Genomic DNA, 56052 nt, shown 5'->3' with positions numbered 1-56052 from the left:
CGCCCGCGCAGCCGTACGGGGCGGCCGGCACCGGCCATGGCGCGGCGCACGTTGTCCCGCAGGCGCCGCTCGAACAGCCACTTGTTGCGGCCCTTGAGGGCCAGTTCGCCGTACTTCAGGAGCACACACGGCTCTCCCGGCATGTCACCCGTCACCTCTCCGTGTCGGTGGCGCCGTCAGCGGTCCCGCCGCTGTCGCCGCTGTCGCCTTCCGGTGGCGCCGGTTCGCCGACGGCGACCTGGGCCGGACGCAGCAGGTGGTCGCCGACCCGGTAGCCGGCGCGGAACACCTCGGTGCAGACGGCGTGTTCGACGTCCGCGCTGTACGTGTGGGTGAGCGCCTCGTGCCGCCGGGGGTCGAAGGGCTCACCGGGCGTCCCGAAGGACCGCATGCCCAGCGCGACCGCCTCCTGCTCGAGCAGGTCCGCGACCTGCGCGAAGCCTCCCGACACCTCGCCGTGTTCGCGGGCGCGGGCGACGGCGTCCAGCGCGGGCAGGAAGCGCCGCAGCACGTTGGCCACGGCGATCTCGCGCAGCGCGATCCGGTCCCGTTCCACGCGCTTGCGGTAGTTGTCGTACTCGGCCTTCAGCCGGCGCAGGTCGTCCAGGCAGTCGTCGCGCTCGACCGCCGCATCGCCGGAGGCGGCGGGTGCGCCGGACGTACGGGGCGCCGCCTCCGCCTCGGCCCCCTGCCCGGCGGCGTCGCGACGACCGGCCGCCGTGTCCGCCGTACCGGCCGTGTCCGCTGTGCCGGGGGTGTCCGGGGTGTCCGGGGTGTCCGCCAGGGCCGTACCGCGCGGCAGGGAGCCGGTGCCGCGCGGGGCACCGGCCACGGGCCGCAGCGGCCCGCGGCGCGGGCCTTCACCGGAGCGGTGGCCGGCCGGCGGGTGGTTCATGCGGCGCCTCCCTTCGCGCTGTCGCTGTCGTCCTCGTCCACGATCTCGGCGTCCACGACGTCCTCCTCGCCGGAGTCCGCGGCACCGCCGGAGCCCTCCGGGCCGCCCGCCGCTCCTGCTCCGGCTCCGGCGCCCGCCTCCGTACCGGGCGGCGTACCGGCCTGCGCGCCCTGCCGCTGCTCCTGCGCCTGCGCATAGAGGGCCGAGCCGATCTTCTGGCTCGCCTCCGCGACCTTCTCGGCGGCGGCGCGCAGGGCCGCGGTGTCCTCGCTCCCGGCCTCGGCCTTCTCGCCGGCCTTGAGCTGCTCCTTGAGGCCGGACAGGGCGGACTCGGTCTCCTGCCTGGCGTCCGCGGGGACCTTGTCGCCGTTCTCCCGGAGCAGGTTCTCGGTCTGGTACGCGAGCTGCTCGGCGTGGTTGCGGGTCTCGGCGGCCTCCCGCTTGCGGCGGTCCTCGTCCGCGTGCCGCTCGGCGTCGGAGACCATGCGGTCGATGTCGTCCTTCGGCAGGGCCGAGCCGCCGGTGATGGTCATGCGCTGCTCGCGGTCGGTGGCCAGGTCCTTCGCGGCGACGTGCATGATGCCGTTCGCGTCGATGTCGAAGGTGACCTCGATCTGCGGCACTCCGCGCGGCGCCGGGGGCAGCCCGGTCAGCTCGAACATGCCGAGCTTCTTGTTGTACGCGGCGATCTCCCGCTCGCCCTGGAAAGCCTGCACCGCCACGGACGGCTGGTTGTCCTCCGCCGTGCTGAACACCTCGGAGCGCTTCGTGGGGATCGTCGTGTTCCGCTCGATCAGCTTCGTCATGATGCCGCCCTTGGTCTCGATGCCGAGGGACAACGGGGTGACGTCGAGCAGCAGGACGTCCTTGACCTCGCCCTTGAGCACGCCGGCCTGGAGCGCCGCACCGATGGCGACGACCTCGTCCGGGTTGACGCCCTTGTGCGGCTCCTTGCCGGTGAGGTCCCGCACCAGGTCGGTCACCGCGGGCATCCGCGTCGAGCCGCCGACCAGGATGACGTGGTCCACCTTGGCGACCTCGATCCCCGCGTCCCGTACGGCCTGCTCGAACGGGCCCTTGCAGCGGTCCAGCAGATCCTGCGTCAGCTGCTGGAACTGCGCCCTGGTCAGCCTCTCGTCCAGATGCAGCGGACCCTCCGGAGAGGCGCTGACGTACGGCAGGTTGATCGTCGTCTCGGTCGCGGCGGACAGCTCGACCTTGGCCTTCTCCGCGGCCTCACGCAGCCGCTGGAGCGCCATCTTGTCCTTGGCCAGATCGATGCCGTGGCCGTTCTTGAACTGCTTCACCAGGTGGTCGACGATCCGCTGGTCCCAGTCGTCGCCGCCCAGCCCGGTGTCGCCCGAGGTGGCCTTCACCTCGACGACGCCCTCGCCGATCTCCAGCAGCGACACGTCGAAGGTGCCGCCGCCGAGGTCGAAGACGAGGACGGTCTGGTCGTTCTCCTCGTCCAGGCCGTACGCGAGGGCCGCGGACGTGGGCTCGTTGATGATCCGCAGCACGTTGAGGCCTGCGATCTCGCCGGCCTCCTTGGTGGCGGTGCGCTGGGAGTCGTTGAAGTACGCGGGCACCGTGACCACGGCGTCCGTGACGTCCTCACCGAGGTACGCCTCGGCGTCGCGCTTCAGCTTCTGCAGCACGCGGGCGGAGATCTCCTGCGCCGTGTACTGCTTTCCGTCGATGCTGCCGGACTCGGGGAAGCGCCAGTCGTCCTCGCCGATGTGCCGCTTGACGGACCGTACGGTGCGCTCCACGTTGGTGACCGACTGGCGCTTGGCGACCTCGCCGACCAGCAGTTCACCGCCCTTGGCGAAGGCCACGACCGAGGGTGTGGTGCGGGCGCCCTCCGTGTTCGCGATGACGGAGGGTTCGCCTCCCTCCAGCACGCAGACCACCGAGTTGGTCGTGCCGAGGTCGATGCCGACCGCGCGTGCCATGTCAGGTCCCTCCTCGCCGGCCGCGGCGCGACCCCGGCGGGTCGGTGCCGGTCTCGCCGCCGGCTCGATCACCGCGGCTCTCTGTGGGTGACGTCAAAATCCCTGATAAATCGTGCATAAGGCGTGCGCGGGGGCCTTGTCAAGGCAGTCCTGTGCGGCGTGCCAGACCCGTACGCGCGCCCTTTCCGCCGTACGAGGACGCCCGCCTTCCCGCCGTACCGGACGTGTTCCCGCCGCCCCGTACGTCAGTCGAACCGCCCCGGCCGGAACGGCGCCAGCTCGGGCACCCGTACGTCCTCCAGCAGCTCCCGCCCGGCGAGCTCCGCCAGGCCCGCGGCGAGGGTGACGCCGCTGTGGGTGACCACCACGTACGGGCTGCCGCCCGCGGGGCCGCCGTCCACCGCGGCTCCGTCCGCCGGGCCGACGGCCGGGAGCCCGTCGAGGGGCAGCGGCCGTACGCACACCGTCCGCTCCAGCACACGCGCCGTGGCGAGGGACGGCATGACGTGCCGGGCGCGCTCCAGCAGCACGCCGGCCCAGCGGTCCAGCTCCGCCTCCGGCGTGTGCAGGTCGACGTCCGCGTCCGCCGCCTCCAGATGCACCGTGTCCGCGCCGTGCGCCCGCAGGTGCACCAGCGGCGTGTGCGCGACGCGTACGGGCGGCGCCGCGACGGGGCCCACCCGTACGGCCAGGCCCGGCGCCTCCGAACCGGCCGACTCCGGCTCGACGACCGGCACCGGCCGCCCGGCCAGCCCGCTGACGCCCGGCGTCCAGCGGCCCGCGCAGCACACCAGGACGTCGCCCGTGACGCGGCCGCCGTCGGCGGTCGTCACCGACCAGCCGCCGTCACGCGTACGCGCCGCCGCCACCGCCTCCCCGGCCCCGGCGGTACGGAGCTCGGCGCCCGCGGCCACCGTGCGGCGGATCAGCCCGTCGATCAGCGGCTCGGTGAGCACGTACCCCTCGTCCGGGAACCAGGCCACCTCCGCGACGTCCGCTGGCAGCGCCAGCGCGGGCTCCAGCCGTGCCACCTCCCTGCGGTCGGTGACACGGGCGGCGTAGCCCCAGTCACGCAGCCGCGCCACCCGTCCGGCCAGTTCGCGGCGGCCGTCCTCGCAGGCGGCCCAGCGCAGGTTGCCCACGGGGCGGTACCACGCGCCGCCGTCCGCCACGGCCGCCAGCCGGGCCCACGCCTCCATGCCGTGGACGGTGAGGTCGTGGTAGCCGCGCGGGGTCTTGTTGTTGGAGTTCAGCCAGGCGAAGCTCCAGCGGCTGGTGCCCCGACCCGGGCGGTCCCGGTCGAGCAGGGCGACCGCCGCGCCCGCCGTGGCGAGCCGGTGCGCGAGCACCGTGCCGACGATGCCCGCGCCGATGACGACGTACCGCCGCTGCCGGTCCATGGCATACAACCTGCCCCGGATCCCGTCGCGGAGAACGCGCCGCGGGCATTCGCCGGGGGGCACGCTCCGGATGAAGAGAGCCGGAAGAGAAGAAGCCCTTACTGTGCGGCCGTATGGCGCACTATGACCATGACGACTACAGCTACGGGCCGAGACCGCCCCGCTCCCGGCGCCGGACCGTGCTGGGGGCACTCGCCGCCGTACTGGTGCTCACCGCGGCCGGCTTCTGGGGATACGGCCGGCTGTCCGGCGACGGCCCCGAGGACCCGCAGATCGCGGCGGCGCAGAAGCCGCTGCAGACATTCCTCGACGCGTGGGAGGCGGGCGACGCCAAGAAGGCCGCCGCGGTCGCGGACACCCCCGACACCGCGGAATCACTGCTCGAATCCGTCACCGGCAACCTGAAGCCCGAGCGGACGGAGATCTCCCTGGGGGACGGCGAGAAGCGGTCCGGCACGGACGTGCGTTTCCCGTTCACCGTGGAGATGGAGCTTCCCGGCGTCGGGGACTACTCCTGGGACTCCCAGGCCAAGGTGCAGAAGAAGGAGGGGAACTGGGAGGTGCTCTTCAGCACCCCGATGATCCACCCCAGGATGGTCCCCGGGCCGACCCTCGCCCTGGACCCCGCGGGCGACCGCGCCGCCGTCCTCGACGCGACCGGCTCCGAACTGGAGGCGGCGTCCCTCGTCGGCTCCGTCGACGAGAAGACCGGGAAAGGCGTCGCCGGACTCGAGGCCGAGTACGACAAGCAGCTCTCCGGCGGGGCGAAGAAGTCCGTGGTGATCGTGGACCGCGCGAACGGGAACACGGTCAAGACCCTGAAGAAGGGCGGCGGGAAGAAGGGCAGCCCCGTCAAGACCACCATCGACCCCGAAGTCCAGAAGGCCGCCGCGGAAGCGCTGGACGGGGTGACGAAGGAGGCGGCGATCGTCGCCGTCGACCCGCGCAACGGCCACGTACTCGCCGCCGCCAACAAGCCCGGCGGCATGAACCGCGCGCTGGCCGGCCGCTACCCGCCCGGCTCCACCTTCAAGGTGGTGACCGCCGCCGCGCTGCTGAAGGGCGGGATGAGCCCGGCGGACCGGGCCGACTGCCCGAAGTTCAGCTACGTCGACGGGCAGCGCTACGAGAACCAGGACCAGTTCACGCTGCCCGCCGGCACGACCTTCCGCGAATCGTTCGCCAAGTCCTGCAACACCTTCTTCGTCTCGTCCCGCGGCAAGCTCTCCTCCTCCGCACTGCACGACACCGCCGAGGCGTTCGGGATCGGCTCGACCTGGGACGCGGGCACCACCACGTACGACGGCAGCGTCCCGGTCAACACCAGCGACAACGACAAGGCCGCGGCCACCATCGGGCAGGGCAAGGTGCAGGCCTCGCCGCTCGTGATGGCCTCCGTCGCGGCGACGGTCAAGCAGGGCGAGTTCCGGCAGCCCGTGCTCGTACCGGCGGCGGCGAAGGACCGGCACAAGACCGGGGCCTCACTGGACGACCGCGTGCTGAAGGACCTGCGCTCGATGATGCGCGAGGCCGTCACCACCGGCGCCGCCTCGAAGCTGAAGGACGCGCCAGGGGAGACCCACGCGAAGACGGGCACTGCCGAGTTCGGCAACGAGACCCCGCCCCGTACGCACGCCTGGATGATCGGCTACCAGGGCGAGCGGAACGTGGCCTGGGCGGTGCTCCTCGCCGACGGCGGCTCGGGCGGCTCGGACGCCGGGCCGGTCGCGGCGGACTTCCTGGAGAACCTGGGGTGAGCGCGCGGGGGCGTACGGCCGGCGGAGAGCCCGCGAGGGGGCGGGCTCTCCACGGGCGTACGGGGGGCGGGGCGCATACCCGCTCAGAGGATTTCCTCGTCCCGCCGCAGCACACCGCGCATGAGGGACACCAGCGGCCGGCCGGGCGCCACGCCGATCTGCTCACGCAGGGCGCTCTCGGCGCGGCGGAACACCCGTATCGAATCGGCCGGGCGGCCCGCACGGTAGTACGCGCGCATCAGCCCGCCGTAGAGGTCCTCGCGCAGCGGGTCGTGGTCGAGGCGGTCGGAGAGTTCGGCGATGGCCTCGTCGTAGCAGCCCAGCTCTATCGCGACCAGCGCCCGCAGTTCGGCCGCCGCCGCGCGCTCCCGGTCCAGCGCCTCCGCGCGCAGCCGGAGGCCCGCCGAGGTGACGTCCGCGAGCGCAGGCCCCCGCCAGAGGCGGAGCGCCCTGTCGAGCCGGTCGCCGGCCTCCCGGAAGGAGCCCGCCGCGAACAGCGTGCGTGCCTCCCGCGCCTGCCGCCGGAAGACGGCGGCGTCGACGCTGTCCGCGGGCACGTCCAGCCGGTAGCCGGCGCCGTGGGAGGCGAGGGTGCCGCGGGGCAGGCCCGCCGCGTCCAGCGCGGTACGGATCTTCCACACGGTCGTCTGGATCTGGCCCGTCACCGTCCGCGGGGGAGCGGCACCCCAGGAGTCCTCGATGAATGCCTCGTTGGTGACCACGTGCCCGGGGCTCAGCGCGAGCGCCGCCAGGAACCGCATCTGCCGCTGGCCCCGCACCGGCACCGGCGTGCCCCCGTTGAGAAGGCAGACCGGGCCGAGGAGCCGTATGCCGGGCCGGCGCTCACTTGTAGACATCGAACGCTGCCTTCGCTGCGTCGGCGACGAGCGCGTCGTCGTACTCCGCGTCCTTGCTCTTGCGGTCCGACATCACCGCGAGCATGATCGGCGCGCGGCCGGGCGGCCAGACGACGGCGATGTCGTTGCGCGTCCCGTAGTCCGCGGCGCCGGACTTGTCGCCGACCTTCCACCCCTTGGGCGCGCCCGCCTGGATGAGCTTCGACCCGGTGGTGTTGGTCCGCATCATCGTGGTGAGGATCTTCCGCTTGTCCTCGGGCAGCGCCTTGCCGACGGTGAACGCCCGCAGGCTGCCGGCCATCGCCCGCGGCGTGCTGGTGTCCCGGATGTCGCCCGGCTTCGTCTCGTTGAGCTCCGGCTCGACGCGGTCCGAGTGCGTGGTGTCGTCGCCGAGCCGGCGCAGCGCAGCCTGCAGTTCGTCCGGGCCGCCGAGTTCGCGGAAGAGGAGGTTCGCCGCGGTGTTGTCGCTGTACCGCACGGCGGCGTCCATGGCCTCGCGCACCGTGATCCCCGACTCGACGTGCTTCTCCGTGACCGGCGAGTGCGGCACGAGGTCGCTCCGCTTGTACGTGACCCGCTTCTCCAGCTCCTTCACGGAGTCGCGCTGGAGGAGCGCGCCGGCGATGAGCGCCTTGAAGGTGGAGGCGAAGGCGAACCGGTTGTCGGCGTGGTAGGAGAGCTCGCGGCCCGTACGGGTGTCCACGGCGTACACGCCGAGCCGCGCCCCGTACTTCTCCTCGATACGGCCGAACTCCCGCTGCGCCTCCGCCGCCCCGGCCGCCCGCTCGGACGTCGCGGCGGCCGGCTGGGAAGCGGCCTCGTCGTCGGTGCCGCAGCCGGCGAGCGGAACGAGCACGAGGGCGGCGAGGGCTGCTCGCGTGGCACGTGGGAAACGCGGATCGGGCACAGGAATCCCCTTTGTCAGCATGTGACGACGATTGTCAGCGATTGACGTCCTTCAGCCCTCAGCCTCGCGAGGTCCGGCCATGCTGTCCAAGACAGAACCGGCTGGTTCGATGCCGGTTCGGCATACCATGTGGTCGTGGACCTCATCGGCGGCTGCAGAGCGTTCGTGAGCGTGAGCGAGACAGGCAGCTTCACCCGCGGTGCCGCGGCCGCGCGGATTCCCCAGTCCGTCGCCAGCCGCCGCGTCGCCGCGCTCGAACGGCACCTCGGCGAGCGGCTGTTCGACCGCTCGGCCCGCCGCGCCAGCCTCACCCCGTTCGGCCGGGACATGCTGCCGTCGGCGCAGCGCCTCGTACGGCTGGCCGACGCGATGGAGCAGGACGCGAAACGCGCCCGGCTGCGGCCGCTGCGCGTGGCCGTACCGGACATCTGCACCACGCGGGGGCTCGCCGAACTCGACGCGGAGGCGCGCGCGTACGACATGTTCCTCGAGTTCCGGCGGGCCGCGCCGGGCGACCGGGCCGAGCTCGTACGCGGTCACGACGTGCGCGCAGCCATTACCGCGGCGCCCGCCGAGGACGGGGTCTGGACCGTACCGCTGGGCGTGGCCAGCGCCACGAAGCTGCACCCGGGCGCCGTCCACCTGGAGACCCTGCGCCCCGGGAGGCACGCGCGGCTGCCGCGCCGCCGCGTCTGGATACAGCCGGAGGACGACGTACCGCACATACGGGACCGCCTCATGCGCGTCCGCGACGCGGTGGGGCTGCAGCCCGCCCAGGTCGCCGTCGCCGACTCGCTGACGGCGGCCGCCGCCGACGTCTTCGGCTCGGCCGACCTGCTGCTCTGCTCCACGGCTCAAGCCCGCGAACTCGGCCTGCACTGGCGGCCGGTGGGCGAACTGCGGCTCGCCCGCGGCTTCGGCGTCACGGCCGTCCTCGACGACGACGCGGAACGCCTTCGTACGCGACTGTGGGACGGCATCGCACAATGTCTGGGAGCGACGAGCGAGGGGCGCCCGGACGTGGACCGGGCGCAGGAAGCGGACCGAGCGCGGGAAGCGGACCGAGCGCGGGAAGCGGACCGAGCGCGGGAAGGGGGACCATCATGAACGCCGAAGCGCTGATCCGGGGGATACGCGCGGAGCTCGACGACGGCGGGCTGCAGGGTTCGCTGCTCGTACGGGACCTCCGTACGGGGCACGAGATCGGTCTCGAACCGGACATGCAGTTCCCCATCGCCTCGCTCGTCAAGGTGCCGCTGGCCGCCGTCACCCTCGACCGCATACGCCTCGGCGAACTCGACGGCGCCACCCCCGTGGAGATCCCGCCCAGCCCGATCTCCACGCCCGGCCCGATAGGGCTCAGCAGGTTCCGGCACGCGGCCCGTGTCGCCGTCGACGACCTGCTCTATCTGAGCCTGTCGATCAGCGACAACGTGGCGGCCGACCTGCTGTTCGGCCTGACCCCGCCCGCAGAGGTCGCACGGCGGCTGCGCGAGTGGGAGGTGCACGGCATCACCGCACGGCACTCGATGCGCGAACTCGGCGAGACCCCCGCGGAACGCTTCGACGCCGACGAGGTCCATCTCGCCCACTCCCTCGCCATCGGCGCCGGGACCGCCGGACGCGGGCACCCGGTGGCGCAACTCGACGTCACCCGCGGCAACTCCGGCTCGGCACGGGCCATCGTCGACCTGCTGCAGGCCCTCTGGACCCCCTCGAAGATCGACTCCGGCGTCGCGGAGCGCGTACGCGAACTGATGGGCCAGAACGTGCTGCGGCACCGGCTGGCGCCCGACTTCAGCTCGGACGCCACGAGTTGGTCGTCGAAAACGGGCACGCTGCTCAACCTGCGCCACGAGGCGGGTGTCGTGGAGCACGCCGACGGCCAGATGTTCGGCATCGCCGTCCTCACCGAGTCCCGCGTGCCGGCCGTACAGCAGCCGGAGGCCGAGTCCCTCATGGCCCGCGCGGCCCGCACACTCCGCGACCACTTGCGCCGCGCCTGATCGCCCTCCCCGCGCCTGTGCCCGCGCTCTGCGCGGGAGGGGAGCGTTCGCTCCCTCGTGCCTGACCGGTGCCTGCCGGACGGACTGGTTTTGGTGAGCCTTCGCCCCCATACATCCGCCGGATCGGGCTGAGCGCCTTCGCCATTCCGTTGGCCTGGCTCCGGACCTGCCTTTCGGTGAGGACGCGCCTTCGCCCCCTCAAGCCCGTCCGGCGATTGAGGACGGCCCTCGGCCATGATGTGCGTGTGCGCGGCGGACGACCGTGACACGGGGCTGACCGTGGCTGTTCGGGCGCCGTATCGCCATCCGATATCGGGCGCCGTAAGATGGCGGTGAGACGCACGCCAGTGGGGAGAGACCGGCCATGAGCGAGCCATCGGCCAGCGATGCGGCCAGCGATGCGGCCGGCGGGGCCGCCGGCGGGGCGGCACACGCCGAGGCGCACGACGAACTCCGGCGGCGGCTGGGCGTCTTCGACGCCGTCGTAATCGGCCTCGGCTCGATGATCGGCGCGGGCGTCTTCGCCGCCCTGGCACCGGCGGCGGACGCGGCGGGGTCCGGGCTGCTGCTCGGGCTGGCCGTCGCTGCCGTGGTCGCGTACTGCAACGCCACCGCGTCGGCCCGGCTCGCCGCCCGCTACCCGGCGTCCGGCGGCACGTACCTCTACGGCCGGGAACGGCTCGGTGACTTCTGGGGCTATCTGGCGGGCTGGAGCTTCGTCGTCGGCAAGACCGCCTCGTGCGCGGCGATGGCCCTCACCGTCGGCTCGTACGTCTGGCCCGGCCAGGCCCAGGCGGTCGCCGTGGCCTCCGTCGTCGCGCTGACCGCGGTCAACTACGGCGGCGTGCAGAAGTCCGCCTGGCTCACGCGCGCGGTCGTCGCCGTCGTGGTGGCGGTGCTGGCCGCCGTCGTGGCCGTCAGCCTGGGCTCGGGCGAGGCGGACACGGGACGGCTGGACCTCGGCGGCGACGTGTCGTTCGGCGGCGTGCTCCAGGCCGCCGGCCTGCTGTTCTTCGCCTTCGCGGGCTACGCGCGCATCGCCACCCTCGGCGAGGAGGTCCGCGATCCGGCGCGCACCATCCCGCGCGCCGTGCCGCTCGCGCTGGGCCTCACGCTGGCCGTCTACGCGGCCGTCGCCGTCGCCGTCCTAGCCGTGCTCGGCAGCGCCGATCTGGCCGGGAGCGGCGCTCCGCTGGCCGACGCCGTCCGCGCGGCCGGCGTGCCCGGACTCGCGCCGGTGGTACGCGCCGGTGCCGCGGTCGCCGCACTTGGCTCGCTGCTCGCGCTGATCCTCGGGGTGTCGCGTACGACGCTGGCCATGGCCCGCGACCGGCACCTGCCGCACGCGCTGGCCGCCGTACACCCGCGGTTCCGGGTGCCGCACCGCGCCGAACTCGCGGTCGGCGCCGTGGTGGCGGTCGTGGCGGCGACGGCGGACCTGCGCGGCGCGATCGGGTTCTCCTCCTTCGGTGTGCTGGCGTACTACGCCATCGCCAACGCCAGCGCGTGGACGCTCACCAGGGACGAGGGGCGCCCGCCCCGCGTACTGCCCGCGCTCGGGCTGGCCGGCTGCCTGGTGCTGGCCTTTGCGCTGCCGCCGTCGTCGGTCGTCACCGGAGGAGCGGTCCTCGCGGCGGGCGCCGCCGTGTACGGCGTCCGCCGCACGGCTTCGCGGCAGCCCTCAGGAAAGGGAGAAGACAATGAGTGAGGTATCCGTGCGCTACATCGTCGACGACGTCGACGCCGCGGTCGCGTTCTACACCACGCACCTCGGCTTCACGCTCGCCCGGCGGCCCGCGCCGCCGTTCGCCGTACTGACCCGCGGCGGGCTGGACCTGCTGCTGTCCGCGCCCGTCGGGCCGGGCGGCGCCGCGCAGGTGATGCCCGACGGGCGGCGGCCCGAGCCGGGCGGCTGGAACCGCATCCAGGTGCCGGTCGACGACCTGGACGCCGCCGTCGCGTCACTGCGCGCGGCGGGGGCGGTGTTCCGGAACGACATCGTCAGCGGGCGCGGCGGCCGGCAGATCCTGCTGGACGACCCGGCCGGCAACCCCGTCGAACTCTTCGAGCCCGCGGGGGAGTAGCGCCGCCGGGCCCGCCGTCAGGACGGCGCGTCGTCGCCCAGCACCTCGCGGGCCAGCTCCGCCAGCGCCCTGCGGTCCTCGGCCAGCGCCTGCCGCCCGGCCTCGGTGGCGCGGTACACGCGCCGGGTGCGGCCGTCGACCACCCGCTGCGCGGAGACCAGCAGTCCGTCCGCCTCCAGCCGGTGCAGCGTCGGATACAGCGTGCCGGGGCTGATGTGGTGGCCGTGCCGGGCCAGTTCGCCGGTCATCCACGCCCCGTGGATCTCCTCCTCGGCCGCGTGGTGCAGGATGTGCAGCCGCACCGCACCCCGCTGGAACTCCCGCACGCCGACCACCTCCGCGCCGCAGCCAGTGACGAACCCGATATCGGCCTCCGATTCTACGCCGCCCGCGCCCGCCCGTACCGCGGCCCGGGACCCCGTACGGCGGCCCCGGACCTCCGTACGGCGGCCCCGGACCTCCGTACGGCGGCCCCGGACGGACCCCGCAAACGGCGCCGGGCTACTGCCCGCCGAGCCCTGTCGTCGCCACGGACTTCACGATCTGCCGCTGCGCGACCATGAACACGACGATCAGCGGCACCGCCGCGATCAGCGCGGACGCCGCGGTCTGCGCGTACTGCAGGCCGTACGCGTCCTTGACCGTCGCGAGCCCCACCGGGAGCGTCATCAGGGACTGGTCGCTCGTGCTGATGAACGGCCACAGGAAGTTGTTCCAGGTGGTGATGAAGACGAAGATCGACACGGCTGCGAGTATCGGCCGCGACAGCGGCAGCACCATGCTGGTGAACACCCGCAGGTGGCCTGCCCCGTCGATGCGCGCGGCGTCCTCCAGTTCGGGCGGGATGCCGTCGAAGAACTTCTTCAGGATGTAGACCATCGGCGGCATCACGACCTGCGGCAGGATCATCCCGGCGTACGTGTCCACGAGACCCAGGGCGAGCATCTCGCGGAACATCGGCACGATCAGGATCTGCGGCGGCACCATGATCGACGCCAGTGTCGCGCCGAACAGCAGCCGGCGGCCGCGGAAGGACGTACGGGAGAACGCGTACGCCGCCGCCGCCGAGATCGCCACGGTGATCGCGGTCACCGCGACCGCCACGATGAGGCTGTTGAGCGCCCACACCGGCAGCTTGCCCTGGCTGAGGATCTTGGAGTACGCGTCCATGGTGAAGCCGTTGGCGGGCAGCCAGCCGTCGCCGATCGAGGCCGCGTCGGTCTCGTTCTTGAGCGAGGTGGCGAGCGTCCACGCGAGTGGTGCCAGCCACACGACGGTCATCAGGACCAGCGCGGCGAGCGCGGCGGCCTTCGCCGCCGGACCCGGACCGAGCACCTGCTGCGGCCTGGTGGAGCGGCGCGTACGGCGTGTGGCGCCGCGCCGCTGCCGCGGTACGGCTGGGGTGCGCGTGCGCGGTGGGGAGAACGTTTCGGCGGTCACTGTCACACCTCCTTGCGCGCGAAGAGCTTGAACTGGCCGACGGAGAGCACGAGGAGGAGCGCGAAGAAGACGTACGACATCGCGGCGGCGTAGCCGAGGCGGTAGCCGGTGAACCCGGTGTCGTAGATGTACTCCAGGACCGGCCGGGTGGCGCCGTTCGGTCCGCCCTTGGTGAGCAGGAAGATCTGGTCGAAGACCTTGAGCGAGGCGAGGATCTGCAGCACCCCGATCAGGGCCGTGGTGCGGTGGAGCTGGGGCAGCGTGATGGACCACAGCCGGCGCCAGGCGCCCGCGCCGTCGATGGCCGCGGCCTCGTAGAGGTGCTCGGGGACGGCCTGGAGGGCGGCGAGATACAGCAGGAAGTTGAAGCCGACGGTCCACCAGACGGTGATCAGGACGACGGACCACATCGCGTACTTCTCGTCGTCCAGCCATGCGATGGCGTCCAGGCCCGCGGACTGCAACAGGGTGTTGAGCATGCCGGAGTCCGGCTGGTAGAGCAGCACGCCGACCTGCCACACCACCGCGCTGGGCACGAGATAGGGCGCGAAGAACGACAGCCGCCACAGCCACTGGCCCGGCAGGCCCGTGTGCACCAGCAGGGCCATGACGAGCGCGAAGAGGACCAGGGGCACCGTCGACAGCAGCGTGAACACGACGGTGTTGCCGATGCTCTCCCACATACGGGAATCCGTCAGCGCCTCGGTGTAGTTGCCGAGACCGGCGAACGCGGCGTCGCCGCGGCCGGTGAGGCTCGAGTCGGTGAAGCTCAGCCACAGGCCCCAGAGCAGCGGCACCACGAGGAAGAGCACGAAGAACACCAGGAACGGTGCGGCGAACAGCGGCCCGGAGCCGCCGGGCCGGCGGGCGGGGACGCGGCGGTCCGTGGGACGGCCTGCGGAACGGACGGCGTTCATGACATCGATGTCCTTTCGGTCCGGTTCAGGCCGGGTTCGGCTTGCCGAGGGAGAACTCGACAGCGTCGGTCATCCTGTCGACCGTCTCGTCCGCCGAGGTGCCTCCGCCGAGCGCGCTCTGCAACGCCTGCGACATCTGCGACTGCACGTCCGTACCGGCACCGAAGAACCAGGCCGGCGGGTCCAGCGCCGGCGTCTCCGCGGACTTCGCGTAGTCCGACTGCGGCGACAGCTTCCCGTACGCGCGGGAGCGGACCACGGGCAGATAGCCGGGGATGTGCCCGGCCTCCGCCCACGTGAAGCTCGCCTTGAACAGCTCCGCGACCAGCCGGTGCGCGTCCCGGCGCCGCTCCGGGTCGGGGTCGTCGCGGTGCGGCAGAACGAACGTGTGGCTGTCCGCCCAGGCCGCGGGCCTGCCGAGGAGTGTGGGGAACGGGGAGGCGCCCAGATCCAGCCCTTCGACCTCGCGGAAGGCGGTGATGTCCCACTCGCCAGTGAAGATCATGGGCGAACTGCCGTTGGCGAACGCCCCGATCGCCGACGCGCCGTCCATGGATCCGCACTCCGGCGACATCATCCGGTGCATGAGCCGTACGACTCTGACAGCGGCGGCGCGGTCGATACGGGCGGGCTTGCGGCTGATGTCGAACTCGGCGCCGGTCTGTGCGAACAGCGTCCAGAACAGCCGCCAGTTCGCGGCCGGGTCCCGGACATGACCGTAGACGGGGCCCATCTTCCCCTTGACGGCGCGGAGTTGCTGTGCGGCGTCGAGATAGTCCTCCGGGGAGTCGAACGGTACGAGCCGCCCGTCGCCGTCCAGCAGCCCCGCCTTGTCCATCGCCTCCCGGTCGAAGTAGACCACCAGCGGGTGCGTGTCGAGCGGGAGCGCGTACGGCCTGCCGTCGTAGTGGCCGCGTTTCAGCGCGTCCGGGTTGAGGTCCTCGGCACGGATGCCGAACTCGGCGAGCGTGTCCATGTCCCAGGGATCGAGCAGGCCGCCGGGCGCGTAGCCCGCGAGCCGGGACACGTGCATGACCGCCAGGTCCGGCGGCCGGCCGCCGGCAGACGACATGGCGAGCTTCGTGTAGTACGAGGCGCCCCACTCGAGCACGGTGCTGGTGGCCCGCAGCTCCGGCACCCGCCGTTCGACCTGCGTCAGCATCTTCTTCATCAGGCCGCCATCGGTGCCCGCGAACAGGTTCCAGAACTGCAGGCCGCCCGTCACGGCCGAGGAACCCACCACCGACCCGCACGCGCTGAGGGCCGGGGCGGCGGCCGCGGCCGCCGCCCCGTACAGTGCGCCGCGGAGCAGGCGCCGGCGGGGGAGTGCGGGCGGCGGCGTCACGTGCCCGCTCCGTCCGCGGGACCGTCCTGCCCGCCGCCGGCGCCCGGGCCGTCCGTCTCGTACGCCGCTCTCCGCCGCTGGGCGGCCCGTACGCGCGCCACGTCGAGCTTCTCGGAGCGGTCGAAGCGGTAGATGCCGTTCTGCTCCTGGAACACGTCGGTCAGCTGCGTGTAGCAGTAGCCGAACATGTCGGGGTCCTCGAGGAGTACGCCCGTCAGGCCCTCGAACCGCCGATGGAAATCCTCCTCGTCGCGCGGCCGTTCGCCGTAGCCCCAGGACGTGTCGCGGTCCACCCCCGCGGCCTCCGCGTCCTCCGGGTTCCACCAGATGCCGCCGAACTCGCTGCAGAAGTACGGCTGTCCGGCGTACGGCACGGACCACGCCGCGTCCGGCTGCTCGTCCTCCGGGTTGACGAACGGGCGGTCCTTCGAGAGCCCGGCCATGATCCGCCGGAACGCCTCCGGGTCCTGCTCGTAGCAGTGCGAGTCGTAGACGTCGGTCTCCGGTACGCGATGGGAGTAGCCGGAGGTGTCGAGGACGGGGCGCGAGGTGTCGGCGGCCTTGGTGGCGAGGAACATCGCTCGGGTCACGTCGTCCAGCGCGGTGGGCCGGTCGTGGAGCAGTTGGCGGGTCTCGTTGAGCGGGCACCAGCCGACGATCGACGGGTGGGAGTAGTCGCGTTCGACCGCTTCCAGCCACTGGGCGACGTAACCGCTCGTCGGCTGCTGGTTGTCGGGCCCCACCGGGCCCGTGTTGCAGCCCCAGTCCCCGAACTCGCCCCAGACGAGATAGCCGAGCCGGTCCGCGTGGTGCAGGAAGCGCTCCTCGAACACCTTCTGGTGCAGGCGCGCCCCGTTGAAGCCCGCGGCGAGCGACAGCTCGATGTCCCGTACGAGCGCCGCGTCGTCGGGCGCCGTCATCAGGCCGTCCGGGTACCAGCCCTGGTCCAGCACCAGCCGCTGGAACACCGGCCTGCCGTTGAGCAGCAGCCGCTTGCCGTCGAGCGCGACGGAACGCAGCCCCGCGGTGCACGTCGCGCTGTCCACCACCGTGCCGCCGCCGTCCACGACTTCCAGCAGCAGCTCGTACAGGTGCGGGTCCTCGGGCGACCAGGGGCGGCGGTGCTCCTCCGGAACGTTCAGCACAAGACGCGGCGCGAGGTCGAGATGGGCGTCGGCTGCGGCCACGGCGAGGGTGCCCGACGCGTCGGCGAGCCGGGCGCGTACGCGGTGGCCGGCCCGGTTGCCGGACAGCGGCAGCTCCAGATGGAAGCTGCCCGAGGCGAGATCGGGCGTGATGCGCGGCCGGCGCAGATGGGTTTCGGCCAGGGGCTCCAGCCATACGGTCTGCCAGATGCCGGTCGTACGGGTGTAGAGGCAGCTGTGGTTCGCGTACTCCGGGGACTGCTTGCCGCGCGCCTGCGGGCCGTGCGCCGCGTCCCGCGCGCGTACGACGATCACGGCCTCGTCGCCGGCCCGTACGACACTGCCCAGGTCGGCGCTGAAGGACGTGAACCCGCCGCTGTGCCGGGCCACTTCGGTGCCGTCGACCCACACGGTCGCGTCGTGGTCCACGGCGCCGAAATGGAGGACGGGGCGCCGGCCTGCCCACTCGTCGGGTATCCGGACCGTGCGCCGGTACCAGACGGCGTGCAGGAAGTCGGTGTCACCGATGCCGGACAGCTCCGACTCGGGGCAGAACGGGACGGTGATGCGCTCCGGGAACTCGGCGTGCAGCAGGCCTCGTTCGAGGCCGCTGTCACCGGGGTCGCGGGCGAACTGCCAGGAACCGTTGAGGTTCAGCCAGTCCTGGCGTACGAAGCTGGGGCGGGGGTATTCGGGGCGCGGTACGGACGCGTCGGACGGGCTGCGGTGGGCACGCTCATCAGGCAGTGCGGACATCAGCTCTCCTGGCTGGCTGGTTCTCGCGGGCGAACTCATTGCAGCACAGGCTTACATCGTTGTAGAGACCTCTGACACGGGGAAAACCCAACGGTCGCAGAGGGGGCACGGTGCGGGGTCCCGTACGCGTGCTTCGTGGCCGAGAGCCGTTCCTCAAACGCCGGGCGGGCCGGACCGGGGTGCGCGGCTCAGCCGGCGAGGACGGCCGCCGCGCCCGCGAAAATCACCGCGACCGCGATGGACACCATCACGATCCGGCTGAGCTCCAGGGCGCCGGCGACGGCGCGGGCCGCGGCGGTGCCGACCGCCGCTCTGGCGGGCGTGCCGTCCGCCCCGTCGCGGAACCGTTCCTCCCCGGCGGCCGGTACGGCGCCGGTGGCCCGTACCGTGCCGGACGTTCCCGTGCCGTCGTCGTACGGCGGCGCCTCCGGCAGACGGGCGCCCGCCTGCTGGACGGCGGCCGGCGCACGCAACGGTTCGTCAGCGAATGCCTCCATGCCCTGTCCAACGACCCGCCGCGGCCCGGGCAACGCACCCCGAGCCCTCTTCTGACCCGCGAGTCAGCACGCGCCCGCGCACCACCCGCCGCACGCCGCGCCACCAGGGCCGCCGGCCTCCATCACGATGCCGCGGGCGGCTCCGGTGACGGCGGCGACGCGTCCGGTGTTGTCCCAGGCGGCCGGGGCGGCGTACGGGGCGGTGGTGCCGCTCATGGCTTCCTTCTCCTGCGGATGCGTTCCGTTCCGCGGTCAGCGCTGCCGGACCGGCCGTACGACGATCTCGTTCACGTCGACGTCCGCGGGCTGGGCGAGCGCGTACGACACGGCCCCGGCGACGGCTTCCGGGGGGATGGCGTGCGCGCGGTACTCGCGCATCACCTGTGCCGTGTACTCGTCGGTGATGGAGTCGGCGAGTTCGGAGGTGACCACTCCGGGCGAGACGGTCGTGACCCGTACCGAGGGGTCGCACTCCAGGCGCAGCCCTTCGGTGAGGGCCCAGGCGGCGTACTTCGTGGCGCAGTACACCGCGCCGGTCGGCACCACCTCGTGGGCTCCGGTGCTGGCGACCGTCACGAAGTGCCCCGAGCCCTGGGCGGTGAACACCGGCAGGGCGGCGGCGATCCCGTGCAGCAGACCGCGTACGTTCACGTCGATCATCCGGTCCCACTCGTCCGTGTGCAGGGCGTCCAGGCGGGACAGCGGCATGACGCCGGCGTTGCCGACGAGGACGTCGACCCGGCCGAACCGTTCGCGGGCGGAGCCCACGAAGGCGGCCACGTCCGCCCGGTCGGTCACGTCGAGCCGTACGGGGTGGAGGCTGCCGCCGGAACGGGCCGCCGCCTCCGCGGTGCGCTCGGCCAGCGCGTGTAGCCGGTCGGTGCGCCGGGCGCCCGCGACGACGTGGTGCCCGTCGCCGGCCGTGCGGGCGGCGACGGCCTCCCCGATGCCGCTGCTGGCGCCGGTCACGAGCACGACCTTGCGGGCGGCGGCAGGGCCGCGGTCCGGGCCAGTGCCACTTGTCGCAGATATCGTATTTGCCTGGTTCAACTGGTTCGTCTGATCCATTGGGTTCGTCGGCATGCCACGACGATCGCCGTACGGCCCGCGATGTGGGAGGCCACGGTCTTCCTGGGAGCACCGCACCCAGGAAGACCGTGCCGGGGCGGCCGTACGATGCGGGCATGGCACGGTCCGAACTCGGCGCCTACCTCAGCGCCCGCCGGGCCCGGGTCAGCCCGGGCGAGGCGAACCTGCCCAGCACCGGTCACCGCCGCGTGCCCGGCCTGCGGCGCGAGGAGGTGGCCCTGCTGGCCGGGGTCAGTGTCGACTACTACATCCGGCTGGAGCAGGGCCGCGAACGTACGCCCTCGGCGCAGGTGATCGACGCGCTCGCGGTCGCGCTGCGGCTCGGCGAGGACGCACGGCAGCACCTGTTCCGGCTGGCCGGGCTCAGCCCGCGGACCCGGGCCGTCGCCGTGGACGACCGCGTCGACCCGAGCCTGCTGCAGCTCATGGCCGCCTGGCCGGACAACCCGGCCGTTGTCTACAACCGCGCGTACGACCTGCTGGCGTCGAACGCCATCGCCGACGCCCTCTTCCACGACTGGGCGCACTCGCGCAACCTCCTGCACACCGTGTTCACCGACCCCGGCGCCAGGACGTTCTTCCGGGAATGGCACGACGTCGCGCGCAACGCGGTCGCCGGTTTCCGGCTCGGCCACGGGCACGCGCCCGACGACCCGCGAGTACGGGAGGTGCTGACCGAACTGCTCGACAGCAGCCCCGAGTTCGCCGGGCTGTGGGCCCGCCACGACGCCCGCGGCAAGGCCCTCGACCGCAAGCGCTTCGGCCACCGCGACGTCGGGACGCTGACCCTCACCATGCAGACGTTCGACGTCCGCTCCAGCCCCGGCCAGGAACTCGTCGTCTACCACGCCGAACCCGGCTCGCCCTCGGCCGAGGCCCTGACCCTCCTCGGCACCCTCGCCGCCACCACGCGCCGCGAGGCCTGAACGGCTCAGCCGGCCGCGAGGCCTGAACGGCTCAGCCGCCGGAGGCGAGGTCGCGGCGGCGGAAGCCGAGCACTCCGGCGGTGGCCAGTGCGGCGGCGAGTGCGGTCATGGCCAGCAGCGGCATCACTGTCAGCGGTTCGGCGGGGAGGTCGGGGAGGTGGCTGTAGGGGGAGATGTCGATGAGTGTGTCGGGCAGTTCGAGGAGTGCTCCGAACTGGCCGATGACCAGGCAGACGGTGAACGCCGCCCATGCCAGTGCCGCTGTCAGCCGTGGCAGGAGTCCGAAGACGGCGAGTGCGAGGCCGGCCAGGACGAGTGTCGGCGCGAGTTGGGCCAGCGTTGTCTTGAGCAGGTCGCTGAGGGCGCCGCTCATGTCGTGGGAGACCGCGCCGTAGGCGAGGCCGGTGCTCAGTCCCAGGACGGCGAGGACCAGTACGGTGCCGAGGACGGCGGCAACGGCGTGGGCGAGCAGCCAGTGGGGTCGGCTTACGGCGGTGGCGAGGACGGCCTCGGTGGGGCCGTTCTCCTCGTCGGTGCGCAGGCGGAGCAGTGCCTGAACGGCGAAGCCGGCGACGATCACTCCGAGGAGGCCCGTCATGCCGGCGAAGTAGGCGTCCACCAGGCTGCCTTCGCCGCCCAGGTCGCGTACGAAGTCGGCGCTCTTCTCGCTGCCGAAGAGGTCCTCGACCTGGTCGCCGATGCCACCGAAGACGGCGCCGAAGACCGCGATGCCCGCCATCCAGCCGAGCAGCACGCCACGTTGGAGCCGCCAGACCAGCCCGAGGGGGCGGAGCATGGCGGGCCGCGCCCGCAGTGCGCCGCGGCGGGCGGGCAGCATGCCGGTGCCGACGTCGCGGTGGACGCTGAGCCAGACGGCGAGCGAGGTGGTGATCAGGGCGAAGACCAGGAGTAGCGCCAGCGGCCACAGTCGGCCGTCGCCGTAGGGGCGCAGCTGCTGGCCCCAGCCCAGCGGTGAAGTCCAGCTCGGCCAGGCCGGGTCGACGGTGCTGCCGTCCGGGCCCGTGGTGCCGAAGGCGTCGCCTGCGGCGCGCAGCAGGAAGGTGCCGGCGAGCACGATCGCGGCCAGCCCGGAGGCGGCGCGGGCGCCGTCGGTCAGCTGCGCGGCGACCGCCGCGATCCCGGCGAAGGCCAGCCCGACACCGCCGAGGGCAGCGCCCGTCAGCACCGAACCGGCGGCGGGCAGCCCCGTACCGGCGAGGGCGAGGGCGCTGAACGCGGCGAGCAGTACGTTGGCGAGAGCGGCGACCAACAGGGCCGCGGTCAGTCCGGCGTGCCTGCCCACGGCGGCGGAGCCGACCAGTTCCGAGCGGCCCAGTTCCTCGTTCTGCCGGGTGTGCCGGACGACCAGCAGGATGTTCATCAGCGCGACGAGCACGCAGGTGAACACCAGCCCCTCGGACACGCTCAGTGCCCCTGAACTGCTCCCGGGTGCCGGGCCGGTGAACGCGCGGGTGACCACGTTGTCCGCGCGGACCTGCGCGTTCTCCAGGCGGTCGGCGGGGGTGTCGTACAGCCCGGTGATGCTGTCCGCGATGGAGGCGGGCAGCGCGGTGAGCGCGAGCAGCCAGACCGGCAGCCGGATACGGTCGCGGCGCAGGGCGAGCCGGGTCAGCACACCGGTCGCCGTCAGGCCGCTCACCGCGCACCCGCCGGGGCCGTCTCCCGAGCCGTCGCCGACGGATCGCCGTAGTGGCGCAGGAACAGTTCCTCCAGTGTGGGCGGCGCGCTGGTCAGGGCACGTACCCCGAGTCCGGCCAGGTGCCGGTGCAGGGGGGCCAGCTCGGCGGTGTCCACCTCGAACGTGGCGTGGTGGCCGTCGACGCTCAGATCGTGCACGCCGGGCAGTGCGCCGAGCCCGTCGGGTGGCGTCTCGGTCTCGACCGAGAGCGCCGTACGGGTCAGGTGCCGCAGCTCGTCGAGGGTGCCGGACTCGACGGTGCGGCCGTCGCGGATGATGCTGACGCGGTCGCACAGCTTCTCCACCTCGGCCAGGATGTGGCTGGAGAGCAGGACGGTCTTGCCGTCCCGGCGCAGCTCCTGCACGCACTCCTGGAAGACGGCCTCCATCAGGGGGTCCAGGCCGGAGGTGGGCTCGTCCAGGATGTACAGCTCCACGTCCGAGGCGAAGGCGGCGACCAGGGCGACCTTCTGCCGGTTGCCCTTGGAGTAGGTGCGCATCTTCTTGCCCGCGTCGAGGTCGAAGCGGTCGAGGAGCCGGCGCCGCAGGTCTTCGTCGAGGCCGCCGCGGAGGGTGCCCAGCAGGTCGATGGCCTCGCCGCCGGTCAGGTTCGGCCACAGGTTCACGTCGCCGGGCACGTAGGCCAGCCTGCGGTGCAGCGCGACGGCGTCGTCCCAGGGGTCGCCGCCGAGCAGGGCAGTGTGCCCGGAGTCCTTGCGCAGTAGGCCCAGGAGGACGCGGATGGTGGTGGACTTGCCCGCGCCGTTGGGGCCGAGGAAGCCGTGCACCTCGCCGGTGCGGGCCGTCAGGTTCAGCTGATCGAGAGCCCTCACCTCCCCGAAGGTCTTCACCAGGCCGTGGACGCTGATCGCGGTGCCCGGTTCGCCGCCGGGCGAGGGGTCGTTGGTGGGCACAGGGGTACTCCTCCGTCGGTTCTACTTACCTCTGGTAGGTGGATGGTAGCGTATTCCTGAACGGAGGTAAGCGGGTGCCGGGAACGGATCAGGGGACGGGGACGCGGGAGCGGATTCTCCGGGCGGCGGAGCGGCTGTTCGTCGAGCGCGGGTACCACGCGACGGCGCTGCAGGAGGTCGCCGACCGGGTGGGCATCACCAAGCCCGCGCTCTACTACCACTTCGACTCCAAGGCGGCGATCCTCGGCAGCCTGCTGGACCCCGTGACCGACGAGCTGGAAGCGGTGCTCGCCGAGGCCGTCGCCCAGCGGGACTCCCGCGGCATCGCGGCGGTGCGGGCCACGCTGATCACCGGCTGGCTGGACGTCTTCCTGCGCTACCGGGGCACGCTGGCCACCCTGTTCAGGGATCTGGCGACGGCCCCGTCCGGCTCGTACGACCGCCTGCTGCGGACGATGGAGGAGGGCATCGGGGCCGGGGCCGGGCCCGGCGCGGGTGTCGCCGAGCGGATCGCACTCGCGCAGGCCGTCTCCGCCATCACCGACCCGATCGCGCTGATGCCCGACCTGTCCGACGACGTCCTGCGGGAGCACCTGCTCACCGGCGCCTGGCGGCTGCTGCCGGACGCGGCCCCGAGCGCGGAGCGGGAACCAGGACCGGAGCCGGGACCGGGACCGGAGCCCGCCCCGCGTACGGCGCCGGAGGGCCGCACCGCGCGCGGCGGCCGGCCCCGTTCGCTCTCCCGGAGCGACGCCGACCTCGCCCGCGCGCTGTACGCCTCCGGCGCGCACACGGCCGGGGAGATCGCCGCGCGGCTGGGCGTCTCACGGGCGACGGTGTACCGCGTTCTCAAAACCTAGCCGCCAGTTCTGACACAGTTGTGAGACGATCGGTGAAGGGCTACCCCGTGAGCGTCTGCGTGCCCAGCACCGTGATCAGCGCGAGGCGTTCGGCGTCCTCCGTGCCCGGCTCGGCCGTGTACACCATGACGCGCAGGTCGCTGCCCGCCACGGTCAGCACGTCGCAGTCCAGCGTCACCGCGCCCGCCTCCGGATGGTCGACGGTCTTGCGCGCGGCCTCCTGCCGGCCGACCGCGCCGGAGTCCCACAGCTCCCTGAACCGGTCGCCGTGCACCCGCAGTTCCGCGACCAGCCGCCGCAGCCGCCGGTCGGCCGGGTAGCGGGCGGCGGCCGTACGCAGGTCGCCCACCAGTGCGGCCTCGAAGGCGCGCCGGGACTCGGGCGTGTGCCGGACGCGGGTGCCCGGCCCGACCAGGTTGCGCCACACGGCGTTGCGCTCGTTGCCGCGCCGGCCGGACGGATCGCCCATCAGCGCGGCGTACGGCGGGTTGGCCACGAGCAGGGTCCACGACGCGTCGTAGACCGCGACGGGCGTGCCCGTCATCCGGTCCAGCATCCGCTGGAGGCTCGGCGTGATGTACGCGGGAACCGTCTCCGGCCCCGGCGGCGCCTGCCCGGCCAGCTGGAACAGATGCGTGCGCTCGGTGCGCGAAAGCCGCAGCGCCCGCGCCAGCGCCTCGACGACCTGCACCGAGGGGTGGGACGCGCGGCCCTGCTCGAGCCGGGTCACGTAGTCCGCGGACACCCCGGCCAGCAGGGCCAGTTCCTCGCGGCGCAGCCCGGCCGCGCGCCGGTGCCCGCCGCCCGCGGGCAGCCCCGCGGCCTCCGGTCGCACCCGGTCCCGCCAGCGGCGCACCGCCCGTCCGAACTCCGCCGTCGCCATGCCGACCAGTGTGCACCGGCGGCCGCCTACGAGCCTGGTACCACCGGTCCCAGGACGACGGGACGACTGGCAGGCCCCCTGCCGCCGGGCGGAGCCTCGGTGCATGACCACCACACTGATCACCGGAGCGAACAAGGGCCTCGGCCACGAGACCGCACGCCGGCTCGTCGCCGCCGGCCACACCGTCTACGCAGGCAGCCGCGACCCCCAACGCGGGCGCCGCGCCGCCGAGCGGCTGGGCGCGCGCCTGGTCGTCCTCGATGTCACCGACGACGCGTCCGTCGCGGCGGCGGCGGAGGCCGTCGAGGCGGACGGCGGACTGGACGTACTGGTCAACAACGCCGGCGTCGAGGCCCGTACGCCGGACGGCGGGGTGCCCGGCGCCGCCGGGACGACCGGCGGCGGGATGCGGACGCTGTTCGAGACGAACGTCTTCGGCGTGGTCCGCGTCACCCACGCCTTCCTGCCGCTGCTGCTGCGGTCCGCCGCACCGGCCGTGGTCAACGTCAGCAGCGGCCTCGCCTCCAAGACGCTGGTCAGTACGCCGGGCACGCCCGCGTACGGATACCCGGGTGTCGCCTATCCGGCGTCGAAGGCCGCGCTGAACATGGTCACCGTGCAGTACGCGAAGGCGTTCCCGGGCATGCGGATCAACGCCGTCGAGCCCGGTTACACCGCGACCGATCTGAACGGGAACACGGGCACGCAGACCGTCGAGGAGGGTGCGGAGATCATCGTCCGCATGGTGCAGGCGGGCCCGGATGGGCCGACGGGAGGCTACTTCGACGCCGACGGCAGCCTTCCCTGGTAGCCGTACGGGCGGGCCTCACCGGTCCCAGTCGTACGCGTCGTCGTCCTCCTCCCACCCCGCCTCGCGGTCCTCGTCGCTGCGCAGGTCGTTCACCTCGTCCTCGGTGAACTCGGGCATGTGCTCCATGCCCCACATGATGCGTCAGCACGCCGTACGGTTCGTGGCACGGCCGCCGTGTCGCGAACCGTACGGCGCCGCCTGTCGCGAACCGCGCGTCCGCTTCCGCGTCCGGCCCCTGGGCCGGACCGGGCGTGACGCCCGGGACTCAGGGCCTCGGCCAGGGCCGCCCGTCGAGCCGCTCGATGTCGGCGTTGAACCGCCTCAGATATCCCGCGAAGGCCGCGATGTCCTCGTCCGACCAGTCCGCCATGACGCGCTCCAGGCCGTGCACGTTGCCCTCGCGCTCCTCGTCCAGCTGCCGCTCGCCCTCCTCGGTGACCCGGAACTTGCGGGCCATCCGCCCCTCCGGGTCCGGGATGCGCTCGACGAGTCCGGCGCGCAGGGCGGCGGCCGTCTGCCGGTTGAGGGTGGAGGCGTCCAGGCCGAAGGCGTCGCTGAGTTCGCCGATCGACATCGGGCCCTGCATCCGGATGCGGCTGAGCAGGACGTACGCGCTGCGCTCCAGGCGGCTGTCCGTGCGCCGCCCCTTGTTCTTGCTCAGGTGGCCGTGCCTGCTGAGCAGCATGTGCTCGTACTCCACCAGCTCCGAGGGCCTGACCATGCCGGTTCCTTCACCTGCTTCCGTTCCTCGGTGTGCAGTATACACGTCATATGCACGATGCCATTCATGTGTATGGTGCACATCTGTTGCGCTCTCTCAGTTCGAACAGGAGATTCTCCATGGCACATCCCCGGCCGGCAGCGTCCGCCGGCATCGTCGCGACGCTGGCGCTCGCCGGCACCGTCGCCGCGATCATGCAGACGCTGGTGACCCCACTGATCGCCGAACTTCCCACCCTCCTGAGCACGTCCCCGTCCAACGCCTCCTGGGTGATCACCGCGACCCTGCTGTCGGCCGCCGTGTTCACGCCGGTCTCCGGGCGTCTCGGCGATCTCTACGGCAAGCGGCGCATGCTCCTGGTGTGCTGCGTACCGCTGTTCGCCGGGTCCGTGGTGTGCGCCGTGAGCTCCTCCGTCGTCCCGATGGTCGCCGGTCGCGGCATGCAGGGCATGGGCATGGGGCTCGTCCCGATCGGCATCAGCCTGCTGCGCGACACCGTGCCCGCCGAGAAGCTCAGCTCCGCCATCGCGCTGGTCAGCGCCTCCATGGGGATCGGCGGCGGGCTCGGACTGCCGATAGCCGCCGGGGTCGCCGAGTACGCGAGCTGGCGCGCGCTGTTCTGGGGTGCGGCCGCGCTCGCGCTGCTGATCGGCGTCATGATCTGGACGCTCGTACCGGACGCGCCCGGCGGCGCCGCCGGGCAGCGCTTCGACTTCACCGGCGCCGCCGGGCTCGGCGTGGGGCTGGTGTGCCTGCTGCTCGCGGTGACCAAGGGCGCCGACTGGGGCTGGAGTTCGGGCACCACACTCGGCCTGTTCGCGGTCGCCGTCGTCGTGCTCTTCGTCTGGGGCCTGTGGGAACTGCGCGGCACGGAACCGCTCGTGGACCTGCGCACCACCGCGCGTCCGCGCGTCCTGCTCACCAACGTGGCCTCGGTCCTCGTCGGCTTCGGCATGTACGCGCAGATGCTCGTCCTTCCGCAGATCTACCAGTTGCCTGAGGCCACCGGTTACGGGCTCGGCCAGTCCATGCTCGCCATGGGCCTCTGGATGGCGCCGGCCGGGCTGATGATGATGCTCGTCTCGCCCGTCGGCGGAAAGCTCACCACCGTGTGCGGGCCCAAGGTCACGCTCATCACCGGCGCACTCGTCATCGCCGTCGGCTACGGCCTGGCGGTGCCGCTGATGGGCAGCACCTGGGGGCTGCTGATCGTCTCACTGGTGTGCAGCAGCGGTGTCGGCTTCGCGTACGGCGCCATGCCCGCGCTGGTGATGAGCTCGGTGCCGAGGTCGGAGACCGCCGCCGCCAACAGCTTCAACACGCTGATGCGTTCGCTCGGCACGTCCTTCTCCGCCGCCGTCGTCGGCGTCGTACTCGCCCAGATGACCACCACCATGGGCGGGCACACGCTGGCCTCCGAGGACGGCTTCCGCCTCGCCCTGCTGATCGGCTGCGGCGTCGCCCTGGTGTCCGCGGCCGTGGCCGCCGCCATCCCGCCGGCCCCCGCAGGCGAGCCGGCCGGGCAGGACGCGGAACGGGTGCCGGCGCGCGCCTGACCCGCGCCCACGGCCGCCATCGGGTGGCCTCTGGGCCGGCGGGGCGCGCGCCAAGTGCCCCCGCCGGCCCGCCGGTTCATGGTCCCGTGCCGCTCCCCGGCTCGTTCGGTGACACGGCCGCCGTTCGAGACCCCGGACATGCGAAAGCGTCCCGTGGCGGCGCGGTGCTGCCTCTTTCCACGAGCCGCGTGGGCAGTTCGGCCTCGGCGCCGGGAGGCACCCGTTCCCCGTCCGTGCGCAGCAGCCGGCGCAGCGCCGTGCCCGCCATCTCGCGCAGCGGCTGCCGTACGGTCGTCAGCGCGGGCGTCACCCAACGCGCCTCCGGCAGGTCGTCGAAGCCGACGACGCTCACGTCCCGCGGAACGCGCAGCCCCAGCCCGTCCAGCGCCTGATAGACGCCCAGCGCCGTCGGGTCCGAGCAGGCGAAGACCGCCGTCGGCGGCTCCGCCAGCGCGAACAGCTCCCGCGTACGCTCCCGCGCCAGGTCGGTGCTGAACTCCGCGTACCGCACGTACTCGGGCCGCTCCCGCACCCCGGCCGCCGCCAGCGCGGCACGGTAGCCCGCCACGCGCGCGGCGCCGCCGCCGTACCGCCTGCGGCGGTCGCCGCCGAGCACCGCGATCCTCACGTGCCCCAGCGCCAGCAGGTGTTCGACCGCGCCACGCGCACCGCGCTCGTCGGCGGCGCGTACGGCGGGAACACCGGGCGGCGGGTCGGCCACCGGGTCGATCATGACGTACGGGATGCGGTGCTGCGCCAGCCAGGCGTGGTGGGCGGGCGTCAGCCCGGCGCGGTTGAACAGCACGCCCGAAGTGCCGCGCGAGGCAAGCCTGTCGAGCCAGCCGCGCGCGGGCCCGCCGCCCCGGTTCCGGGCCAGTCCCGCGGAGATCATCACCTCCAGGCCCGCCTCGTGCGCCGCCTCCTCCACGCCCCGCAGCACGGCCCCCGACCAGGTGTCGTCCAGCGAGCGCAGCACCACGTCCACGACGGACGGCGGGCGCTGCGGTGCGAGCCGCGGGCGGCGTACGTAACCCAGCGCGTCCAGCGTCTCGGTGACGCGCCGCCGGGTGTCGGGCGCCACGTCGGCGCGGCCGTTGACCACCTTCGAGGCCGTCGCGATCGAGACGGACGCGGCGCGCGCGACCACGGCGAGAGTCGGGCCCGCCGGTCTCTGTACGGGGCGCGTCATTCCGCTCTCCTCTCTTTCGGAGGGCCGTACGAACGCCTTCACATTACGGCCGCGGGGGCGGGCCTTGAAGTCCCGGATACCGGCCGGAATTCCCGCTCCGGCCGGTATCTCGAACCGCCCGAAATCTCGGTCGACATTGACGGACAACGCGGCGAATTCCGCGTCCGGGTCGCGTGTCCGGTCGCCCCTCCCGCCGCGTGTCCGGCGGCTAGGCCTCGAGTACGTACGTGAGGGTGCCGAAGCCGAGTTCGTCGAAACCGCCGCTCTCGTTGCCGTAGTCGCCCCCGCCGCCCTCCGGGCTCTGAGCGCCCGCCAGCAGCGCGACGTACGGCGTCTCGAGGCCAGCCCGGTGGCGGTAGTGGTGGTACACCCGCTCCCATACGGGGCGCTGCTGGCCGCGGCTCGCCTCCGAGATGACGGTGTGCGACCGGGGTTCGCAGTTCCGGCCGTGCCCCCATTCGTACGTGCTGAACGGCACGCTCTCGCCGCGGTTGTACTTCGCGACGTACTCGCACGCTTTCAGGAAGCGGTTGTCGTCCGCGCCGTACAGATCGGTGCCCTGCTTGTGCGCCATTTCGCAGACGGTGCCCATCAGGCCGATGCCCATGAGGGTGTGGCCCTGGTCCCGGCCGCTCTCCTGCCACTGGCCGAGGCCGCCGTCGTGCAGGAACGGCACCGCGTTCGGGAGGGAGCCGTTGCCCTCGCCCTGGTGGAAGTAGTCCACCACCTGGTCGAACTTGGCCTGGTCGTCGTTGAGGATGCCGATGGCCATGACGGCGGCCATGTTGCACAGGTCCCAGTTCGCCCAGTAGTTGGTGACGCAGGCGTCGTTGTGGTCCTTGAGGAAGTCGTCGCACAGCGGGTAGAAGACCCGCGCCAGCATGTCCTGGCAGCGGGGCAGGTCGAAGCCGTCGTAGTCGCGCATGATCTCGGCGGCGTTGGCGAACTGGTAGCCGTAGATGCCGGAGGCGAGGAAGCGGTCGGCGTTCCCCGTGACGGCCTCCAGCGTGCCCGACCAGGCGTTGAGGATGTCGCGCGCGGTGTCGGCGTGCGCGGTGTCGCCGGTGACCTTCCAGCGCAGGGCGTTCTGGTAGGCGGCGTGCACGTCGTGGTACAGGTTCGGGTAGTTCTGGCCCTCGCCGCCGCGTACGACGGTCTCCGCCGGCCTGGGCGTCCAGCCGGCCGCGGAGTGCCGGTTGGCGGTCAGGCGTTCCCAGCCGGCGGTCCAGGGGGCCGTGCCGGCACCGACGCGTTCGGCCATGCGCGCGAAGTCGTCCGCGCCGTGCAGCATGCCGGGATGGGTGAAGGCCTTCGCCGCGGGCGCGCCCTTCGGCTGCGCTCCGCCGTCCGCGGCGGTGGCGTAGGCGACGCCGGGGACGGCCAGGGCGCCCGCGCCGAGGGCGGCGCCCTTGAGGAGCCGGCGGCGGCTGGGGCCGTTCCGGTGCGTGTGGTCGCGGTGGGGCTGTTCTCTGCGGCTCATGGGGGTGTCCGCTTTCCGTGAAGGGTGTGGGGGGATGGTGCGGGCCGACCGTAACGGACGTGGTCAGCCCGTACGATCCCGGCGGCCGATACCCGAAACTTTCGCCCCCTCAGGCCGCTTCCCCTCAGGCCCTTTCCCCTAAGTCCGCTCCGCTCAGGGGCCGTTCGTGTCGGCGGCCCCCGCCCGCCTCAGCCGGCCTTCGCGAGGTCGCCGTTGGACCAGGCGTAGACATCGTCGCCCTCGACCGCGACCCGGAGCTGGTACTGCTCCGAGCAGTCCGGCCGCCCCGAGCCCTCGCCGACGTCCTCCGGCCACCAACTCGCCTCCAGCTCGGGGCCGTCGATGAACGCCCCTTCGTGGCAGGCCCCCTCGCCGGTCAGCTCGAGCGGGGTGCCGGTGCCGGCGAGCGTGAAACGGATCAGCTTGGCGTTCCCGGTCGTCTGCACCTTGATCTTGATGTCCGTGGCGTCCTCCGGCACCCAGCCGGGCAGGACGAAGAGGCCCTCGCCGTCGCCCGGTTCGGGGGCGCTGTCCGTGGTCGCGAAGTTCTTGACCCGCTCCCCGAGGACGACGTCGTTGAACGCGTCCGGGAAGTTCTCGTTGTGCTTCTTCAGCACCGGGGTCACGAGTACGCCGACGGCGCAGAGGGCGGCCACGCAGCCGACGACGGTCAGGGTCTTCTTCTTGTCCATGCCGACATCTTGCAGGGACCCGGAACGTGCCCGGTCAGCGGGCGGCCGGCGAATCCGCGACGGGCGCGCCGAAGTCGGGCGTGCCGTCGGCGTGCCAGCCGAACGGCTGGACGCGGGTGTGCCGGTTGGGGTCGTCCAGCGGATCGCCCTCGATCTCCCTGTACTGCCGCGCGTGGTAGACGAGCACGTCCGTGGCGCCGTCCTCCGCGACCGTGAACGAGTTGTGGCCCGGGCCGTACTGGCTCGTGCCCTCGTTGCTCGCGAACACCGGCTCCCGGCTCTTGGTCCAGGCGGCGGGGTCGAGCAGGTCGGCGGTGTCGGGCGCGGTGAGCAGCCCCACGCAGTAGCGCGCGTCGGTGGCGCTCGCGGAGTACGTGAGGAAGACGCGGCCGTTGCGCCGCAGATACGCGGGCCCCTCGTTGACGGCGAACCCGGCCGTCTCCCAGGGCAGTTCCGGGCGTGAGAGCCGCACCTGCGGGCCCGTGACGCTCCACGGGCTGTCCATCGCGGAGAGGTACAGGTCGGTGTTGTTGTCCTGGGACGGGTCGTGCTGCGCCCACGCGAGATAGCGGGTGCCGCCGTGTAGGAACGTGGTGGCGTCCAGCGAGAAGCTGTCCCACGCCGTCGCGATCCGGCCCTTCTCCGTCCAGCTGCCCGCGAAGGGATCGGCGGAGGTGTTCTCCAGCACGTACATCCGGATCGCCCACACGTCGTCCGAACGTCCCGCGGCGAAGTGCACGTACCAGGCGCCGTCGACGAAGTGGATCTCCGGCGCCCAGATGTGCGCGGCCATCTCGCCGCTGTCGTGCTTCCGCCAGAGGACCGTCTCGGGCGCGTCCGCGAGGCCGCCGATGGTACGGGCGCGGCGCAGCACGATCCGGTCGTACTCGGGGACGGTCGCCGTGAGGTAGTAGTGGCCGTCGGTGTGCCGGACGATGTGCGGGTCGGCGCGCTGCCGTACGAGCGGGTTGACGTACGGGGGCGCGTCCGCGGCGCGGGCCCCCGCCGTGCCGACGGCGGCGAGACCGAGGCCCGCCGCGGCGCCGGCGGCTCCCTGCAGTACGGTTCTGCGGCTCGTCATGAGTCACTCCTCGTGGTGCGGACGGCGCGGTCGCGGCGAGCGTACGGACGTGCGTGGCGGGCGGCAGCGGCGCGGGACGGACGCGAAAGTTTTCGGCGCGCGTTCCGGCTCTCCCGGCCCGTGCCCCACGGCGTAACGCCGCGCCGTACGCGGGGCCGCCGCCTGCCCGGACTGCCCGGCAGGCCGGCGGCCGTTCGCGTCCCCTACGGGCAGCTCTCGCCCTCCTTCACGGCTCCGAAGTCGACCACGGTCCCGGTCGAGTGCCGGCCGGCCCCGGGCTCCTGGCTGCACACGGTCCAGTTGCGGTCGTACATCTGGAGGCGCTCCTGGCCGGTCGCGTCGTGCGACGTCAGCCCGTAGAACCCGGCCTCCTGGGCGCGGTCCTGGGCCGCCTGCAGGCCCTTCCCCGTGAGGTCCGGCAAGGTCGCGGACGCGTCGCCGGACTCCGGCTTTCCGGGGTTCTCGGGCTTCTCGGGCTTCTCCTCGGCGGGTTCGGCTCCGGCTCCGCGGTCGGCCTTGGAGCCCGCCTGGCCCTCCGGGTCCGCCTCCGTCCGGTCCGCGGGCTGCTCCTGCGCGGCCGGCCGGTCGCCGGACCCGTCGCCGTCCGTGCCCTGGTCGCTGCTTCCGCCGGCGACCGCGCCGACGGCGATCAGCCCGCCGGCCACGCCGAGGATGATGCCGATGACCTTGCCGCGCTTCTTCGGCTCGGGGGCCGCGGGTTGGGGGCCGTGGCCGTACGGCCGCTCCGGCGGGTGCTGCTCGTGCTCGTTCATGCTGTGTCGCTCCATGTGAAGGAGAGGGGAGCAGGGGGTGACGGAGAGGTGACCACCGGGGCGCGCGCAGAGTTGTATCGCGAGCGTGAGCACGTGCGTTCGGCGCGTAACCGTACGCGCCTGTGCGAACCGGCCCGTGAATCGCGGTCCTTCACAGCGCCGACGCCTGTTCGCCACCGTGCGGCGGTGGTTTGACCCGTAAGCTGCGGTGGGATGCCCCGTATCACACACGGGGCGGGGGTGAGGGGGGCGGAACGCCATGACGGCATCCAACGCGGCGGGGCGCGGGCGGAGTTCGGGGCGGACGGCGGCGGTGCGGTGTGTGGCGCTGACGGCCGTCGCGGTGCTGGCCGCCGCGGGCTGCGGCGGTTCCGACGGGGACGACGGCGGCGACGGAGGCTCGTCCGGCAAGGGACCGTCCCGTACCGCAGGCGCCGCGGAGAAGTCCGGCGGCTCCAGCCCGTCGCCGTCGGTCACGGCGGCGGACGGCAGTGACACCGGCGCCTGTGCGGACGGCAACTGCGAGGTCACCGTGTCGAAGCCGGTGACGTTCCCCTTCAAGGCACCGGGCGGCCGGGCGGAGCTGTCCGTGACCAAGGTCGGCCCGAACGCGGTCGACTACACGGTGAAGCGCGCGGGCGGCGGCACGGTCAAGGGCGGCGCCAGCGGCACGGACTCCGGCTGCATCTCCGCCCTGCGCAGCAGTGGAGGCGGCACCTCGTGCGGCAGGGTGGGCAGTTCACCTCCGGCCAAGCAGGACGGCGCGGTGCTGCTCCAGGTCGCCTCGGGTGCGGACGGCACCGCCGTCGTCACCCTCGTCTCGGGCTGAGCCCCCGCGCCGGGGGCCCACCCGGCCCGGACCCGGCTGCGCCGCCCGAACAGTCCCGGTCCAGGGTGACGTACGTGCCCGGGTGCGCGTCGGCGTTGTTCCGGCTGCTGCTGACCTCGACTGTGCGTTCAGTAAAATGAACGCCGGGAGTGTACGAGTGGCGCCACTGGGTGTCAGTGACCCACGCGGGCCGCGGCGCGCGCAGAAACCCCAAGGAGGGCCGTACGCAGGCTATGCTCGGCAGGTGACACGTGAACGGCGATGCCGCCGGGCAATGTTCAGCAACAGGCAGGCACACCGGACGTGTTCGGCATAACGAACTGAACTCTGTGGACGGGTGAGTGACAGGTGATCATCTCCGAGTACGCGGCTCCGGGCCTCCACGTACGCGACCACCGTGTACGGGTCCCCCTCGACTGGTCCCAGGAGGGCGCCGGCGCCGGCCTCTCCCTCTTCGCCCGCGAACTCGTCGACCCCGCGCGCCGGAACGAGGATCTGCCGTGCCTGCTGTACCTGCAGGGCGGGCCGGGTGGCAAGGCGCCACGGCCGGTACTGCGCGACGACGAAAGCTGGCTCGGGCAGGCGCTCCGGGACCACCGCGTGATCCTCCTCGACCAGCGCGGCACCGGCCGCAGCAGCCCTGTCGACGGCGACACCATCGGCCGGTTCGGCACCGCGCGCGAGGCCGCGGACTTTCTGCGCTGCTTCCGCGCCGACTCCATCGTGGCCGACGCCGAGCACCTGCGGACGACGGTCTTCGGCGGGAAGCCGTGGACGACCGTCGGCCAGAGTTACGGCGGCTTCCTCACCCTGACGTACCTCTCCCGCGCCCCCGAGGGGCTGCGGGCCTGCCTCGTCACCGGCGGCCTCCCCGCCCTCGCCCCGGACGCGGCGGAGGTCTACCGCCGCACCTATCCCCGTACGGAGGCCAAGAACCGCCGCTTCCGGCAGCGCTACCCGGACGACGTAGCGACGGTCGCCCGTATCGCCGACCGGCTGGCCGCGGGGGACGTACGGCTGCCCGACGGCGACGTCCTCACCATCCGGCGCCTCCAGTCGCTGGGGCTGGACTTCGGGCGGAAGTCCGGGTTCGAGCGCGTGCACTGGCTCCTCGACGAGGCGTTCGCCGACGACGCGTTCGCCGACGGCGCGGGCGAGCGGCTGTCGCACACGTTCCTCGACGGCGTACGCGAGCGGACCGCGTTCACGGGCGGCCCGCTGTTCGCCGTGCTCCAGGAGAGCGCCTACGGCAGCGGCCCCAATGGCCCCACCGCCTGGGCGGCCCAGCGGGAGCGGGCGCACCATCCCGGCTTCCGCGAGGACGCCAGGCCGCTGCTGTTCACCGGCGAGATGATCTACCCGTGGATGTTCGAGGAGATCCGCGCCCTGCGGCCGTTCCGTGCCGCCGCCGACGTGCTCGCCGCCGACGAGGAGTGGCCCCCGCTGTACGATCCGGAGCGGCTCGCCCGCAACGAGGTGCCGGTGGCCGCGGCCGTCTACTTCGACGACATGTACGTCGACGCCGGGCTCCAGCTGGACACGGCCGACGCGGTGGGCCGAGTGCAGACGTGGGTCACCAACGAGCACGAGCACGACGGCCTGGCGGAGGACGGACGCGTTTTCGCGCGGCTGACGCGGATGCTCAGGGACACCGGGGACCTGCCGGGGTGACGCGGCGGCGGCCGTGCGCGCGGCCGGCGGGGGCCTCGCCGGCCGGCGCGCCGGGAAACGCCATGGGGAGCACGCAGATCGACAACGGGATTCTGAAATCGACATCGCCGCCACCTCGTTCGGCTGACCGGGGTGGACCGGTACATATCCGTACGCCGCGGGGACGGCGTACGGTACGGTCGGCCCGGATTCCGGGAGCGTGACGCACCTTCCCGGGTGCCGGTCCCGTGCGCGTGGCACGCGTGCCACGCCGCGCCCCGAAAAGGACTGAACCAATGACTGCCGCCGCGCCTGTCGCGGGGCGTCAACTATCCATTGACCGGCGGATGCCGGGGCGGCCGGAAGTGAAGACGGGGGAATTCCCCGGGGTTTCTGTGAAGCGCGTTGACCACTTCCGGAGCGCGTGTCACCCTGACACGCCCCCCAGCCGCCGTAAGCGGAGAAGTGAGCCGTCGTTGCGGGCAGGAAATGTCCGTTGGATCTCATTCAACGACCTCGAAACCCGCAGTCATTCATGAGGTGCCCTTCCCCAATGTCCATCGTGAAAAAGTCCAGAACCGTCCTGATGGTTCTGGCACTTCTCTCGCTCAGCGCGTGTTCCGACAGTGATCCGGGCGGAAAGGACACCGTAACGCTCGTCAGCCCCGCCTGGGCAAACGGAAAGGCGAATACGGCCGTTGCCGCCTACCTCCTGGAGCAGGAGCTCGGCTACGACGTCGAAGTCCTCGAACTGGACGAGGCCGAGGCGTGGAAAGCGCTCGGCGACGGCAGGGCCGACGCGATCCTCGAGGACTGGGGACACCCGGCGGAGGAGAAGAAGTACGTCCAGGGGAAGAAGACCGTCGTCCCGGGCGGCGACCTCGGCGTGACGGGCCGCATCGGCTGGTACGTGCCGCAGTACCTCGCCGACAAGCACAAGGACATCACCAGCTGGCACAACCTCAACGACTACGCCGACCTCCTCGCCACCCCCGGCACCGGCGGCAAGGGCCGGCTCCTGGAGGGCTCGCGGTCCTTCGTGACCCACGACGAGGCGCTGATCCGGAACCTCAACCTGGACTACAAGGCGGTCTTCCTGGGCAGCGAGGGCGCCCAGATCAAGGAGATGCGGAAGCGGGCCGACAAGAAGGAGCCGTTCCTGACCTACTGGTGGCGCCCGCACTGGATCGAGACCGAGGTCCCCCTCGCCGAGGTGCTGCTGCCCACGTACACCACCGGCTGCGCGGACAACGAGAAGATGATCAAGTGCGGCTATCCCACCACCAAGCTGCAGAAGTTCTTCAACGCCGAGTTCGCGAAGGACGGCGGCAAGGCCCACAAGTTCCTGAAGAACTTCACGTGGCAGGAGGACGACCAGAACGCGGTGGCGAAGATGATCGTGAAGGAACGTCTCAGCGAACGGGCCGCCGCCAAGCGCTGGGTCGAGCAGCCGCCGCAGACCTGGCGGACGTGGTTCATGGGCATCTGACCCGCCGCCGGGCCGCGCGGCACGGGTGCCGGCGAGCGCGCCGCCGGGCCGCGCGGCACGCCTGCCGGCGAGCGCGCCGCCGGACTGCTGGGCCGCGCCTGCCGGGCGCCTAATGGCCTGGCTGCGGCGGCACCCGGTCGAACAGCCGGATGTGCGACGACAGGTCCTCGTTCAGCCGTACGTGCAGCTGCGTGTGCCACAGGCCACGCAGACGAACGCGTAGAAGACGGCCCGCTCGGCCCCGAGCGGGCCCGACTCCGGCGGGCGGAGCCCGCCCTGCGCCACGTACTCGCCCGGTACACCTCGTCGCCACCACACGCGCCGCAACGCCCGTATCGCATGTCCCCGTTGGTCATGCCCACGAGCCTAGGGTCCGCGGGACGCGGGCGCGGCTGATCATGGCGCGGTCGCCGTCGCCGAGCTTCGCGGAGTTCCGCAGATCGCCTTTGCGAGACGCTGCCGGTGCGGGATGATCTCCGAACGATGTGAGCCGGAGAGGTCCCGGCGGAGGCGGATGTCGAGGGGGCATACGGTGCGGGACCAGTTGCTGGGGGGCCGTTACCGGCTGGTGGAGCCGCTCGGGGAGGGCGGTATGGGGCAGGTGTGGGAGGCCCGGGACGAGAAATTGGACCGGCCCGTCGCCGTCAAGCTCATCTCCCTGCTCTCCGGCGGCGGCAGCCGCGCCGCCGACGCCCGTGCCCGCTTCCTGCGCGAGGCGCGGCTCACCGCCCGGCTCCAGCACCCCCACATCGTGACCCTGCACGACGTCGGCGAGACGGACGTCGAGGGACAGATGACGCCCTTCCTTGTCATGGAACGCCTGCGCGGCCAGGGCCTGGACGCCCTTCTGCGCCGCGGTGACGTCACTCCGAGGGACGCGGCGCGGTGGGGCTCCCAGGTGGCAGACGCGCTGGCCGAGGCGCACGGGGCCGGCGTCATGCACCGGGACGTCAAGCCCTCGAACATCATGGTCACAAGCTCCGGCAACGCGAAGGTTCTGGATTTCGGCATCGCGCGGGCGGCCGACCCGTACGCCACCGCGGACCGGTTGACGCAGAGCGGCTTCATCGTCGGCACCCCGCCGTACATGGCCCCCGAGCAGGCACGTGGCCACCCCGAACCGCGCAGTGACCTCTACGCCTTGGGCTGTGTGCTCTTCGAACTCCTCACGGGCCGGCTGCCCTTCGAGGCGCCCGACACCATGGGCTATCTGAGCGCCCACCTCACCGACGACCCGCCGGCGCCCGGCTCGGTCGTGCGGGACGTGGCCGCCGACTGGGACGCGCTGATACTGCGGCTGCTCGAGAAGGATCCCGGGCGGCGGTACGACAGCGCGGCGGAACTCGCGGCAGCCCTGCGGCGGTTGGACCGCCCCGCGCGGACCACCTCCACGACGGCGTCGCCCGGCCCCGGCCGGGCCGACCCGCCGACCACCCGCGCAGCGACGGCCCACGGGCGGGGCGGGGCCGATCCCGCCGCGCGCCGGACCGCGACCGTCGCCATGGCGGCGGCGCTGACCTGCCTGCCTCCTCTGGTGTACCTGCTCGCCCAGACCGCCACCTACCTCACGGACAGCGGCGCGCCCGTCGGGCTGCTCGTCGTCAACCTGCTTCTGGGCGTGGCCGAGTCGGCCGCGCTGGGTATCGGCGTGGGACTGCTGCTGCGCCGCAGGCCGTCCGGCCGGCGGATGATCGCGGTGGCGGGCGTCACGGCCGCGCTGCACGGGCTGAGCGCCAGCGTCCAGTACCAGGTGGCGCACGGGCCGCAGACCGTCGCCGTGGTCGCCTACGTGGTCGGCCCGGTGCTCGGCGTCGTCGCGGCGACGGCGGTGGCCGCTGCCCTCCACCCCTCCACGGTCCTGTGGTGCCGCGCCGCACAGGCGGTCCCGGAGCCGGTCGTACGGGCGGGGACCATCGCACCCGCCCTACTGACCCTGCTCGTGGCGCCCGCCGTGCCTGTCGCCGCCTCGCAGGCCGTCGACGCGGGCGCGACCACGTACGCGGCGGGGGCGCTCCAGACGGTGCTCTTCACGCTCCTCGCGGCGGTGCTCGCCGTCGGCGCGATCCTGGTACTCGTCGGGAATCCGGCAGGCCGCATGCCTGTCGCCGCGGGCGGTCTCGGCTTCGCCCTCGTGGCCCTGAACGGCCTGCTGCACGCCAACGTCATCGGCTTCGTGTTCGGCGTCCTGCTGTTCCTGCTGGCGGTCGTGGCCGGCGTCACCACGGTCCGCGCCGCCCTTCCGCCCGGCCACGCCCGCCGCAGGCCGTCCACGTAGTCCTTGCCATGGGCTGCACGTGGGGCTCCGGCGGCCCCCTCATCGTGGCTGAGGGCCGTCCTCAAGCGCCGGACGGGCTTGGGGTGGCGCGCCAAGTGGGCCCGCGGGGGCGGGACGCGGCTTGGCTCAGGGGCGGGTGTTCCGCCCTTCGGCGCTGAGCCCGCCCCCGTACGCGCCTGCCGCGCCGTGAGCGCGACGCCCGCCGCCACCGCCAGCGCCGTCGCGCACCCGGCCAGCAGTACGGCGTACTCCCCGGCGAACGTGCACGCCAGCACCACCGCGGCCGTCACCGGCAGCACCGTCCGGCCCGCGCCCCGCCCGCCGTACCGGGAGTGCAGCAGCCACTCCGCCAGGGCGAACTGCCCGTACCCCCACAGGAACGCCATGCGGCTGGACGTCAGACGGCGGTGGACGGGCACGGTGAAATACACCCGCCAGGCGGAGAAGACGAGCAGCAGCCCGCCCGCGGCGATCGGCAGCAGCTCGTCCAGCTCCCCGTGCTCGTCCACCGCGGTCTTCACCGCGACGGTCGCCGCCGCGATGCTCTCGCCGAGCACGATGATGGTGAACAGCCCGTAGCGCTCGGCGATATGGCGCGGGTGCCAGGCCGTACGGGAGGAACAGCAGCCCGAGCCAGCCGAGCTGGCAGGCCGTCACCCCGGCGGCGTACCGCGCGGCCGTACGGCGCTCGTCGCCGGAGGCCGTCCGTACGGCCGTACGGGCGGCTAGCGGGGCGTGCGCCCCTTCCGGCGGAAGAGGAGCCGGGGCAGGCCCGCCGGGGCCGGACGGCGCGTGGTGGCGGCGGTGGGGCGCGGCGCGGCGGCGTGCGACGCGTCCGGCATCGCGCCGGGCCGCTCGCCGGGCGCGCCCGCCGTCTCGAGCCGCAGCACGCGGCACTCGCGGGCCCAGCGGTCGGCGATCGTGTCGGCGTCCGGCGCGTTCAGCCGCTTGCCCTTGAGCTCGTCGACGGCCGCCGTCCACCGCTCGCCGCCGGGCGTCAGCTCCACGACCCGTACCGGCCAGGCGACCAGCCGCCCGCCCTTGTCCTTGCTGCGCGCGGTCACGGTGGCCGCGCCGCCGTCGGTGAGGCCGAGGCCGTCGAGGGGCTGCTCCTGCGGCCCGTCGCCGACGAGGCATACGGCGCCCTCGTGCCATACGTGCCACAGCGCGCGGGACGGCCCCTCGGGCCCGCGTACCCACAGGAGGCCGGACTTCTTCGCGGCCTCCTCGACGAGGGCCCGGTCGGCGAGGTCGGTCGGCTCGTGCGGCGGCTGCTGCGCGGTCATGGGGGCAGGCTACAGCCAGCCGTTGCGCTTGAAACCCCGGTGGATGGCGACGCAGATGGCGGCCGTGAGCGCGAGCACCCCGTAATAGCCGTACTTCCACTCGAGCTCCGGCATGTGGTCGAAGTTCATGCCGTAGATGCCCGCGATCATCGTGGGCACGGCGAAGATCGCGGCCCATGAGGTGATCTTCCGCATGTCCTCGTTCTGGGCGACGGTCGCCTGCGCGAGGTTGGCCTGCAGGATGGAGTTGAGCAGGTCGTCGAAGGCGAGCACCTGCTCGTTCACGCGGGTCAGATGGTCGGCGACGTCGCGGAAGTAGTTCTGGATGTCCGGGTCGACCAGCCGCATCGGCCGCTCCGCGAGCAGCTGCATCGGCCGCAGCAGCGGCGAGACGGCGCGCTTGAACTCCAGCACCTCGCGCTTCAGCTGGTAGATGCGGCCGGCGTCGCCGCCGCGGCTGCGCTGGCCGCTGCTGTCCGAGAAGACGTCGATCTCGACTTCGTCGATGTCGTCCTGGACGGCGTCCGCCACCGCCAGATAGCCGTCCACGGTCTGGTCGGCGATGGCGTGCAGCACCGCCGAGGGGCCCTTGGCCAGCAGCTCGGGGTCGCTCTCGAGGCGGTGCCGCAGGGCGCGCAGAGAGCCCTGGCCGCCGTGCCGGACCGTGATGACGTAGTCCCGGCCGGTGAAGCACATCACCTCGCCGGTCTCCACGACCTCGCTGGTGGCGGTGAGTTCGGCGTGCTCGACGTAGTGGATGGTCTTGAAGACGGTGAAGATGCTGTCGTCGTAGCGCTCCAGCTTCGGCCGCTGGTGCGCGTGCACCGCGTCCTCGACGGCGAGCGGGTGCAGCCCGTACTCCTGGGCGATGCCGGAGAACTCCTGCTCGGTGGGCTCGTGCAGGCCGATCCACACGAACTCGCCGCCCTCACCGGAGCGCACGATGCGCAGCGCCTCGGCGGGGTTCAGCTGGTGCTCCTCGCGGTGCCCGCCGTGGTAGACGGCGCAGTCCACGACGGCGCTGGCGGTGTGCGTACGCGTGTGGTCGTACGCGTACGACTTGTGGCCGCCCCGGCGGAGTGCGGGGCGGACGGCGGCGCGCAGGTCTCGGATCATCGACATGCTGGCTCCTTGTGCGGTGCCGAGCCGCCAGTGGCAGGCGCAACGCTGCCCGGAATGGGGACCTACGGTCCGGCGGCCCACGCGGACACGGCCGGAGGTCTACAAAGCGGGCACCGCGCGTAACCCCGCTGACGGCGTTCGCTGACGGTGGGAAATCGAGCGGAACTCGGGCGCTCTTCCGTCGTGCGCACCCCGGAGTGTCCTGCCGCGTGCCACCGCGGAACGGTACGGAGCGGGACGGGCCTCAGGCGCGGGGACGCGGGTGCCTGGCGGAAGAGCGGTTGGTACTGCACGGTCGACTCGGATCCATGCACCCCACCTCCTCCAGCCGGTCCCCCATAGGGGACGAATCGCACAGGCTTGACCAGCGGTCAACGGTAGCACTCACGGGACCACTCCCGTGCCAGATCCGGCCAGGGCGGCCCGCAGTTTGCCGAGCGCTTACGGGATCTATGCTCGCTCGTATGGTGGACGTCCTTCAACTCGCCGAAGCCCGGCTGCGTACAGCGCTCGGCGAGCCCGACGCCCGTGCCGCGGTGACCTTCCTGGGGACCGAGCGCATCGAGGTGGTGCGTTTCGTCACCCGCGATCCCGAGCCCGTCGTGCGGTACGCGACGCTGGGCATGTCCGCCGCCCCGATGGCCGACCCGGCGGCCCTCCTCGCCGACCCGGACCGGGGGCCGCGCGCGGAACTGCTGCTGTCGCTGCGCCCCGGGCGCGCGGACGCGGGCACGCTGGACAAGGTGCTGCGCCCGCTGGCCGTCCTCGCCGCCTCGCCGCAGGTGGAGGGCGTGGTCGTGGTGCCCGGCGCCTCGCTGGACGTGGGTGAACCGCTGTGGCCGGGGGCGCAGTTCACCTCCGTACTGGTCGCCGAGGGCGGCGGTCTCGTGCCGGATCTGGAGCTGGACGAGCCGCTGGAGCCGGTGCGCTTCCTGCCGCTGCTGCCCATGACGCCGAACGAGGCCGCCTGGAAGCGCGTACACGGCGCGGCCGCCCTGGAGGAGCGCTGGCTGCGGCACGGTACGGACCTGCGGGACCCGCTGCGCGCCCCGGTGCCGCTGGACGGCTGACCGCTGTGCGGGGCCGGGGCCGGGCTCAAGCGGGGCCGCCGAGCGGTGAGTTGGCGGGCGCGGGCCCGTCCTCCCGTACGCCTTCCTCCCGTACGCTGTCCTCCTCCCGTACGCTGTCCTCCTCTCGCCGCACGCTCTCCCGCCGCACGCCGTCCCCCTCGGGTTCCGGCAGCAGCTCCTCCGCCTCGTGCCGGAGCGAGTCCCGGCGCGCCCACACGATCGCCGCCCACGAGGCCCAGCGCGGACTCGTAGAGCAGCGGTGGTGCCGGACAGCGCGGCGGCCTCGTTGAATATGAATGACGGCTACACGTATTAAATTAGCCACCCTAACTAGTGCGAGCTGCACCTTGATCCCCGGGTGGGTGATCGTCCTTGACGCGGCGGCGGCCTGGTAGGACCGTGGTGCTTCATGAGGGGCGAACCCAGTTGCCCGAAATGTGGTGGCCGGGTCCGGGCGCCCGGTCTCTTCGCCGACACCTGGCAGTGCGATGTGCACGGCAGCGTGCACCCGTTGCAACCGGTCATCCCGCCCAGTGTCGAAGCGCTCGCCGTCGTCGTCGGGCGCACCAGGGTCCCGGTGTGGATGCCCTGGCCGCTGCCGGTCGGCTGGCTGTTCTCGGGGGTCGCCTGTGCGGGCGACGACAGAAGCGGAGGCCGCGCCACCGCGGTCGCCTGCTCCGGCCCCGGCCCGCTGGGCGGGCCCGGTGAGCTCCTGCTCGTCGCCGAGGAGCTGGGCGTCGGGCTCGGCGCGCGCTACGCCGGGATCGACGGCCCCGACCCGGGACCGTACATGTGCGTGGACAAGCCCCCGCACGTCAAGGTCCTGGCCGCCGGCCGCCCCACCCCGCTCTGGCACGTCGAGGACGCGCCTCCCGACCGCGCCGTCTTCGCCGGCGAGGCACGCGGGCTGTGGCTGTGGGCGATCGTGTGGCCGGAGCAGTCCGGGCTGCTGCTCTACGACGAGCTGGTGCTGACCGACCTGCGGGACGCCGGCGCCGAGGTCGACCTGCTGCCGCTGGGCGCGCTGTCGCCCCGCATCATCGACTAGCGGCCACCGGGCGGGAGTCGGCCGTGCCCGCAGGTCCCCGGCGGGCCCGGGACCGGTCGTGACCTCGCATCAGTTGCGTAACAGTGCCGATCGCAGGCCGGGAACCCCTCCCGCCCCCGTGCACGATGGCAGGGCAGTGACCGCAGGGCTCGGGGGGAATGGTGGCGATCGGCGGGCGTGCGCGTACGCGTCTTCGGCTGTGCGGGAGCGTCCTCGCTGCAGCCCTCCTCGTACCGGGGTGTACGGGGGACGGCGCCGGGGACGATGGTGCCGCAGGCGGGAACGGCACCGGCAGCGCCTCCCCGTCGCCCCCCGATGCGGCGGGCGGCGGCGGCCCCAGCCCCGGCCCGTCCGGCCGGGACTTCGTGCCCGACCCGGACCGCGTACCGAAGACCCGTGAGGAGGCGCTGCGGTTCGCGCGCGAGGTGGTTGCCGAGCCGGAGAGCTGGGGGGCCGGATACGTCAGGAGCAGCCCGTACAAGAGCGGGCCCCGCCGGACGTCCGTACTCGGCGAGGACTGCGTCTGGAAGCAGCGTGCGCTGCCGTCCTCCGAGTTCGTCAGCGTCGTCCGGCGCAGCGAACTGCCCGCCGAGGACGGCAAGGGCACGCTGCGCGTCACCGCCGTCGTCACTGTCCACCGCGACACGGCAAGCGCCGAATGGAAGATGGCCCGGATCCTGGAGGAGCCGTTGCGCTGCCCCGACCAGCAGCTGGACGCGACGGAACGCATCACCGGGCTGAGGTCCGGGGGAGACCCGTTCCAGGGGCGCCGCGACGTCGGTGACGACTTCCTGCAGGAGACCGGCCGCGTCCACGGCGGCCCGCCCGGCGGCCCGCACCCGTACGTCTGGGCCGTGACCAGGATCGGCAGCGTCACGGTCGGAGCGGCGGTCAAGGGCTCGGAGGGACACGACGTGGCAGCCGTCCAGACCGTGGGCGCGCGGGGCACCGCCAACATGTCGGCCACGGCCGAACTCCTGCTGGAGGAGAGGAAGTGAGCGAGCCGCTTCTCCCGCACGACCCCGCGTGGCTCGGCGGCCACCGGCTGCTCGCCCGGCTCGGCGCGGGCGGCATGGGAGTCGTCTACCTCGGGCGCTCCGGCAGCGGGGCCCTCGCCGCGGTGAAGGCCGTACACCCGGAGCTGGCCGGCGAACCCGACTTCCGCATCCGCTTCCGTCGCGAGGTCGCGGCGGTCCGGCGCGTGAACAGCCCCTGGGCGGTGCCCGTTACCGCTGCCGACCCGGACGCGCCCACGCCCTGGCTGGCGACGGCGTACGTGCCCGGTCCGCCGCTCGGTGAGGCCGTACGCCGCACCGGCCCGCTGCCCGTCCCGAGCGTGCGGTCCCTCGGCCGGCTGCTCGCCGCGGCCCTGCGCGAGGTGCACGCGGCCGGGCTCGTCCACCGCGACATCAAGCCGGGCAACGTCCTGCTCGCCGTCGACGGCCCCCGGCTCATCGACTTCGGCATCGCGCGGTCCGCCGGCCAGACCGCGCTCACCTCGGTGGGCATGGTCGCCGGCACTCCCGGCTACCTCTCGCCCGAGCAGGCGGAGGCCCGTACAGGCGAACTCGGACCGGCCAGCGACGTGTTCTCCCTCGGCTGCCTCCTCGCGTACGCGGCCACCGGACGGCCCCCGTTCGGCGAGGGGACCGTGGAAGCCCTCCTCTACCGGACCGTGCACGACCAGCCCGACCTGGAGGGCATCGGCAGCGGCCCGGACGACGACGCCGGCGCCGGCCTCCGCGCGCTGCTGCGCGACTGCCTCGCCAAGGAACCCGCCGCCCGCCCGACCGCGCGGGAGATCGAGTTCCGGCTCGCCGAGCACGCCGTACCCGGCGGGGCCTGGCTGCCCGAGCAGGTCGTACGGGACATCGCCGACCGCTCGGCACGGATGCTGGCGCTGCCCGACGTCGCGACCACCGCCGCCGGTGCGCCGGACGACGGGCCCGCCACGGGTACCGGCCGCCGCCGGCTGCTCGCGCTGGCGTCCGGTGCGGCCGTCCTCGCGGCGGCCGGCGGCGGGACCGCGCTGTGGGCCGCGACCCGCGGAAACGAGAGCGGACCGGCGGGCACCCGCTGGTCCCTGGGCGTGCACGCGGACCTCAGCGGTCCCGGCAAGGCCGTCGGCGAGGCGCACGAGCGGGGCGCGCGGCTGGCCGTCGAGCAGTACAACGCCCGCCGGGACAAGCCCTTCGAGCTCGGCCTGAAAACGGCCGACGACCGAGGCGCGGAGGCGCGTGCGAAGGGCGCCGCGCAGAGCCTCGTACGGGACCGCGGGGTGCTCGCCGTGCTCGGACCGACCACCGAGGAGAGCGTGTACGGCGCGTCCGACACCTACGACGAGGCGCTGCTCCCGCTGCTACTCGTGGCACCCGGCGCGTTCGTGCTCATGACGCGCCGCTGCCGGCCGGCGGTGCACTGCCGGCCGCGGGTCTACGCGGTGGGGTTCGGGCTCGCCGTGTACCTCGCCAAGGAGGCGGAGTCCGCGCGCCCCGGCGTGCTCCAGGACCGTACGGCGGACCCCGTCGCCTGGGAGACGACGCAGGCGCTGGCCGACACGCTGCGGCAGGCCCGTATCCCGTTCCGGCCGCGCGTGGTGCCGGCGGGCCACGGCGACTTCGGGCCGCAGGTCGCGGACATCCTGGACGGGAAGGCCGACGCGTTCGTGTACGCGGGGCACGCCGAGGGCGCGGCGAAGGTCGCCCGCGAACTGGCGGCGGCGGGCTTCGACGGCCCGCGGCTGGGCGACGAGGCGCTGCTCGAACCCGCCTTCCTGGAACAGGCGGGCGAGGCCGCGGAGGGCTGGCTGATCGGCTCGTCCTTCGTCGACCCGGCCGGGGTGCCGGCGGCCAAGGCGTTCACCGCAGCCTTCCGCCGCCGCTTCGGCGCGGCACCCGGCAGATACGCCGCGGAGGCGTACGACGCGGCGAACCTCGCCATCGAGCAGCTGGTGAAAGCGGCGGAGGGCGGCCGTCCGCCGTCCCGCGCCGAACTCGTCCCCCTGCTGCGCAAGAGCCGCTACCGCGGCATCACCAAGACGTACGCGTTCGACGCCGACAACGGCAGGTTCAACGGCGAGACGTCGTTCCTGTACCGGGTCGAGAACGGCGAGTTCCGTTACCGCGGCCCCGCGCCGGAAGGGTCGTAGCCCGTGGGCGGAGTGAAGCCGCTGCGGCCCGGCGACCCCGCCGCGATCGGCGGCCGCGTACTGCTCGGTCGGCTCGGCGCGGGCGGCATGGGCGTGGTCTACCTGGCACGTTCGGCGGGCGGCGCGCTGGTGGCCCTGAAGGTGATCCGCGCGGAGTACGCCGCCGACCCTGCCTTCCGCGCGCGCTTCCGGCGCGAGACCGAGGCCGCCGCGCGGCTCTCCGGCCGCTGGCTGGTGCCCGTCACGGCCGCCGATCCGCACGTCTCCGCGCCCTGGCTGGCCACCGCCTACGTACCCGGACTCTCGCTCGCGGAGGCCGTGGACGGGCACGGCGCGCTCCCCGAGGACACGGTGCGCGTGCTGGGCGTACGGCTGGCCGAGGCGCTCGCAGGCGTGCACGCGGAGGGCCTCGTCCACCGCGACGTCAAACCCGGCAACGTGCTGCTCGCCCTGGACGGACCGCGGCTGATCGACTTCGGCATCGCCCGCGCCGACGGTGTCACCGCGCTCACCGCGAGCGACCTGGTGATCGGCTCACCGGGGTTCCTCGCACCCGAGCAGGCGCAGGCGCGTGCCGGCAAAGTCGGCCCGCCCAGCGACGTGTTCTCGCTGGGCTGCGTGCTGGCGTACGCGGCGACCGGCCGGCTCCCGTTCGGTGCGGGCACGGTGGCCGGCGCCCTGTTCCGTACGGTCCACGAGGAGCCCGAGCTGGACGGTGCACCCCCGGCGCTCCTTCCGCTGCTGCGCGACTGCCTCACCAAGGTGCCGGAGCACAGGCCCGGCACCGCGGCCGTACGGGAGGCCCTGGCGTACGGGCAGCCGGACGGGCCTGCGGACGGCTGGCTGCCGGTGCCCCTGCCCGGGATCATCGCGGAGCGCGCCGCGGAAGTGCTTGCGCTGCCCGACCCCGTTCCGGCGCCGCCCGCCGCGCCGGCCCCGGCGGCCCCGGCGGCCCCGTCAGCCCGCCGCCCGTCCCGGCGTGCCGTGCTGGGCCTCGGCGCGACGGTGGCGGTCGCGGCCGGGGGCGGGCTGGCCGCCGTACGTGTCGCCGGCTCCCGCGGCGGAGCCGGGGGCGCGGTGCCGCGCTACACCATCGGCCTGCACGCCGACCTGTCCGGCGAGTCGAGCGCGCTGGGGCGGGCCCAGGAGCGGGGCGCCCGGCTCGCGGTGGCGCGCTTCAACGCCGCCGGCGACCGCCCGTTCACGCTGGAGCTCGCCGTCCGCGACGACCGGGGCGAGGCCTCGCGCGCCGCCCGGGTGGCGGACCGGCTGGGCGCGGACCGAGAGGTTGTCGCCGTCCTGGGCCCCACGGGTGCGGGGGGCATCGAGGCCGTCGCCGCGCGGTATGAGAAGTCGCTGCTGCCGATGGTGTCCGTCTCCTCGCCCGCCGCGGAGCTCAACGACGAACGGCTGCGGCAGGGCGGCGCCGTCCAGCTCCGCGCCGATGAGGACTCCGCGTCCGGCTTCCTGCAGTACCTCGGCTCCGTCGAACGCAGCGAGCACACCGTCCTCGTCGACGACCGCGCCGCCACCGGCGACGGGGACTGGGGCCTGGCCGAGCGGATCGAGCAGTTCCCGCCCGCCGGAGGCCGCGTCAGCAGCCGCCCCGTCCCGGCGGACAGCGAGGACTTCGGCCCCGTGGCCGAGGCCGTACGGGCCTCCGGCGCGCAGGCGGTGGTCTTCGTCGGCGCCTCACCGCGCCGGGCGGCGCTGTGCGCGCGCGCCCTGGACAGGGCGGGCTTCGACGGCGTACGGATGGCGCCCGAACCGGTCCTGCGGCCCGAACTCCCCGCCGACGGCGGGCGGGCCCGCCTCCCGTTCCTGGCGGAAGCGGGGGACGCGGCGCAGGGGTGGGTGTGCGTGACGACGTACGCCGACGCGACGCGTCTGCCCGCCGCGCGGGACTTCGCCCGCGACTACGCCGAGGCGTTCCCCTCGCCGCCCGCCCTCGGACCCACCGCACCGTTCGCCCTCGAGACGTACGACGCCCTCCTCCTCGTCGCGTCCGCCCTGCGCCGCCCGGCCGACGGCGGCCCGGAACGCGGCTCGACGGTGAGGCGGCTGCGTTCGGCGCGGCGCAAAGGGCTCGCCAGGCCGCTCGGGTTCGACCCGGGGACGGGGCGCTTCGACCCGGAACCCGGCATCTTCCTCTACCGGGTGGACCGGGGCGCGGCCGTCTTCCTGGGGAACCTCGACGAGGCGGAGCCGCCCGGCAACCGGAAGCAGGGATGACGGCGGTCCCGCCGGCACGTCAGTGCGCAGGTCACGGGCGGGGCCACGCGGCGCAGGCGCGCGGAGCCCCCCGGTAGAGTGGAGGCGACCGCCGCCTCCTGTCCCAGCTGGGAGTTACGCCCCGTGCGCATCGACCTGCACACCCACTCCTCCGCGTCGGACGGCACGGACACCCCCGGCGAACTCGTACGCAACGCGGCCGCCGCCGGGCTGGACGTCGTCGCGCTCACCGACCACGACACGGTCGCGGGCCACGACGAGGCCGTACGCGCACTGCCCTCCGGGCTCACCCTGGTCACCGGCGCCGAACTGTCCTGCCGTTACGACGGCATCAGCCTGCACATGCTCGCGTACCTCTTCGACCCCGACGAGCCCGAGCTGGCCCGCGAGCGCGAGCTCGTACGGGACGACCGGCTGCCGCGTGCGCGCGGAATGGTCGGGAAGCTGCGGGAGCTGGGCGTGCCGATCACCTGGGAGCGCGTCGAGCGGATCGCCTCCAACGGCGCCGTGGGCAGGCCGCACATCGCGACGGCGATGGTCGAACTGGGCGTCGTGGACACCGTTTCGGACGCCTTCACCAGCGAGTGGATCGCCAACGACGGGCGCGCGTACGTCGAGAAGCACGAGCTCGACCCGTTCACCGCCGTCCGGCTGATCAAGGGCGCGGGCGGCGTCGCCGTCTTCGCGCACCCGCTCGCCGTCAAGCGCGGCCAGTGCGTCCCCGAGCCGGTCCTCGCCGAGCTGGCCGCCGCGGGCCTCGACGGCCTGGAGGCGGACCACATGGACCACGAACCGGCCACCCGCGCACGGCTGCACGGCATCGCCGCCGACCTCGGACTGCTCGCCACCGGCTCCAGCGACTACCACGGCACCCGCAAGACCGTCGCGCTCGGCGAGCACACCACGGCGCCGGAGGTCTACGCGGAGATCGCGGCACGCGCGACGGGCGCGAAGCCCGTCAAGGGCTGACGGGCCGCGCACGACGGAGGCCGCACCGTACGGCGGGCCGCGGCCCGCGTTCAGTCCGCCGGGCGGTCCGCCCGTGACGCCGCCTCGTGCCAGCCCCGTACGAGCTCCCGCGCGGTCTCCCGCGGCCGGTCCACGTTCGGCGAGTGCTCCGCGCCCGCGATGACCGTACGGCGCGCGCCCAGCCGCGCGGCCATCCCGTCCAGCAGGGGCACCGGCCAGACGTAGTCCCGTTCGCCCGACAGCACGTGCAGGGGGAGCGGCAGCGCCGCCAGTTCCGGTACGCGGTCGGGCTCGCCGAGCAGCTGCTGCGCGGTGGCCGACAGCTGCTCCGGTGCGGTGTTGATCCAGCGGCGGTGCAGGAACTCCCGTACGGCGGGCGGCGTCTGCTCGTCTGCGGCCTCCGGCGGGTCCAGCTCGCGCATGGCCTGCCAGACCGCCTCCATGTCCATCACCGTCAGCGCGCCGAGCAGCATCTTGAGACGCGCCTGCTGTGCGGCGCACACGGCCGCCGGGCCGCTGCTCATCAGCGTCAGCGACGCGACCCGCGACGCGTCGCGCAGCACCGCGGCCCGCGCGATCTGGCCGCCGAGGGAGTGCCCCACGAGATGGCACGGGCCACCGACTGCCGCCAGCAGGGCGAGTACGTCGGAGGCCAGCTCGTCCTGCCCGTACGCCGCCTCGTCCCGGGGGCCTGCGGACTCGTGCTGGCCGCGCCCGTCGACGGCGACGACCCGGAACCCGGCCTCCGCGAGCGGCTCCAGCAGCGCGATGAAGTCCTCCTTGCTGCCGGTGAATCCGGGCAGCAGCAGGGCCGTGCCGCGCTCCGCGCGGCCGAACTCGTGCGCGGCGAACTCACCGCGCGCGGTCGCCAGCCGGAACGCGCGGGCGCCGGCCGGGAGATCGAGGGTCGGCGGCTTGCTCATGCGAGGACGCTACTGCCTGGACGGGCGGACGAGCCACAGGCTCCGGCCCGGCTCCGGCAGCCACGCGGAGGAACGCGCGGAAACGGACACAGCCGTGCCGGCTCGGCCCGAAGGCCGGCCGGCACGGCTGCGTGTGCCTCAGAGGGGCGCCGTCAGCTGTCCGAAGAAGTCTCCGACTTCGAACGGGACCGGCGCCGCCTGCGCGGCTTGCGCGCGGCCGACTCGTCGGACCCGCCCGCGGCGCTCTCGGACGCCGCGTCGCCGGGCGGCGGAGGCGGCGGCGCCTGCTGGAAGTCCGGCTGGCCCGCCGCGGCGGCCCCGCCCGTACGCGTACGGCGCCTGCGGCGCGGCGCGCGCGCCGGGGACTCGCCGTCCGCCGGCTTGCTTCCCGCACCGCCCTCGGCGGTGTCCACCGCGGAGGCGGCAGACCCGGACGAACCGGAGGGACCAGACGGCGCGGAGGACCCGGCGGAACCGGCGGACGAACCCGCCGTACCGTCGAGCGCCTTGCCACCGCGCGTACGGCGGCGCTCCCGCGGCGTACGGGTCCGCTTCGGCCGCTCCTCGGCCGCCGCCGCGGCCGGCTTGCGGCCGCGGGCGGCGCGCGAACCGGGCTCGCCCAGGTCCTCGACCTCCTCCGCGGACAGGCCGGCCCTGGTGCGCTCGGCGCGCGGCAGGATGCCCTTGGTGCCCTCGGGGATGCCCAGCGCCTCGTACAGGTGCGGCGACGTGGAGTACGTCTCCTCGGGGTCGTGGAAGTCGAGCTCCAGCGCCTTGTTGATCAGCTGCCAGCGCGGGATGTCGTCCCAGTCGATGAGGGTGACGGCGGTGCCGTACCCGCCCGCGCGGCCCGTACGGCCGATGCGGTGCAGATACGCCTTCTCGTCCTCGGGCGTCTGGTAGTTGATCACGTGCGTGACGCCCGTGACGTCGATGCCGCGGGCCGCGACATCGGTGCACACCAGCACGTCGACCTTGCCGTTGCGGAAGGCGCGCAGCGCCTGCTCGCGCGCTCCCTGGCCGAGGTCGCCGTGCACGGCGCCGGCCGCGAAGCCGCGCCGTGCGAGCTGCTCGGCGGTGTCGGCCGCGGTCCGCTTGGTGCGGCAGAAGACCATCACGAGCCCGCGGCCTTCGGCCTGCAGGATGCGCGCGAGCATCTCCGGCTTGTCCATGGAGTGCGCGCGGAACACGTGCTGCGTGGTGTTCGCGACGGTCTGGCCCACGTCGTCCGGCTCGGCGGCGCGGATGTGGGTGGGCTGGCTCATGTAACGCCGCGCGAGCGAGATGACCTGGCCGGGCATGGTGGCGGAGAAGAGCATGGTCTGGCGCTTCACCGGCAGCAGCTGGATGATCTTCTCGACGTCGGGCAGGAACCCGAGGTCGAGCATCTCGTCGGCCTCGTCCAGCACCAGCGCCTTGACCCGGGACAGGTCCAGCTTGCGCTGGCCCGCCAGGTCGAGCAGCCGGCCCGGAGTGCCCACGACCACGTCGATGCCCTTCTTGAGGGCCTCGACCTGCGGCTCGTAGGCGCGGCCGCCGTAGATGGACAGCACTCGGACGTTGCGCACCTTGCCGGCGGTCTGCAGGTCGTTGGTCACCTGCTGGCACAGCTCACGCGTGGGTACGACGACGAGCGCCTGCGGTGCGTCGGTCAGCTGCTCGGGCTCGGCCCGGCCGGACTCGACGTCCGCGGGCACGGTGACGGCTTCCAGCAGCGGCAGCCCGAAGCCCAGCGTCTTGCCGGTGCCGGTCTTGGCCTGCCCGATGACGTCGCTGCCCGCGAGTGCGACGGGGAGGGTCATCTCCTGGATGGGGAAGGGGGATGTGATGCCGACTGCCTCGAGGGCCTCGGCTGTCTCGGAGAGGATTCCGAGCTCTCGGAACGTGGTGGACAGGATGCTTGTCCTCTTCTGTGTGACGCGGGATGAGGCGGCGAAGGGGAGCCTGTCCCCAGCGGAGCGAGGGCGGGTCGTACCGCACCGGGCGACGGGTCGGCCTCTTCGGCCTCGGTCCGCCTGTCGGTGCGGGACCACAAGCTCTCGCTCAAGCGCTCATATCGCGCGAGCGGTCCCTCTTTGCCGTGGTCCGTACGGGGAGCACGGCCCCGGCGGAGGGCTTTCAGGTCGGAGCCGATCGGGCCACCGACCGGGCATCCGCATATGCGTGTAGCCCACCGACGTCCGGCGGGCCAATATCACTGTACCTCGGATCCGCGCATGTGTACCGGGGCGATTGTTGTGTACGAGTTCCCTGAGGCGGTCCGCGCGCCGGGACAGGGCTTCCCGACCTGGTGACGGGGGCTATCGTGCACAGCATGGAGACGTCAGACACAACCCCCGACACCGCACCGGCGGCAGCCGACGACACGACCGGGATCGCCGCCCAGGACTGGGCGGAGGCGTCCGCCGACCCGCAGTACCGCGCCGCCGTCGTCGACCTGCTGGGCGCGCTGGCGTACGGAGAGCTCGCCGCCTTCGAGCGGCTCGCGGAGGACGCCAAGCTCGCGCCGTCGCTCGCCGACAAGGCGCAGCTGGCGGCCATGGCGTCGGCCGAGTTCCAGCACTTCGACCAGCTGCGGAAGCGGCTGGCGGAGATCGATGCGGACCCGACGGAGGCGATGCAGCCGTTCGCGGCGCCGCTCGACGAGTTCCACCGCCAGACGGCGCCCTCGGACTGGCTGGAGGGCCTGATCAAGGCGTACGTCGGTGACTCGATCGCGTCCGACTTCTACCGCGAGGTGGCGGTCCGGCTCGACACCGACACCAGGGCGCTCGTGCTCCGCGTCCTGGACGACACCGGCCACTCCAGCTTCGCCGTCGAGAAGGTGCGCGCCGCCATCGAGGCCGACCCGCGGGTCGGCGGCAGGCTGGCGCTGTGGGCGCGGCGGCTGATGGGGGAGGCGCTGTCCCAGGCCCAGCGGGTGGTCGCGGACCGCGACGCGCTGTCGACGATGCTGGTCGGCGGCGTTGCGAACGGGTTCGACCTCGCCGAGGTCGGGCGGATGTTCTCGCGCATCACCGAGGCGCACACGAAGCGGATGGCGGCGCTGGGGCTGGCGGCGTAACGCCGTACGGGGGCGCCGCCCGTACGGGAGCCTCGCCGGTACGGGACCGGCGCGGCGTACGGGACCGGCGTACGGGACCGGCCCCGGCGCGGCGTACGGGACCGGCCCCGGCCGGGTGTGAGGCGGTGTCAGGGCACGCGCGGGTGCGGTGCCACCTCGGGCCGGAAGGCGGCGGGTGAGCGTACGTTCCCGCCGAGCAGCAGCGACAGGATGGCCATGCTGACGCCCGCGGCGATGGCCAGCGTGGCCGCCGGGTGGCCCGGGCCCATCACGATCCGTGCGATCACCCCGCCGAGCAGCGCGGCGGCGGGCCCGGTGCCCAGCACCAGGGCGCGGTCGGGGAAGCGGGAGGGCAGCCAGCGGGTGGCCGCGAGGGCGATGGCGAGTCCGAGGACCGCGGAACCGAGCGCTTCCCAGATCATGGGACCTCCCGAGGGGTGATGACGTTCGGTCGATCCCGTACTTCCCCGGGAGGGGGGAACGCGAAACGGCGGCCACGGTGAATTCTCGGGGTCGTTCCCGGGAGTTCACCGCAGCCGCCGTCGTCTGCGGCGGGGCACCTGCGGCAGGCGCAGGCGCCCGGTCAGATGGCGCCGAAGCCCACCTTGCGGCCGGACTGCTCGCCGATCTCGACGTACGCCACGCGGTCGGACGGAACCAGGACCTTACGCCCGTGCTCGTCCTCCAGGCAGAGCAGAGTGCCGTTCTTGGCGAGCGCCGCCTCCACCGCGCTCCGGACCTCATCGGCGGTCTGCCCGCTCTCGATGACGATTTCGCGGGGCGCGTGCTGCACGCCGATCTTGACCTCCACGGCTATGTCCCTCCGACGGTCAGTTGGGTGCGCGGTCAGCCGCGCGGTACGCAGCACAGGTTAGCCCGCCGGCGGAGTGCCGGGACGCACGAGGCCGCATGCCATCAGCGAACACGGCGCCGGGTGCGGGGCGTACGGGAGCACGCTCCGGTACGACGGGGGCGTCCGGCCCGCGTTCGGTCCGCGTTCGGTCCGCGTCCGATCCTCGTCCGGTCAGCCGCGGGCAGCGCAGCGGATCACTGCAGCGGGAACCCCGCGATGCCCCGCCAGGACAGGGACGAGATCAGCTTCGCCGCGGCGTCGCGCGGGATGCGCTGGCCGGCGCCCAGCCAGTACCGGGCGGTGATCTGCGCCATTCCGCACAGGCCGACGGCCAGCAGCATCGACTGCTCGGGCGGCAGCTTGGTGTCCTCGCTGATGACCTCGCTGACGGCCTTCGCGCAGTCCAGGCTCACCTTGTCGACGCGGTCGCGGACGGCGGGCTCGTTCGTCAGGTCGGACTCGAAGACGAGCCGGAACGCGCCGCCCTCGTCCTCGACGTACGCGAAGTACGCGTCCATGGTGGCGCCGACGCGCTGCTTGTTGTCCGTGGTCGACGCGAGCGCCGCGCGCACCGCCTGCAGCAGCGCCTCGCAGTGCTGGTCGAGCAGCGCGAGATAGAGCTCGAGCTTGCCCGGGAAGTGCTGGTACAGCACCGGCTTGCTGACGCCGGCGCGGTCGGCGATGTCGTCCATGGCCGCTGCGTGGTAGCCCTGCGCGACGAAGACTTCCTGGGCAGCGCCCAGAAGCTGGTTGCGTCGGGCCCTGCGCGGCAGGCGCGTGCCGCGTGGGCGCGCCTCTGCTGTCTGCTCGATCGCTGTCACGCTCGCCTCCCTGGTACCTCCCCGGCCGAGCCAGGGGACGTTTGTCCTGCGCGCGGTCCGCGCCGAGCCGCCATCGTACTTTTGGGTAACAGCGGAGCGGGTGCCGCGGGCCGAGAATTTCACCGGCTGGACAGACTCATGGACCGACCCGGTGTGCTTTAGCGGTATTCGTCCTCGTTTACCTCCACCACCCGCGACTGCTCGGCCGCGTCCGCGGGGTCCGCCTCGTCCGGTCCGCGGTCGGTGATGGGCACATCCCGCTGCTGGAGCAGCTCCGCGTGCTGCTCGGCAGCGTCCTCTTCGGGTGCTTCGAACCGGGTCTCGTCCGGTTCGTCCTCATAGGTGTCCTCAAACGTGTCGGGGTCGGTCGGGTCAACAGTCATGTTGACTCCCCTTTCCTGGGCCGAAGCCCTTCATTCGAGCGTACGAGCGACTCCCGTGGACCGCTAGCGCGACGATTTCCCGCTCTGTGACGGCGAACACGTGAGCCCGTACGTGATCGTCTCGTAACATTGCCCCATGTCGTCGACCGAGCAGCCCGGTATCCGGGCCGGGACGCCCCACGCGGTGCCTCCCACCAGTCCCCGTGTCGGCGACGGTGAAACGCCGCGCAGCGTGCGGCTGACCGGCCTCACCCT

Annotated in this window: 52 protein-coding genes and 2 pseudogenes (2 of these 54 running past the window's edge); 21 read left to right on the top strand and 33 right to left on the bottom strand. The window is 73.2% G+C overall.

Features of this window, described 5'->3' with window-relative positions; all coding sequences use genetic code 11:
* From thiI to DVA86_RS01980, 4 genes are all read right to left on the bottom strand, one after another.
* A protein-coding gene (thiI, locus tag DVA86_RS01995; protein ID WP_208875221.1) for a tRNA uracil 4-sulfurtransferase ThiI crosses the window boundary here: on the bottom strand, positions 1 to 143 show its start. The gene continues 1180 nt to the left of window position 1, outside the view; 143 of the gene's 1323 nt are visible here — the first part of the coding sequence; the start codon lies at positions 141 to 143; the stop codon falls past the left edge of the window.
* 8 nt (positions 144 to 151) lie between these two features.
* Positions 152 to 895 carry a nucleotide exchange factor GrpE gene (grpE, locus tag DVA86_RS01990; protein WP_208875220.1) on the bottom strand — a complete coding sequence of 248 codons (744 nt, stop codon included), beginning with the start codon at positions 893 to 895 and terminating at the stop codon, positions 152 to 154.
* Positions 892 to 2850: a molecular chaperone DnaK gene (gene dnaK / locus DVA86_RS01985; protein WP_208875218.1), complete on the bottom strand. Its 1959-nt coding sequence runs from the start codon at positions 2848 to 2850 to the stop codon at positions 892 to 894. Before dnaK ends, grpE begins: the two co-directional genes overlap by 4 nt.
* A gap of 245 nt (positions 2851 to 3095) precedes the next feature.
* Positions 3096 to 4250 carry an NAD(P)/FAD-dependent oxidoreductase gene (locus DVA86_RS01980; protein WP_208875217.1) on the bottom strand — a complete coding sequence of 385 codons (1155 nt, stop codon included), beginning with the start codon at positions 4248 to 4250 and terminating at the stop codon, positions 3096 to 3098.
* A gap of 113 nt (positions 4251 to 4363) precedes the next feature.
* Between DVA86_RS01980 and DVA86_RS01975 the strand changes: the two genes are divergently transcribed.
* Positions 4364 to 6007, top strand: coding sequence for a penicillin-binding transpeptidase domain-containing protein (locus DVA86_RS01975; RefSeq protein WP_208875215.1), 1644 nt, complete (start codon positions 4364 to 4366; stop codon positions 6005 to 6007).
* Between the two features lie 83 nt (positions 6008 to 6090).
* On the opposite strand, the gene DVA86_RS01970 is transcribed toward DVA86_RS01975, so the two are convergent.
* Positions 6091 to 6864: an AfsR/SARP family transcriptional regulator gene (locus DVA86_RS01970; protein WP_208875214.1), complete on the bottom strand. Its 774-nt coding sequence runs from the start codon at positions 6862 to 6864 to the stop codon at positions 6091 to 6093.
* Entirely contained in the window at positions 6851 to 7792 is a 942-nt protein-coding gene (gene bla / locus DVA86_RS01965; protein ID WP_208875212.1) for a class A beta-lactamase, read from the bottom strand. Before bla ends, DVA86_RS01970 begins: the two co-directional genes overlap by 14 nt.
* A gap of 114 nt (positions 7793 to 7906) precedes the next feature.
* Between bla and DVA86_RS01960 the strand changes: the two genes are divergently transcribed.
* The 4 genes from DVA86_RS01960 to DVA86_RS01945 all read left to right on the top strand — a co-directional run bounded on the left by DVA86_RS01960 (position 7907) and on the right by DVA86_RS01945 (position 11861).
* The gene (locus DVA86_RS01960; protein WP_208875208.1) at positions 7907 to 8878 is read left to right on the top strand and encodes a LysR family transcriptional regulator; all 972 of its coding nucleotides are present in this window, start codon (positions 7907 to 7909) and stop codon (positions 8876 to 8878) included.
* Complete coding sequence (locus tag DVA86_RS01955; RefSeq protein ID WP_208875207.1) at positions 8875 to 9777, top strand: serine hydrolase; 903 nt, start codon at positions 8875 to 8877, stop codon at positions 9775 to 9777. The genes DVA86_RS01960 and DVA86_RS01955 overlap by 4 nt, the downstream gene beginning before the upstream one ends.
* 364 nt (positions 9778 to 10141) lie before the next feature.
* Complete coding sequence (locus DVA86_RS01950) at positions 10142 to 11485, top strand: APC family permease (protein WP_208875205.1); 1344 nt, start codon at positions 10142 to 10144, stop codon at positions 11483 to 11485.
* Complete coding sequence (locus DVA86_RS01945; RefSeq protein WP_208875203.1) at positions 11478 to 11861, top strand: VOC family protein; 384 nt, start codon at positions 11478 to 11480, stop codon at positions 11859 to 11861. Before DVA86_RS01950 ends, DVA86_RS01945 begins: the two co-directional genes overlap by 8 nt.
* Positions 11862 to 11878: 17 nt before the next feature.
* Here the strand turns inward: DVA86_RS01945 and DVA86_RS01940 are convergent, their stop codons facing one another.
* From DVA86_RS01940 to DVA86_RS01905, 8 genes are all read right to left on the bottom strand, one after another.
* Positions 11879 to 12187, bottom strand: coding sequence for an Rv3488 family transcriptional regulator (locus tag DVA86_RS01940; RefSeq protein ID WP_208875202.1), 309 nt, complete (start codon positions 12185 to 12187; stop codon positions 11879 to 11881).
* Positions 12188 to 12362: 175 nt separating this feature from the next.
* Entirely contained in the window at positions 12363 to 13307 is a 945-nt protein-coding gene (locus tag DVA86_RS01935) for a carbohydrate ABC transporter permease (protein ID WP_208875200.1), read from the bottom strand.
* On the bottom strand, positions 13304 to 14218 hold the full coding sequence (locus DVA86_RS01930) for a carbohydrate ABC transporter permease (RefSeq protein WP_208875198.1): 915 nt from the start codon (positions 14216 to 14218) through the stop codon (positions 13304 to 13306). The genes DVA86_RS01935 and DVA86_RS01930 overlap by 4 nt, the downstream gene beginning before the upstream one ends.
* Positions 14219 to 14243: 25 nt before the next feature.
* Positions 14244 to 15563 (bottom strand): extracellular solute-binding protein, encoded by a 1320-nt coding sequence (locus DVA86_RS01925; protein ID WP_208875196.1) that lies wholly within the window; start codon positions 15561 to 15563, stop codon positions 14244 to 14246.
* The gene (locus DVA86_RS01920; RefSeq protein ID WP_208875194.1) at positions 15560 to 17464 is read right to left on the bottom strand and encodes a glycoside hydrolase family 2 protein; all 1905 of its coding nucleotides are present in this window, start codon (positions 17462 to 17464) and stop codon (positions 15560 to 15562) included. Before DVA86_RS01920 ends, DVA86_RS01925 begins: the two co-directional genes overlap by 4 nt.
* 188 nt (positions 17465 to 17652) lie before the next feature.
* On the bottom strand, positions 17653 to 17961 hold the full coding sequence (locus DVA86_RS01915; protein WP_208875192.1) for a hypothetical protein: 309 nt from the start codon (positions 17959 to 17961) through the stop codon (positions 17653 to 17655).
* 63 nt (positions 17962 to 18024) lie between these two features.
* Positions 18025 to 18177, bottom strand: a complete 153-nt coding sequence (locus tag DVA86_RS01910) for a zinc ribbon domain-containing protein (RefSeq protein ID WP_208875191.1) — start codon at positions 18175 to 18177, stop codon at positions 18025 to 18027.
* 36 nt (positions 18178 to 18213) lie between these two features.
* Complete coding sequence (locus tag DVA86_RS01905; RefSeq protein ID WP_425470741.1) at positions 18214 to 18930, bottom strand: SDR family oxidoreductase; 717 nt, start codon at positions 18928 to 18930, stop codon at positions 18214 to 18216.
* 215 nt (positions 18931 to 19145) lie between these two features.
* On the opposite strand from DVA86_RS01905, the gene DVA86_RS01900 reads away from it, so the two are divergent.
* Entirely contained in the window at positions 19146 to 19976 is an 831-nt protein-coding gene (locus DVA86_RS01900; RefSeq protein WP_208875189.1) for a helix-turn-helix domain-containing protein, read from the top strand.
* A 31-nt stretch (positions 19977 to 20007) separates the two neighbouring features.
* On the opposite strand, the gene DVA86_RS01895 is transcribed toward DVA86_RS01900, so the two are convergent.
* Together DVA86_RS01895 and DVA86_RS01890 are read right to left on the bottom strand one after the other, a co-directional pair.
* Positions 20008 to 21636, bottom strand: a complete 1629-nt coding sequence (locus DVA86_RS01895; RefSeq protein WP_208875188.1) for an ABC transporter permease — start codon at positions 21634 to 21636, stop codon at positions 20008 to 20010.
* Positions 21633 to 22589: an ABC transporter ATP-binding protein gene (locus DVA86_RS01890; protein ID WP_208875186.1), complete on the bottom strand. Its 957-nt coding sequence runs from the start codon at positions 22587 to 22589 to the stop codon at positions 21633 to 21635. The genes DVA86_RS01895 and DVA86_RS01890 overlap by 4 nt, the downstream gene beginning before the upstream one ends.
* 74 nt (positions 22590 to 22663) lie before the next feature.
* Here DVA86_RS01890 and DVA86_RS01885 point away from each other — a divergent pair, with 74 nt between their 5' ends.
* Complete coding sequence (locus DVA86_RS01885; RefSeq protein ID WP_208875184.1) at positions 22664 to 23449, top strand: TetR family transcriptional regulator; 786 nt, start codon at positions 22664 to 22666, stop codon at positions 23447 to 23449.
* A 40-nt stretch (positions 23450 to 23489) separates the two neighbouring features.
* Here the strand turns inward: DVA86_RS01885 and DVA86_RS01880 are convergent, their stop codons facing one another.
* Positions 23490 to 24332: a helix-turn-helix transcriptional regulator gene (locus DVA86_RS01880; RefSeq protein ID WP_208875182.1), complete on the bottom strand. Its 843-nt coding sequence runs from the start codon at positions 24330 to 24332 to the stop codon at positions 23490 to 23492.
* A 103-nt stretch (positions 24333 to 24435) separates the two neighbouring features.
* Between DVA86_RS01880 and DVA86_RS01875 the strand changes: the two genes are divergently transcribed.
* Positions 24436 to 25143, top strand: a complete 708-nt coding sequence (locus tag DVA86_RS01875) for an SDR family NAD(P)-dependent oxidoreductase (RefSeq protein ID WP_208875181.1) — start codon at positions 24436 to 24438, stop codon at positions 25141 to 25143.
* Positions 25144 to 25408: 265 nt separating this feature from the next.
* Here the strand turns inward: DVA86_RS01875 and DVA86_RS01870 are convergent, their stop codons facing one another.
* Positions 25409 to 25864 carry a MarR family winged helix-turn-helix transcriptional regulator gene (locus tag DVA86_RS01870; protein WP_208875180.1) on the bottom strand — a complete coding sequence of 152 codons (456 nt, stop codon included), beginning with the start codon at positions 25862 to 25864 and terminating at the stop codon, positions 25409 to 25411.
* Positions 25865 to 25983: 119 nt separating this feature from the next.
* On the opposite strand from DVA86_RS01870, the gene DVA86_RS01865 reads away from it, so the two are divergent.
* Positions 25984 to 27420 (top strand): MFS transporter, encoded by a 1437-nt coding sequence (locus DVA86_RS01865; protein WP_208875179.1) that lies wholly within the window; start codon positions 25984 to 25986, stop codon positions 27418 to 27420.
* A gap of 76 nt (positions 27421 to 27496) precedes the next feature.
* Here the strand turns inward: DVA86_RS01865 and DVA86_RS01860 are convergent, their stop codons facing one another.
* From DVA86_RS01860 to DVA86_RS01840, 5 genes are all read right to left on the bottom strand, one after another.
* Complete coding sequence (locus tag DVA86_RS01860) at positions 27497 to 28609, bottom strand: LacI family DNA-binding transcriptional regulator (protein WP_208875178.1); 1113 nt, start codon at positions 28607 to 28609, stop codon at positions 27497 to 27499.
* A gap of 208 nt (positions 28610 to 28817) precedes the next feature.
* Complete coding sequence (locus DVA86_RS01855; protein ID WP_208875177.1) at positions 28818 to 30089, bottom strand: alginate lyase family protein; 1272 nt, start codon at positions 30087 to 30089, stop codon at positions 28818 to 28820.
* A gap of 188 nt (positions 30090 to 30277) precedes the next feature.
* Positions 30278 to 30781, bottom strand: coding sequence for a hypothetical protein (locus tag DVA86_RS01850; RefSeq protein WP_208875176.1), 504 nt, complete (start codon positions 30779 to 30781; stop codon positions 30278 to 30280).
* A 34-nt stretch (positions 30782 to 30815) separates the two neighbouring features.
* Positions 30816 to 31862 carry a glycoside hydrolase family 43 protein gene (locus DVA86_RS01845; protein WP_208875175.1) on the bottom strand — a complete coding sequence of 349 codons (1047 nt, stop codon included), beginning with the start codon at positions 31860 to 31862 and terminating at the stop codon, positions 30816 to 30818.
* Between the two features lie 203 nt (positions 31863 to 32065).
* A complete protein-coding gene (locus DVA86_RS01840) occupies positions 32066 to 32635 on the bottom strand; it encodes a PASTA domain-containing protein (protein ID WP_208875174.1) in 570 nt (189 codons plus the stop codon).
* A 259-nt stretch (positions 32636 to 32894) separates the two neighbouring features.
* On the opposite strand from DVA86_RS01840, the gene DVA86_RS01835 reads away from it, so the two are divergent.
* The 4 genes from DVA86_RS01835 to DVA86_RS01820 all read left to right on the top strand — a co-directional run bounded on the left by DVA86_RS01835 (position 32895) and on the right by DVA86_RS01820 (position 38878).
* Entirely contained in the window at positions 32895 to 33464 is a 570-nt protein-coding gene (locus tag DVA86_RS01835) for a hypothetical protein (protein WP_245996257.1), read from the top strand.
* 354 nt (positions 33465 to 33818) lie between these two features.
* Positions 33819 to 35135: an alpha/beta fold hydrolase gene (locus DVA86_RS01830; protein WP_222623407.1), complete on the top strand. Its 1317-nt coding sequence runs from the start codon at positions 33819 to 33821 to the stop codon at positions 35133 to 35135.
* Positions 35136 to 35667: 532 nt separating this feature from the next.
* Entirely contained in the window at positions 35668 to 36603 is a 936-nt protein-coding gene (locus DVA86_RS01825) for an ABC transporter substrate-binding protein (RefSeq protein WP_208875173.1), read from the top strand.
* Positions 36604 to 37117: 514 nt separating this feature from the next.
* Positions 37118 to 38878, top strand: coding sequence for a serine/threonine-protein kinase (locus DVA86_RS01820; protein WP_208875171.1), 1761 nt, complete (start codon positions 37118 to 37120; stop codon positions 38876 to 38878).
* A 149-nt stretch (positions 38879 to 39027) separates the two neighbouring features.
* Here the strand turns inward: DVA86_RS01820 and DVA86_RS35115 are convergent.
* The 3 genes and pseudogenes from DVA86_RS35115 to DVA86_RS01805 form a co-directional block, all read right to left on the bottom strand.
* Positions 39028 to 39592: pseudogene (locus tag DVA86_RS35115) on the bottom strand (low temperature requirement protein A); the annotation flags it as partial.
* An 11-nt stretch (positions 39593 to 39603) separates the two neighbouring features.
* Entirely contained in the window at positions 39604 to 40164 is a 561-nt protein-coding gene (locus tag DVA86_RS01810; protein ID WP_208875168.1) for a hypothetical protein, read from the bottom strand.
* 9 nt (positions 40165 to 40173) lie between these two features.
* A complete protein-coding gene (locus DVA86_RS01805) occupies positions 40174 to 41286 on the bottom strand; it encodes a magnesium and cobalt transport protein CorA (RefSeq protein ID WP_208875167.1) in 1113 nt (370 codons plus the stop codon).
* 464 nt (positions 41287 to 41750) lie between these two features.
* Between DVA86_RS01805 and DVA86_RS01800 the strand changes: the two genes are divergently transcribed.
* Entirely contained in the window at positions 41751 to 42356 is a 606-nt protein-coding gene (locus DVA86_RS01800; protein ID WP_208875166.1) for a suppressor of fused domain protein, read from the top strand.
* A 25-nt stretch (positions 42357 to 42381) separates the two neighbouring features.
* On the opposite strand, the gene DVA86_RS01795 is transcribed toward DVA86_RS01800, so the two are convergent.
* The gene (locus DVA86_RS01795; RefSeq protein WP_208875165.1) at positions 42382 to 42573 is read right to left on the bottom strand and encodes a hypothetical protein; all 192 of its coding nucleotides are present in this window, start codon (positions 42571 to 42573) and stop codon (positions 42382 to 42384) included.
* A 192-nt stretch (positions 42574 to 42765) separates the two neighbouring features.
* On the opposite strand from DVA86_RS01795, the gene DVA86_RS01790 reads away from it, so the two are divergent.
* The 5 genes from DVA86_RS01790 (at position 42766) to DVA86_RS01770 (ending at position 49753) form a co-directional block, all read left to right on the top strand.
* A complete protein-coding gene (locus DVA86_RS01790; protein WP_208875164.1) occupies positions 42766 to 43404 on the top strand; it encodes a DUF6758 family protein in 639 nt (212 codons plus the stop codon).
* Positions 43405 to 43769: 365 nt separating this feature from the next.
* Positions 43770 to 44402: a hypothetical protein gene (locus DVA86_RS01785; protein WP_208875163.1), complete on the top strand. Its 633-nt coding sequence runs from the start codon at positions 43770 to 43772 to the stop codon at positions 44400 to 44402.
* A complete protein-coding gene (locus DVA86_RS01780) occupies positions 44399 to 46552 on the top strand; it encodes a bifunctional serine/threonine-protein kinase/ABC transporter substrate-binding protein (protein ID WP_208875162.1) in 2154 nt (717 codons plus the stop codon). Before DVA86_RS01785 ends, DVA86_RS01780 begins: the two co-directional genes overlap by 4 nt.
* A 12-nt stretch (positions 46553 to 46564) precedes the next feature.
* Complete coding sequence (locus DVA86_RS01775; RefSeq protein WP_208884299.1) at positions 46565 to 48784, top strand: bifunctional serine/threonine-protein kinase/ABC transporter substrate-binding protein; 2220 nt, start codon at positions 46565 to 46567, stop codon at positions 48782 to 48784.
* Positions 48785 to 48907: 123 nt separating this feature from the next.
* The gene (locus tag DVA86_RS01770) at positions 48908 to 49753 is read left to right on the top strand and encodes a PHP domain-containing protein (protein ID WP_208875161.1); all 846 of its coding nucleotides are present in this window, start codon (positions 48908 to 48910) and stop codon (positions 49751 to 49753) included.
* 50 nt (positions 49754 to 49803) lie between these two features.
* Here the strand turns inward: DVA86_RS01770 and DVA86_RS01765 are convergent, their stop codons facing one another.
* Together DVA86_RS01765 and DVA86_RS01760 are read right to left on the bottom strand one after the other, a co-directional pair.
* Complete coding sequence (locus DVA86_RS01765; RefSeq protein WP_208875160.1) at positions 49804 to 50676, bottom strand: alpha/beta fold hydrolase; 873 nt, start codon at positions 50674 to 50676, stop codon at positions 49804 to 49806.
* Positions 50677 to 50852: 176 nt separating this feature from the next.
* Positions 50853 to 52478: pseudogene (locus tag DVA86_RS01760) on the bottom strand (DEAD/DEAH box helicase); the annotation flags it as partial.
* Between the two features lie 512 nt (positions 52479 to 52990).
* Here DVA86_RS01760 and DVA86_RS01755 point away from each other — a divergent pair.
* The gene (locus DVA86_RS01755; RefSeq protein WP_208875159.1) at positions 52991 to 53740 is read left to right on the top strand and encodes a ferritin-like fold-containing protein; all 750 of its coding nucleotides are present in this window, start codon (positions 52991 to 52993) and stop codon (positions 53738 to 53740) included.
* Between the two features lie 128 nt (positions 53741 to 53868).
* On the opposite strand, the gene DVA86_RS01750 is transcribed toward DVA86_RS01755, so the two are convergent.
* The 4 genes from DVA86_RS01750 to DVA86_RS01735 all read right to left on the bottom strand — a co-directional run bounded on the left by DVA86_RS01750 (position 53869) and on the right by DVA86_RS01735 (position 55797).
* Positions 53869 to 54162 carry a hypothetical protein gene (locus DVA86_RS01750; RefSeq protein ID WP_208875158.1) on the bottom strand — a complete coding sequence of 98 codons (294 nt, stop codon included), beginning with the start codon at positions 54160 to 54162 and terminating at the stop codon, positions 53869 to 53871.
* Positions 54163 to 54323: 161 nt separating this feature from the next.
* On the bottom strand, positions 54324 to 54551 hold the full coding sequence (locus DVA86_RS01745; protein WP_208875157.1) for a DUF3107 domain-containing protein: 228 nt from the start codon (positions 54549 to 54551) through the stop codon (positions 54324 to 54326).
* Between the two features lie 236 nt (positions 54552 to 54787).
* Entirely contained in the window at positions 54788 to 55414 is a 627-nt protein-coding gene (locus tag DVA86_RS01740; protein WP_208875155.1) for a TetR/AcrR family transcriptional regulator, read from the bottom strand.
* A gap of 158 nt (positions 55415 to 55572) precedes the next feature.
* The gene (locus DVA86_RS01735; protein ID WP_208875154.1) at positions 55573 to 55797 is read right to left on the bottom strand and encodes a hypothetical protein; all 225 of its coding nucleotides are present in this window, start codon (positions 55795 to 55797) and stop codon (positions 55573 to 55575) included.
* A gap of 136 nt (positions 55798 to 55933) precedes the next feature.
* Here DVA86_RS01735 and DVA86_RS01730 point away from each other — a divergent pair, with 136 nt between their 5' ends.
* On the top strand, positions 55934 to 56052 hold the 5' end (the start) of the coding sequence (locus DVA86_RS01730) for an alpha/beta fold hydrolase (RefSeq protein WP_208875153.1). The gene runs 889 nt beyond the window's last position; only the first 119 of its 1008 coding nucleotides appear in the window; its start codon is at positions 55934 to 55936; the stop codon falls past the right edge of the window.

Source organism: Streptomyces armeniacus, assembly GCF_003355155.1.
Classification (GTDB): domain Bacteria; phylum Actinomycetota; class Actinomycetes; order Streptomycetales; family Streptomycetaceae; genus Streptomyces; species Streptomyces armeniacus.
The sequence above is the reverse complement of the archived record's forward strand: the minus strand, read 5'-3'. Positions and strand labels throughout refer to the sequence as shown.

Excerpts from the sequence above, each read along its gene's own strand:
- DVA86_RS01840 (WP_208875174.1), bottom strand. The coding sequence starts at position 32,635 with ATGAACGAGCACGAGCAGCACCCGCCGGAGCGGCCGTACGGCCACGGC.
- dnaK (WP_208875218.1), bottom strand. The coding sequence starts at position 2,850 with ATGGCACGCGCGGTCGGCATCGACCTCGGCACGACCAACTCGGTGGTC.
- DVA86_RS01910 (WP_208875191.1), bottom strand. The coding sequence starts at position 18,177 with ATGAGCGGCACCACCGCCCCGTACGCCGCCCCGGCCGCCTGGGACAAC.
- DVA86_RS01850 (WP_208875176.1), bottom strand. The coding sequence starts at position 30,781 with ATGGACAAGAAGAAGACCCTGACCGTCGTCGGCTGCGTGGCCGCCCTC.
- DVA86_RS01790 (WP_208875164.1), top strand. The coding sequence starts at position 42,766 with ATGAGGGGCGAACCCAGTTGCCCGAAATGTGGTGGCCGGGTCCGGGCG.
- DVA86_RS01865 (WP_208875179.1), top strand. The coding sequence starts at position 25,984 with ATGGCACATCCCCGGCCGGCAGCGTCCGCCGGCATCGTCGCGACGCTG.
- DVA86_RS01915 (WP_208875192.1), bottom strand. The coding sequence starts at position 17,961 with ATGGAGGCATTCGCTGACGAACCGTTGCGTGCGCCGGCCGCCGTCCAG.
- bla (WP_208875212.1), bottom strand. The coding sequence starts at position 7,792 with ATGCTGACAAAGGGGATTCCTGTGCCCGATCCGCGTTTCCCACGTGCC.
- DVA86_RS01880 (WP_208875182.1), bottom strand. The coding sequence starts at position 24,332 with ATGGCGACGGCGGAGTTCGGACGGGCGGTGCGCCGCTGGCGGGACCGG.
- DVA86_RS01975 (WP_208875215.1), top strand. The coding sequence starts at position 4,364 with ATGGCGCACTATGACCATGACGACTACAGCTACGGGCCGAGACCGCCC.
- DVA86_RS01870 (WP_208875180.1), bottom strand. The coding sequence starts at position 25,864 with ATGGTCAGGCCCTCGGAGCTGGTGGAGTACGAGCACATGCTGCTCAGC.
- DVA86_RS01920 (WP_208875194.1), bottom strand. The coding sequence starts at position 17,464 with ATGTCCGCACTGCCTGATGAGCGTGCCCACCGCAGCCCGTCCGACGCG.
- DVA86_RS01820 (WP_208875171.1), top strand. The coding sequence starts at position 37,118 with ATGTCGAGGGGGCATACGGTGCGGGACCAGTTGCTGGGGGGCCGTTAC.
- DVA86_RS01955 (WP_208875207.1), top strand. The coding sequence starts at position 8,875 with ATGAACGCCGAAGCGCTGATCCGGGGGATACGCGCGGAGCTCGACGAC.
- DVA86_RS01980 (WP_208875217.1), bottom strand. The coding sequence starts at position 4,250 with ATGGACCGGCAGCGGCGGTACGTCGTCATCGGCGCGGGCATCGTCGGC.
- grpE (WP_208875220.1), bottom strand. The coding sequence starts at position 895 with ATGAACCACCCGCCGGCCGGCCACCGCTCCGGTGAAGGCCCGCGCCGC.
- DVA86_RS01835 (WP_245996257.1), top strand. The coding sequence starts at position 32,895 with ATGACGGCATCCAACGCGGCGGGGCGCGGGCGGAGTTCGGGGCGGACG.
- DVA86_RS01950 (WP_208875205.1), top strand. The coding sequence starts at position 10,142 with ATGAGCGAGCCATCGGCCAGCGATGCGGCCAGCGATGCGGCCGGCGGG.
- DVA86_RS01735 (WP_208875154.1), bottom strand. The coding sequence starts at position 55,797 with ATGACTGTTGACCCGACCGACCCCGACACGTTTGAGGACACCTATGAG.
- DVA86_RS01860 (WP_208875178.1), bottom strand. The coding sequence starts at position 28,609 with ATGACGCGCCCCGTACAGAGACCGGCGGGCCCGACTCTCGCCGTGGTC.
- DVA86_RS01800 (WP_208875166.1), top strand. The coding sequence starts at position 41,751 with ATGGTGGACGTCCTTCAACTCGCCGAAGCCCGGCTGCGTACAGCGCTC.
- DVA86_RS01930 (WP_208875198.1), bottom strand. The coding sequence starts at position 14,218 with ATGAACGCCGTCCGTTCCGCAGGCCGTCCCACGGACCGCCGCGTCCCC.
- DVA86_RS01945 (WP_208875203.1), top strand. The coding sequence starts at position 11,478 with ATGAGTGAGGTATCCGTGCGCTACATCGTCGACGACGTCGACGCCGCG.
- DVA86_RS01805 (WP_208875167.1), bottom strand. The coding sequence starts at position 41,286 with ATGTCGATGATCCGAGACCTGCGCGCCGCCGTCCGCCCCGCACTCCGC.
- DVA86_RS01875 (WP_208875181.1), top strand. The coding sequence starts at position 24,436 with ATGACCACCACACTGATCACCGGAGCGAACAAGGGCCTCGGCCACGAG.
- DVA86_RS01755 (WP_208875159.1), top strand. The coding sequence starts at position 52,991 with ATGGAGACGTCAGACACAACCCCCGACACCGCACCGGCGGCAGCCGAC.
- DVA86_RS01855 (WP_208875177.1), bottom strand. The coding sequence starts at position 30,089 with ATGAGCCGCAGAGAACAGCCCCACCGCGACCACACGCACCGGAACGGC.
- DVA86_RS01900 (WP_208875189.1), top strand. The coding sequence starts at position 19,146 with ATGGCACGGTCCGAACTCGGCGCCTACCTCAGCGCCCGCCGGGCCCGG.
- DVA86_RS01825 (WP_208875173.1), top strand. The coding sequence starts at position 35,668 with ATGTCCATCGTGAAAAAGTCCAGAACCGTCCTGATGGTTCTGGCACTT.
- DVA86_RS01970 (WP_208875214.1), bottom strand. The coding sequence starts at position 6,864 with ATGTCTACAAGTGAGCGCCGGCCCGGCATACGGCTCCTCGGCCCGGTC.
- DVA86_RS01750 (WP_208875158.1), bottom strand. The coding sequence starts at position 54,162 with ATGATCTGGGAAGCGCTCGGTTCCGCGGTCCTCGGACTCGCCATCGCC.
- DVA86_RS01765 (WP_208875160.1), bottom strand. The coding sequence starts at position 50,676 with ATGAGCAAGCCGCCGACCCTCGATCTCCCGGCCGGCGCCCGCGCGTTC.
- DVA86_RS01810 (WP_208875168.1), bottom strand. The coding sequence starts at position 40,164 with ATGACCGCGCAGCAGCCGCCGCACGAGCCGACCGACCTCGCCGACCGG.
- DVA86_RS01845 (WP_208875175.1), bottom strand. The coding sequence starts at position 31,862 with ATGACGAGCCGCAGAACCGTACTGCAGGGAGCCGCCGGCGCCGCGGCG.